We start from the raw sequence: 57,671 nt of genomic DNA on the forward strand, positions 1-57,671 counted from the left end.
CATTAGAAGTCCCACCTGGATTTCATTTAACACCACAAGAAGCAAGAACTGCCTATATGGAAGGTGGAGTAACCTATGATACTACAGTAGAAAGAATAAAAAGAGAATTTGATTCAAAAGTAGAAAAAGCGAAAGAAATAAATGAAAATTTTATAGAGTTGTATGAAAAGGTAAATAAAACTATTGAAGAAATGTTGGCAAATGATGCACATCTAAAAAGGGATTATGATTTATGGACGAAAGAGATGAAATAAAAACAGGAATAAAAGACTTATTAAAAGAATTTAATATGAATAATTTATCAAAATTGATTTAACTAAAAGCTGACTTTCACAGTCAGCTTTTAGTTAAAATTGATAAAAATTAGAATTAAAAAAAGCACAGACAAAACTTATTCTTTGTCTGTACTCTGACTTCGACATAAATTGTCGAAGTTTTCCTTTTTCTAATTATCTTTCAACGCTGAATTTGAAAGTTTCTTCATCTTTATCAAAAGTTAAAGAATAAGTTTTTCCTTTTTCAACTTCAAGTGAAAGTTTTGTAGGTCCCCAAGTTGTAGTTACATTTTTATGTAGAACTCCAGGTCTTGTATAACTGTAAGTAAGTTCTACATCAACAGTTCCCGGTAATGCATAAATTACAGACTTAGTTCCTTCATATGCAATTTTTGGATAAGCATTTGGACTTAAAATTCTTCCGGAAAGTGTTTTTGAAGTAATGGCGTTAAAACCTGTAGTCAAATAAATTTTAACTGCATCAGGATGCTCTGAAAGCCATTTTTCATATCCTTGTTTTCTTTTTTTCATCCAAATTACAATTCCAATAATGTAAATGATAAAAACAGCAGGAATGATATAAGCCAAGATTCCCATATTTTTTATCATTTGTGAAATACTATCCATAATATCCTCCTATATATCTATTCCGCTTTAAGCGTAATTGATTCTGATTTGTCTCCTACTATACGAAGATCTTCAATAAGTTTTTCGAATTGCTTGTGGCCTAATAATGATAAATCATAACTTTTTGTATTACCATTTGAATCAGTAACATATAAAGTTAGAATATCATTATTTTTTATTCTAGCTTTTAAGGCACATTCTTCTATTTTGTATTCATCAATTTTTTTACCTTTTACTAATGTAAGAGTGTCATCAGTAACTTTAACATATAATTTTCTGTCACTAAGTGTAAATAATAATGAAACAATGCCTACAATCGCCACAATGATTACATTATCATATATTTGAAGAAAAAAACGTAGAATAAAAGTTAAAAAGGCACAGGCAACAAATAATAATACTAATTCTTTTACAAATTGAAAAGATGTTGATTTATAAATTCTCTCATTCATGAAATCCTCCCTTTAAATTACATAATATATCTATTTTAAGTTTTTTCTAGTAAATATCATCTTACCCGCAGGAGTTTGCAATATACTTGTTACAGTTGTTTCTATTGTTTGGCCAATATAATCTTTTCCGTCTTCAACTACAATCATAGTTCCATCGGAAAGATAACCAAGACCTTGTTCAGGTTCCTTACCACGATTTATGACTTCAACAATAAGTTTTTCGCCTTGAATTACGACAGGTTTCACTGCAAGTGCAAGCTCATTTATATTAAGTATAGAAATTTTTTGAAGAGATGCAACTTTATTCAAATTATAGTCATTTGTAATAAGTTTTCCGTGATAATCTTCTGTTAGTTTTAACAATTTATGATCCACTTCTTTGATATTCTTATAATCCTTATCTACAATTTTTATCTCAACATTTTTTTCGTTTTGAAGTAAATCTAAAATATCAAGTCCTCGTCTACCTCTTTGTCTTCTGTTTGGGTCTTCAGAATCGGCGATGTATTGCAATTCTTTAACCATAAACATAGCAATAATAATTGGACCTTCTAAAAATCCAGTCTTAATTATATCGTAAATTCTTCCGTCAATTATTACAGAAGTATCTAAAATTTTAGGATAAGACTGTCCTTTTTTAATAGTTTTTTCTCTTGAAAAAATCTTAAGTTTCAAGATTTCGTCTTTTTTATCTACTGCAATTTTAATTCCAATAAATCCAAGTGCACAATATATAAAAATAGTAATGGTTGCACTTAATAAATTTCCTATAACAGGAAAATTTATATTGGAAATAGGTAAAGAGATTAAAAAAGCTATAACTAATCCAACTATAAGCCCTGCTATCGCGATAACAATATCTGAAGTTGGAGTCTTTTGTGCCTTTTTAATTACATTTTCAAAATTTTCTGTAAGTTTCTTAAAAATTACCGGAAATAATAAATAAAAAATGATACCAAAAATAATTGCACATACGGTATAAATCGAAACTACAATAGATTTACTTACCTCTAATTCTATTACTTGACCAATTCCATAGGCAGCTAAAATTCCTAAAAGTCCACCAAAAACAAAGGTCAAGTATCTTAAAACTTTAAACATACTTTCCTCCTAATGTTCCATAGAATAATCTATTATTTTGTTGATTTTGTTCTTTGAAAAACCACTAACCATAACAAATTCTGAAATTAAAATTCGTCTAGCAAGGTTTAACATAAATAATTCTTTTAAAGAAAGTTTACCTTTCCCATTTCTAACAACCAATCCCTTAAAAACATATGCTATATTGAAAATATCCGAAGACTTAAGCCTTTGTGTATTTTCCTTGTATCTTTGTACCCAATTATTAGGCATAGGGCAATCTACATCATTAAGGTAACTGTAAACTTTATCGAGGGTATCTTCATTTACAAGTTGTCTAAATTCAAACTTATCAATATCGTCCTCTTTAATAAATATATGCAAATTTTGTTCCATAGGAAGTTCAATCACATAAAATCGTTCACAATCATCGCCTAAGCACTTATTTTCTATGCTTTTAATCAATCCTGCTCCATGCATAGGATAAAAAATTTTGTCACCGACATCCATAGTAAACTCCTAAATTTTATCAACAACTACATAACTACCTCCAATATTATTATACACCAAAAGCCGAAAAAATTAAAGGATTTTTTACCGTTTTACCTATATTAAATTAAATTTAGTAAAAGGAGTAAATTTTCTTTAATTATTTTATTATTTTTTATTATCAGAATAAAGTTTTCAGTTAAATTTTGGGACTCTTTGAAGATTTTATTTTCATATTTTGATTTAAAAACTTTAGCTTTTATATTATTTTCAATTAGTCCGTCTTCCAATTCTAAAGCTATTTTGAGTTCATCTTTATTGCTTGTTATACTGTAATTATTTTGATGAAAATTTATTTCTGCTTTTTCCGTATTATAAAGTCTCGTTATCAGATAATTTTTTTGAATATAAATATTTTTTAAAATTCCTGTAAATTTTTTATTATTAATAGTCAAAATTTTATTTAAAACACTTTCCTTATATTCATAAATATAGCTTAGAATTTGCAGATCAATATAGTTATGGTAAATAAGTTTTGACAACATCTCCTTATCCTTAAGTTCTTGATACATCTTAAAAATTTTAGGCATTTCTTGTTGATTAACATGGTTATGAACATCAAAACCAAGTCTTTTTCCTAGATTTATGGCTTTTAGGCTAGGTTCATCAAGGAAAAAATTAAGTTTTTGGAATTGCCTGTAAATGTCAATATTTTGAAAATCTATTTTTGTTATATTATATTTTTCCATCTTTTTTCTTATAAATGGAAAATCAAATCTGTCGCCATTATATGAGATTACTTGTTTTGAATTTAAAAGCTCCTTTATCTTTAAAATCAAGTCTTTTTCTTCCCTTTCATTCTCTATGTAATATTGAGAATAGATTAATTCTTTTTCCTTTTTTTCACAAATACCAAACATATACATAAAGTCTTTAGTCCTACTAAGACCTGTTGTTTCTATATCAAATAAAATATAATCTTCAAAATTAGAGTCTGTTTTTTCAATATTTATAACTTTTTTCATAATAACTCCTCTCTTAAATTTTGTAAAGAAAAAAGTAGAGTCCAAAAAACTCTACTTTTTAACTACTACACGGGAAAACATGGTGCAGGAAAGAGGACTTGAACCCCCACGTCAATGACACTAGATCCTAAGTCTAGCGCGTCTGCCAGTTCCGCCATTCCTGCATATATGGGGTGGATGATGGGATTCGAACCCATGACCTTCAGAGCCACAATCTGACGCCCTAACCAGCTAGGCCACACCCACCAAACTTCACACTCATACGAATGCTTGTTTATTATATCAATTTATTAAATATTTGTCAATACTTTTTAAAAAAGTTTTTAAAGGTATTTAGATACAATTTTCATTTTTACATTTATGATTACTGTGCAGTTCTTTACTGGAATTTTTTATATAATCCAGTTCTTCTTTTGAAAGTTTTTTCTGACAATTTTTACAAAGTCCTTTAATTTCTAAATAATGTCCGGTTACAATAAATTCGGTTTTATTTTCTATGTCATCAATTAAGCTATGTATTGGACAATGATTTATCGGTATTATTTTTTTACATTTTTCACAAATTAGACTGTGAATATGTCCATTATTCAATTGAAAATATGTAGTTCCGTCTATTTCTGCAGTTCTCTTTGCAATGTTTTTTTCACAGAATTGATTTAATGCTCTATATATACTTGAGATACTATATTTTTCTCCTTTTGTTGAGATTGCATTGTAAATATCTTCTGCTGTTGTAGGAATTTCTCTTTTGTCCAATTCATTAAGGATTGCTAATCTGTTTTTTGTAATTTTTAAGTCATTTTCTTTTAAAATATTCAAAAAAACTTTTTTCATAAATACTCTCCTTTGCTTGATTTTTAACTAGAATAGGTATATAATACTGTATATGTAAATGAGTGCTATTTGCAAATATAATCACTCTTAATTAACTAAAAGGAGTGATTGTGAAAAAATCATAACTAAAATCATTTCCTTTGCCATTATTATATCACTTTTTTTGGCTTATGGCAAAGATAATATAAAAGTGATTATAGATAAATAGGATAAAATGAAAGTTACAAATTTAATTTTAAATTTATAAAGAATTTATCACAGCTTAATATATAGATGATTTATATAAAATAGACTAATTTTAGTTAAGAGAAGTAAATTAGAAACTTAGATAGAAAAATCAACTATCAAAGATTTGAAGATAGTTGAAATTACAAGATAGGAGAATGTTTTGGAAAATATTATTTCAATAAAAAATGTGTCTTTTTCTTACAGTGGGGGCGCAAATGTTTTAGAAAATCTTTCTTTTGATATTCAAGAGAAAGATTTTATAGCTATAATTGGAGCAAATGGTAGTGGAAAATCTACTTTGCTCAAATTAATTTTAAGAGAATTTAACCCATCAAGTGGAGAAATATTTATATCAAATACAAATATTAGAAATTTTAAAGAATGGAAGATTATAGGATATGTTCCACAGATAAATGCTAATAATATACCTAGTTTTCCCATAACCGCCTTGGAGATTGTAACCTTAAATCTTTATGATAAAATGGGATTTTTCAAATTTTCAAGAAAAAGTCATCTTGAACTTGCAAAAAGGGCATTATCACAAGTTAATATGCTTGAGTTTGCAAATACACCTCTGAATAAAATGAGTGGTGGACAACAACAAAGGATTATGATTGCAAAATCTTTAATAAATAGTCCTAAGATTTTACTTTTTGATGAGCCTACAACAGGAATTGACAAAGAAAGTAAAAATCAACTTTTTAAGATTTTAACTCATCTTAACAGAGTGCATGGAATTACAATTTTGCTTGTAACTCATGAACTTGAAATTATGAAAGATAATCTTACAAGGGTTGTGGAAATAAGAGATAAGAAAGTGGTGGTAAGATAATGTTTCAATTTGAATTTATGAGGAGAGCTTTTTTAGTTGGAATTATGTTATCCATTGTTATACCTTGCATTGGGGTTGTTATGGTAAATAAGAGAAATTCTATGATTGGGGAGGCATTATCTCACGTTTCTCTTGCCGGAGTTACAATTGGACTTATTTTTAGAGTAAATCCAATTATAACGGCGATAGTTTCCTGTGCGATTGCAAGTTTTTCCATTGAAATTATGAGGAGATATTTTCCAAAAAATTCGGATATATCAACAGCAATAATTATGAGTATGGGGATTGGACTTGCTGCTGTTCTTTCAGATTTCGTAAAAGGGGCAGCCAATTTCAACAGTTTTTTGTTTGGAAGTATTGTTGCCATAAGTGATTTTGAAGTTATTTTAGTTACAATGGTGTTTTTTATTGTAATTGCTGTTTTCGTTGTATTGTATAAAGCTCTGTTATATGTTTCATTTGATGAAGTTGGAGCAAGACTTGCAGGAATTAGAGTTCAAACCGTAAATATAATTTTTACATTTCTAATTTCTCTATCAATTTCAATCGCTTCAAGAACTGTTGGAGTTTTAATGGTTTCATCTCTTATGGTTATTCCTGTCGCCTGTGCTTTAAGAGTTTCAAAATCGTATTTTCAGACAGTGGTTTATTCTATTTTGTTTGGAATGTTATTTACGATTGCAGGCATTGTTATTTCGTACTACAAAGGATTAAAGCCGGGTGGAACAATGGTTTTAACAGGAATTGTTATGTTAATGACAATAGTAATTTTACAGAATTTAAGAAAGTTTTTAAAAATTTAAAGAAAATCATTTTGGTTTTCTTTTTTTGTGGTACTATTTTTATATTTTGATTTGTGGTAAAATATATTTAAGTTAAAATTAATTTATGGAGATATAATATGATTTTTGTTGAAAATAAAAATTTTGATCCGGCTTTAAATCATGCAATAGAACTTTATTTAATGGAAAATTATGATGAAGATATTTTTATGCTTTGGAGAAATAGGCCTTGTATTTTGATTGGAAGATATCAAAATATTGATTTGGAAGTCAATTTGGATTTTACAAATGCAAATAATATGGATGTAATCAGAAGATTATCCGGTGGTGGTGCAATATATTGTGATACAGAAAATATGCAATATAGTTTTATAACTAAAAAAACCGGAGATGACGTGGATTCATCTTTTAAAAAATTTGCAAAGCCAGTTGTTAATTTTCTGAAGTCTTTGGGGCTTAATGCAGAATTTACGGGAAGAAATGACATTCAGATAGACGGAGCAAAGGTCAGTGGAAATGCCCAATATCAAAATAAAGAAAAGATTTTACATCATGGTACTTTTTTATTTAAAGCAAATTTATATAATCTAAGCAATTCTTTAAAATCAAGAGATATAAAATTTAAAGGGAAAGCCGTTCAATCTGTAAGATCCAGAGTAGGATTTATAGGAGATATGATTGATATGGATGTTGAAACTTTTATGAATAAGGCTATTGCATATATAAAAGATGAATACAAAATTACCAATACTACAACTTTAAGTACGGAAGAGATGAAAAAAATTTATGAAATTAGAGATTCTCTTTTTGCAACAAAAAACTGGAATTATGGAAAGGGCTCTTTGAAAAAAAATAGAAAAGCTGAAAAATATTCTTGTGGGGTTGTAGAAATAGGTCTTGATATTGAAAACGGGAGGATTAGAGACATTTCCATTGAAGGAGATTTCTTTAGTGAATTGGGTATAGATAAATTGTGTGGTATATTAAAAGGAGTTCAATGTTCGAAAAAGTCAATTGAAGAGGCTCTTAAAGATATTGAAATTGACAGATATATCAAGTCAATGGATAAAGAAGTTTTTATTGATGATATAACTAAATTATTTTAAGAGGTGTAATATGCTGAGGAAAAAAGCAGAAATAATGAGAAAGCCTGAATGGTTAAAATTAAAAATTCAGGGAGATAAAAATACAACTGATGTTGAAAGTATGATCGAAGGGTTGAAATTACATACTGTTTGTCATGAAGCAAATTGTCCTAATAAAATGGAATGTTATTCAAGAAGGACTGCAACTTTCATGATTCTTGGAAGAAACTGTACAAGAAATTGTACTTTTTGTAACGTAACAAGACATACACCAGATCCTGTAGATTTGGATGAACCTGAAAATCTTGCTAAAGCAGTTCAAATTTTAGGATTAAAACATGCTGTAGTAACATCGGTAACAAGAGATGATTTACCAGATGAAGGGGCAAATCAATTTGCAGAAGTTGTAAGACAAGTTAGGAAGTACAATCCTGAAACTACAATAGAACTTTTAATTCCTGATATGTCAGGAAGAAAAGAATTAATGGATATAATTTATGAAACAAAACCGGATGTTTTAAACCATAATGTTGAAACAATTCCTGCATTCTATCCAAAAGTTAGACCTGCTGCAAACTTTCAAAGAAGTTTAGAGGTTTTAAAATATGCAAAAGAATGTGGACTTAAAACAAAATCAGGACTTATGGTAGGTTTTGGAGAAACTGAAGAACAAGTTGTTGAAGTTTTCAAGGCTCTTAGAGATGTAGGATGCGATATGGTAACTGTAGGACAATATTTACAGCCGACAAAATTCCACATTGCTGTTAAGGAATATGTACATCCTCAACAATTTGATAGATATAGAGATATAGCTTTTAAAATGGGATTTTTGAGAGTAAATTCAGGTCCATTGGTAAGAAGTTCATATCATGCAGAAGCGATTTAATTTTTAAAACTCATTTTTACAATTGTGAAAATGAGTTTTTTTATAAAATGTATAAAGTAATTTACTTATTTTATAGTTATTACAAGTTGTTGACAAAATTTTTTGAAAAGTATAGAATATTTTTAATATTAATAATCTATATTAAAATAATATAGAGAAAATGTTTTTTTGAAAGAAGCTCTAATAATATCATAAATCAATTATCAAGAGTTTTATTTGGATAGAAATTTTAATGTACATAAAATAATAAAATAGTAATAGAAGTTTAAAAAGTTATGTAGGTGGAGTTAGTTATGATAATAGGATTAAAAATTGAAAAAATAGAATATCTATTCAATAAAGAACTGATAAATTTACTTCTTAGTATAGGGATAAAACATTTTGAAATTCAGATAAAAAATTCTGATGTAGATAGCTATTATTTTTCAGAGAATTTTGTAACATTTATTTCGGAATTAGCAAAAAATAATAATATTAGTATTAGTTTTCATGGAACTTTAGGCATTAATTTTATTGAAAAAATTAAGAGATTAAAGATGACATCTTTTGATATATTAAGAGATTTCTTGAATTTATGTGATAAAACTTCTGCTAAATGGTTGACATTACATATTGGAGAGTGTGGATCTGGAAGAACAAAAATGACTGATAGGATTGAGTTGTTAATTGAAGATTTTAGAAAATTTTATGAAAATAATAAATTTTTGACACCTATTGGTATTGAAAATTTACCATATCAAAAAAATGGTAAGTTGTTATTGGGGGATGATTTTAGAGATATAAAAAAAATAGTGGAGGGAGTTAAAGATTTTAAATTTTTATTTGATTTAGGACACTATAATGTAGCATATTATAATGACAATTTGAATGAACTCTACAATTATATTATCGGGGTTCATATTCATGATAATAATGGAGATATAGATTCGCACAAAGAGTTAGGAACAGGAACTGTGAATTATGAATTTATTATTAGAAACATATTAAAATTAAATTCAGAAGTTCCTCTTGTAATTGAATATAGGGATTTTGATATTGATAAAATTAGAAGAACTGTTAAAAAGTTAAAAGAAATATAGAAAATTAGAAGAGAATTTTTTGTTATTATAATTATACAAGATATTCTCTTTTTTATATATTTTCTCTTATAACAGTTGTGTCATAATATTGTAAAAATAAGTTTTTTTATTCTGAAACAACAAGGTTCGCGGGCACCCACCCGATGCAAAGCATCGAGGAAGGGTGGGGTTGTTATTGTGAAACAACAAGGTTCGCGGGCACCCATCCGATGCAAAGCATCGAGGAAGGGTGGGGTTATTATTGTGAAACAACAAGGTTCCCGGGCACCCACCCGATGCAAAGCATCGAGGAAGGGTGGGGTTCTTATAAACACTATATTTATTAAGCAATTTGTGGTAAAATAAATATATATTGTGGTTACGGGGTGTTTTATGAAAGAATTTTATATGTATTCAAGTCTTGACAACAAGAAGTTGAGTTGTATTGATTTTTCTGAAAATTTAAAAAATCCGAAAATAGTTCTGCAAATTTGTCATGGAATGGCTGAACATATAAGAAGATATAAAGACTTTGCTCTATTTTTGGAAAAACAGGGAATTAGAGTTTTTGGAATGGATAATAGAGGACATGGAAAAACTTGTGAAGCTGAAGAAGAAAGAGGTCATATTGCCGACGAAGAAGGGGATATAAAACTTATTGAAGATGTTTACGACCTTAATAAATATATAAAAGAGCAATTTCCTAATAAAAAAGTTGTAATATTTGGACATAGCATGGGATCAGTTATAGTTAGAAATTTTTTAATTGAATATTCTGATTGTGTTGATGGTGCTATAATTTGTGGTACAACTGAACAATATGGAATGAAACACAGAGTTGCAATGTTATTAGCTAGAATTTTAACGAAAAGAAATGGGAATAAAAGAAGTAATTTTGTAAATAGACTTGGTTTTAAAGGATATAATTCTAGAATTAAAAATAAAAACACCGATTTTGATTGGCTTACAAGAGATGAAAAAATTGTTGATAACTATATTTTAGATAAGGATTGTGGTTTTCTTTGCACAAATACTTTTTTCTTAGATTTGATAACTTTGATAAGAGAAGCCTCTGATAAAAAGAATCTCGAAAATATAAATAAAGATTTACCTATATTCTTTATTTCTGGAAAAGCAGACCCTGTAGGAGCTTATGGAAAGGGAGTTTTAAAAGGATATAGAATGTATAAAAAAGCTGGCTTAAAAAATGTAAAAATAAAACTTTATGCACAGATGCGTCATGAAGTTTTAAATGAAATTGATAAAGATAAAGTTTATCTTGATATCTATAAATTTTTAGAGAGCATATACGAAGAAAATTAAAGCTAAATTTATGGGGGAGTTAGAGTAAAATTACTCCTCTTTAGTTTTAACTACTGTTTATGGGAGGTAAATCAATGAAAGTAGTTTGTATAGGAGATAGTCTAACTTATGGAAATGTAGGATATTCTTATTTTTACTTTTTATATAATTATATGGGATATGACTACATAAATAAGGGCAAAAATGGAGACAGCCTAAGAGGGATGTTTAGTAGGCTTAAAAAAATTGTTAATAATCCTAATACTGATTCCGACCTTTATATTATAGGCATTGGGACAAATGATATTCTCTTGCCATATTTAAGAGATAGCTCTCCATTTTGGTTTTTACTAATGAGTTCGCGTTGTAAAATAAAGAGATGTATTGAAGATGATGAAACATTTTATCAAGAATATAATGAACTTTTAAATTTTCTTCATGAAAGAAATAAAAAAGTTATTATTTTTGGAATGCCATTTATAAATTTGGAAAAATTTCCTGATGAAAAGTTAGTAAAGAGAAATAAAATGATAGAGGATTTGTCTAAAAAGTATAATTATCCTTTTATTGATATCTATAAATTACAAAAGGAAAAAATTCAACCTGATAATCGTGTATATACTTGGAAATACAGATTTTTATTGCGAAGCAACAAGGTTCCCGGGAAACCACCCGATGCGAAGCATCGTAGAAGGGTGGGGTTCTTATTGAGGATTTTTGACTATATAATTATGACTTTAGTTCCAATAAGCAAAAACTATTTTGCGAAAATTAGAGGGTTAACTACAACTGTTGACGGAGTTCATTTTAGTTATGAATCTGCAAGAATTTTGGCTATAGAAATTGCGAAAAATATATATTACATTTAATGTAAATATGATTTTTAAGGAGGAAAAACATTGACAAAAAGACCAGAGTTTCAAGAAATTAAAACATTTGAAGAATTTTGTAAATATTATTGGTATCGTGAAGAACTTTCTAAAATATGTAAATTACTAGGTTTAGAATATAGAGGTACAAAACAAGAACTCAATTGTACTATTGAGGAGTATTTTAAAGGAAATATCATTAAAAAGATAGTAATAAAAAAAGAAAAGAAGAAAGCGGAAAATATTACTTTAGATATGCCATTACTTGAGTGTGGTTTTTCCTTTAATACAAAGTTTAGAGAATACTTTTCTAGCTTAACAGGAATTTCACCATTTAAATTTAATGCTGATATGGCGACATCTTGGAGGAAAGTAAAAAAAGATAAAGATTTGAATTTTACAATTCAGGATATGTTAAATGTGTATTATGGAAAATATGATTATGCAAAGTATGATAATTCAGTTTGTGAATGGAATCAATTTTTAAAAGACTTTTGCTCTGATAAATCTAGTTTAGAGTATTCGAATAAGTTAAAGGTTGCTTCTATTCTTTGGAAAGAGGTTAGAGATTCGAAAAACGAAAAAAAATATTCGAGAGAATTGTTGGATAAGTATTCTCATAAAGTAAAGGAATATCTAAAATAAATACCTACTAATCGGCATAATAAAGGAATATTAATTTGGAAAGACTTATTATTCTTTTTTAAAATTAAAATGAGAATATTAGCTAATAAATAGATATTGACAAAAGAATTATTTACTGTTATTATATTGATGTAATATTGATAACTCAAAGAGAAAGAGCACATAGGGTTCCGAAGATTTTTCTTGCAGGTCCAAGCTGTGCAGGTGCTATGCACTACACCTAAGGGAGAAAAGCCCAGAAGGTAGGTTTCGCTTGAAGCCTACTTTTTGGGCATTTATTTTTTTAGTGGTTATTTTTTAAGAGTTATTTTTGTTTTTGTAAAAAAATTTTTAGGAGGAAGTATGAGCACATTTTTTGAAAACTTTTTCAAACTCAAGGAACACAAAACAACTGTTAGAACAGAGGTTTTAGCAGGTATTACTACATTTATGACTATGGCGTACATATTAGTTGTAAATCCTACAGTTTTATCTCAAGCTGGAATGGATAAGGGTGCTGTATTTACAACAACAGCTATTGCTTCATTCATAGGAACAGTTATAATGGCGCTTCTTGCAAATTATCCTTTTGCATTAGCACCTGGTATGGGTTTAAATGCTTACTTTACTTATACAATTGTAATTGGTAAAGGATATAGCTGGCAATTTGCATTAACAGCTGTTTTATTGGAAGGGATTATATTTTTAATTTTAACTTTTACAAAAGTTAGAGAAATGATTGTAAATGCCATGCCATATTCACTTAAACAAGCGGTTAGTGCGGGTATTGGTATTTTTATCGCATTTTTAGGACTGTATCAGGCAGGACTTGTTAAACAAGGGAAGGGAATACCTCTTGACTTAGGAACAATTACAAGTACTACTTCATTAATTACAATTTTTGGTATTTTATTTACAATTTTCTTACTTGTAAAAAAAGTTCCGGGTGCAATTTTATTTGGCATGTTAGCTACAACAGCGGTGTCAATAATTTGTGGAGTTTCTGAACTTCCAAATGCAATTATAGGTAAACCATCAAGTATAGCTCCTATTTTTATGAAATTTGATTTCAGCAAAGTTTTATCAACTGAAATGTTTGTAGCTCTTTTTGCCTTCCTATTCGTCGACTTGTTCGATACAGTAGGAACTCTTGTAGGAGTTGCATCAAAAGCTGATATGTTAGACAAAGATGGAAATTTACCTAGAGCAAGACAGGCTCTTTTTGCTGACTCAATAGGAACAACAGTAGGTGCAATGCTTGGGACATCAACAGTAACTACATTTGTTGAAAGTGCATCTGGTGTTGCTGAAGGAGGAAGAACAGGACTTACTTCAATAGTTACGGCTCTTCTTTTCTTATTGGCTTTAATTTTCCAACCTATTTTTGCAGTCATTCCGACTTATGCAACATCTTCTGCATTAATTGTAGTAGGATTATTTATGATTACAGGAATTAAGAAAATTGATTTTGAGGATTATACAGAAGCTCTGCCGGCATTTTTAACTATTATTATGATGCCTCTAACATACTCAATAGCAAATGGTATTGTTTTTGGTATAGTTTCATACGCAGTATTAAAATTGGTTTCAGGCAGAGGAAAAGAAGTTTCTCCAGTGGTATATATTTTAGCTTTGCTATTTATATTAAAATTTGTAGCAGAAGCATTTATGTAATAATTTTTAAATAATAACCCCACCCTTCCACGATGCTTCGCATCGGGTAGGTTCCCGGGAACCTTGTTGTTTCACAATCAAAAAGGATTGAAATAGTAAAATTTCAATCCTTTTTTAGTATGAGTTATATTAATTTGTATTCCTATTTTCCATAAGTTGTATGAAGAAGATGATGTGCTCTTTCTCCGCCAGGTTCTCCTAAGTATTCATTATATATTTTTTGAATTGAAGGATTTTGATAAGATAATCTGATTTTTTTGTTTCTATCTTCACTGTGGATACCATGCATTCTCTTTTCAATAATATCTGTATCTCCATGTATGAAAGGTTGACCACCACCAGCAATACAACCACCTGGGCAAGCCATTATTTCTATAATATCATAAGTTTTTTCTTTGGATTTAATGGCATTTAAAAGTTTTCTAGCATTTCCTAAACCACTTACAACGGCGGCTTTTATTTTTTTACCCTTTATTTCTATTTCAGCTTCTTTAAATCCTCTCAAGTCTTTTAATTCTATATATTCTAAATTTTCAAGGTTTTCGCCTGTAATCATATTATACGCAGTTCTAAGTGCAGCTTCCATTACACCACCTGTAGATCCGAAAATTACACCTGCTCCTGAGGATTCTCCCATAATGCTATCAAAGTCTGAATCTTCAAGCTTTGGAAAATCCATAGAACAATCTTTAATCATATGTGCAATTTCTCTTGTACTCAATACATAATCAACGTCGCTTAAGCCCTTATTGCTAAGTTCAGGTCTTGCTGATTCATATTTTTTAGCAACACAAGGCATTATTGATACAACTACTATATCTTTAGGATCTATATTCATTTTTTCTGCAAAATATGTTTTTGCAACTGAACCGAACATTTCATGTGGTGATTTACAAGTTGAAGGAATATGTAGCATTTCTGGGAAGTTATACTCGATGAAATTTACCCAACTTGGACAACAGCTTGTCAAAATTGGAAGATTTTCTCCCTTTTCAAATCTTGTAACAAATTCTTTTGCTTCTTCAATTGTAGTTAAGTCTGCCGCAAAATCTGTATCAAAAATGTAATCAAAACCTAGATTTCTAAGAGCAGTTACCATTTTTCCTGTAACTACTGTTCCGGGATTCATTCCAAATTCTTCTCCTAAAGCAACTCTAACTGCAGGTGCAGTTTGAACTATAACAGTCTTTGTCTTATCCATTAAGGCTTTGATGACAGGTTCTATTGAACTTACTTCATATAAAGCTCCGGTTGGACAAACAGTTAAACATTGACCACAGAAAGTACAGTTTGTTTTTATCATAGGGTCATTAAATTCTGTTCCTACAACTACGGGGAAACCTCTACCAATGTCAGTTAATGTTCCAACTGTTTGTACTTCGTTACACATGGTTTCACATCTTTTACAAAGAATACATTTGTTAGGATCTCTTATAAGAGAAAGCGAAGAATTATCTAAAGGGAAATTTATTCTTTCTCCTGTAAATCTAATTGTTCTAATATTTGCAAGCCAAGCTAAATCTTGTAATTCACAATTTCCGCTCTTAGAACAAACAAGACAATCAGTAGGGTGGGTTGAAAGTAATAATTCAATATTTACTTTTCTTGAACGAATAACTCTATAAGTATCAGTTCTCACATCCATTCCTTCTTTTACAAGTGTATCACAAGCCGGAACTAATGTATGTTTATCCATAAGTTCAACAAGACAAACTCTACAGTTGGCATCTCTATTTATAAATCCTAAGCCTTTCATATCCATATGGCAGAGGGTTGGAATTTTTATATTAATTTTTTTTGCTGCTTCCAGTATTGTAGTACCTTTTTCAACTTGAATTTCTTGCCCATTTATTTTTAAATTAACCATAATTACCTCCTATTTCAAGATGATTGCCTTAACAGGACATTTTTCAAGACAATTATTACACTTTATACATTTGCTTGAGTCGATAACATGTCGTACTTTTCTATCTCCTTCAATTGCATCAACAGGGCACTGTCTTTTACACAATCTACAACCAATACAGTTTTCTGTAATATAATATTGTAGAAGATCTTTACAAACATGAGCATAACAACTTTTTTCTTTTATATGATTTTCATATTCATCTCTAAAATAGTGCATTGAGTTTAGAACAGGAGTTGTTGCAGTTTTTCCAAGACCACATAAACTTGCATCTGTTATTACTTCTGAAAGTTCTTGAAGTAAGTCTAAATCATACATTTCACCATTTCCTGAGGTAATTCTTTCTAAAATTTCTAAAACTCTTCTATTTCCGACTCTGCAAGGAGTACATTTACCACAAGATTCATCAACTGTAAATTTCATAAAGAATTTTGCAATATCAACCATACAGTCATCTTCATCCATAACTACCATTCCACCGGAACCCATTATTGAGCCTATTCTTGAAAGTGAAATGAAATCAACTTTTGTATCAAATAATCTTTCAGGAATACAACCACCTGAAGGACCTCCTGTTTGGACGGCTTTTATTTTTTTATTATTAGGACAGCCTCCACCAATATCAAGTACAATTTCATTTATAGTTTTTCCCATTGGAACTTCAACAAGACCTGCATTTACTACTTTTCCAACCAATGCGAAAACTTTTGTTCCTGGAGAATCTTCCGTACCGATAGACTTAAACCAATCGGCACCATTATTTATTATTAAAGGAATATTTGCAAAAGTTTCAACATTATTTAAAACTGTAGGATATTCAAAAAGTCCTCTTTCGGTTGTTCTATAAACTTTTGACTTTGGCATACCTCTTTTTCCTTCGATAGATCTTATAAGAGCAGTACCTTCACCACAGACGAAAGCTCCAGCACCAAGTCGGATTTTTAAATCAAAGGAAAAATCTGAATCCATAATATTATCACCTAATAAATTATATTTTTTTGCTTCTTCAATTGCATGAGTAAGCATTTGAACAGCCTTAGGGTATTCAGCTCTTACATATACATAACCCTTACTTGCACCAATTGATCTTGCAGCGATTGCCATGCCTTCAATTACAACATGAGGGTCTCCTTCAAGGATAGATCTATCCATATATGCACCAGGATCTCCTTCATCTGCATTACAGATTACATATTTAATTTCCGTATCCTGTCTAAAAGCACCTTCCCATTTTTTTCCTGTAGGGAATCCTGCTCCACCTCTACCTCTAAGATTTGAATCTTTTACTATGTCAATAATTTCTTTTTTCTCTAAGTTGAAAATAGATTTTTCTAGAGCGTAATAACCACCCATCGCTATGTATTCTTCAATATCTAAAGGATTTATTATATCGTAGTTTTTCAATGTAATACGAGTTTGTTTTTCAAAAAAATCTCCTCTTAATCTTATTCCATTTTCATCTACAATGTATTTTTCGTCTTCGGACTTGATTTTTAACATTTCAGGATATTTTTTGTTTTTTATTTTATCTAAAATTTTTACATATCCCATACTAAACCTCCTTTGCCTCTGCTAAGATATCTCTTATTTCAGTTTTTGAGACATGAGTATAAACTTTATCGTTAACAGTAACTATAGGAGCATTTGCACAATCACCGACACATCTTGTTTCGATTAATGAAAACAATAAATCGTCAGTTGTTTCTCCAACTTTTATACCTAAAAGATTTGAAAATTCATCTAATAAATTTTCTGCTCCCTTTACATAACAAGCTGTACCCATGCAGACGGAAATAGCATATTTTCCTTTTGGAACTAAACTGAATCTTGAGTAAAAAGTAACAACTCCATAAATTTCAGAAGCGGGAATATCTATTCCTTTTGCGATTATGTAAATAACTTCTTTTGGAATATATCCATAAATATCTTGAGTCTTGTGTAAAATCTCAATCAAATCTGAGGATTCTTTACCTTTAATGAATTCTCTTATTTCACTAAAGCAGTTACAATTATTACACATATTTTACCTCCTAAATTGCATAAATTTCCACTGTGTAATCGAATATTATTTTTTAACAAAAATCAATTACAACTTTATTATAACATATTAATTGATAATATGTAAAGTGAATGTATAATTTAAAAAAATTTTTTATTGATAATACTATTTTTAAATTATTCTAGATAAAGTATAACGACTATAATTTTGATAATAGATTTTATATTTTTTTGATTTTAATTTTCATATCTGATATAATATCATTGTAGATATATATCATTTATTTTAACGTAATAATTTATAAGGAGGATATTTTGAAAAAATTTTTAAGTATTTTATGTTTATGTACTATTTTACTAACAGCTTGTTCGTCTAATAACAAAAAAACAGAACAGACAAAGGTTGAAGAAAAGCAAAAAGAAGATAACGGAACACATGATGTCGTAGATCATGCAGGAAATACAGTAAAAGTTCCAAATAAAATTAAGAGAATTGTAATAGATCAAGTACCGATAGTTTCAACATATGTATCTTTCTTTAAGGGAAAAGCACCTCATATAGTAGGATATGCAGGAGATTTTAAAAATACCATATCTAAAACAGTACTGAAAAAAATGGCACCGGAGCTTGAAAATGTTACAGAAACAGTTCAAGGACAAAGCGATTTGAATGTTGAAGAGATTATGAAATTAAAACCGGATGTTATTTTCTATAATGCAAATAATAAAAAACATGCAGAAGAACTAAAAAAGACGGGAATTCCAATCATAGGTTTTGCAACTGTTGGATATAATACACCAAATGATTCACTAATCAGATACAAAGAATGGTTAAAACTTTTAGAAGATGTTTTCAATGAAAAGGGAAAAATGGACGAATTTATCTCCTATGGAGACTCTCTTATTTCCGAAGTAAAAGAAAAAATCTCTAAAATTGACGAAAATAAAAGACCAAATGCAATGATTATGTTTAAGTACCTAGACGGAATTCTTCAAGTTGCAGGTAAGGGTACATTTGGAGATGCTTGGCTTAAAAACTTAGGGGTAAAAAATGTTGCAACAGAAGAAAAAGGATTTGCAAAGATTAACTTTGAACAACTTTATAAATGGAATCCTGATATTCTATTCTTAAGTGGACCTGGACATATAAAACTCAAAACTAAGGACATAATTGAAAATAAGGTAGATAAAGTTGACTTTTCTCCATTAAAATCGGTTAAAAATGGAAAAGTCTATAATACAAATCTTGGAATGTGGAACTGGTTTACACCAAATCCTGACGCGCCATTAGCTTTCGCTTGGCTTGCAACTAAGGCATATCCGGAAGAATTTAAAGACTATCCACTAAAAGAAAAGATAAAAGAATACTATAAGAAATTTTATAATTATGAATTAACTGATGACGAAGTAGAACTTATGTTATCTTTATAGAAATGAGCGTTTAGATACGCTCTTTTTGTTTGTAAAAAAAGTATTTAAAAAAAATTTATACTTAAATTGGAATATATGTAAAAAAATAAGTACAATAAAAAATTACACTTATATTTAATCAAAAAAGTAATTTATTACAATTTGTAGTGAAATTTTTTAAAAAATTATAAATAAATTAAAAAAAATTTATCTACTTGTTGTATTTTTGTTTTAAAGTGTAAATATAAGAATATAAAATTGATAAATATACTAGATATAGTATATTGCTATTTACTTGACAATATTTGGATTTAAATATAGAATATATGTGTAAATTGATTAAAAACTAATTTACAATTAAGATCTAGTAAAGGGGGTAGTATACTATATATGAACTATATAATAATTTTTATGTTGTTATTATTTCTTATAATAAGAGAACTTCAATTAAAAGAAAAATAATAAACAACAAAAAAGCGAGGTGCCACTAACACCTTGCTTTTTTAATTTAGCAAATTTCATATTACCTTTTTGTTCTAGTAAAATGTAAAACTATAACTATATAATAATTTTAGATATACAAAATATCCATTAATATGATAGCACAAAAAAAACTAAAAAGTCAATATGTTATTCATATTTTTAATAATATATTTTTGTATCAATATGATTATAAAAAATAGTTAACTAAGTTGATTAATTACCCGAAATATAGTATAATCTAACTTATGTTTAATAGAGAATAAATTATGAGGTGAAAGAATGATTAGTGTAATAGATTTAAGTTTGAGTTTTCAAGGGCAAAAACTTTTTGATGATGTAAATTTATCTTTTACTCCGGGGAATTGTTATGGAGTAATTGGAGCAAATGGAGCGGGAAAGTCAACTTTTCTTAAGATTTTAGAGGGAAGACTTGAACCGGATACCGGAAGTGTTTCTATAAAACCGAATACTCGTATGAGCTTTTTGGAACAAGATCACTTTAAGTTTGAAGATGAAAAAGTAATTGATGTTGTAATAATGGGGAATGCTCGTTTAATGGAAATTATTAGGCAAAAAGAAGCCATTTATGCGAAAGAAGATTTTTCAGATGAGGACGGAATTTTAGCTTCTGAACTTGAAGCAGAATTTGCTGATATGGACGGTTGGAGCGCAGAGGCAAATGCTTCAGCTCTTTTACAAGGTCTTGGTATCGGAACTGAGTTGCATGAGAAAAAGATGAGTGAGCTTTCAGGTAAGGAAAAAGTAAAAGTTTTACTTGCAAAGGCACTTTTTGGAAATCCTGAAATTTTAATCCTTGACGAACCTACAAACGACTTGGATATCAGGAGTATTTTATGGCTTGAAAATTTCCTTATGGACTATGAGGGAACTGTAATTGTAGTTAGCCACGATAGATATTTTTTAAATAATATTTGTACTCATATGGTTGATATTGATTTTAGAAAGATTAAGATTTTTGTTGGTAACTACGATTTCTGGTATGAATCAAGTCAACTTGCAGCACAGATGTTAAAAGACCAAAATAAGAAAAAAGAAGATAAAATTAAGGAATTACAAAACTTTATTGCAAGATTCTCTGCAAATAAGAGTAAGTCAAAACAAGCTACAAGCCGTAAGAAATTACTTGATAAAATTCAAATTGAAGATATTCAACCTTCAACAAGACGTTATCCTTTTGTTGGTTTTGAAATGGAAAGAGAAGTTGGAAATCAAATTTTAGAAGTTAATGAAATTTCAAAGACAGTTGAGGGAAGACTTGTTTTGGACAAGGTTTCATTTATGGTAAATAAAAATGATAAAATAGGTTTTATCGGAGATGAACTTGCGATTACAACACTTTTTAAAATTTTAGCAGGAGAGATAGAAGCTGATAGTGGAAGTTTTAAATGGGGAGTTACAACTTCAAGATCTTATTTTCCAAAAGACAATACAGAATTTTTCAAGGATACTCCATATAATTTGATTGATTGGTTAAGACAGTATTCAACAGAGCAATCCGAAATTTATATCAGAGGATTTTTGGGAAGAATGTTGTTCTCAGGAGATGAGGCTTTAAAACCTGCTCAAAAACTTTCTGGGGGAGAAAAAGTTAGAATGATGTTGTCCTATATGATGCTTAAAAATTCTAATGTTTTAATCCTTGATCAACCAACAAATCATTTGGATCTTGAAAGTATAATCAGTTTAAATAATGGACTTAAAGCATTTAAGGGAAATATCTTATTTGCAAGTCATGATACTGAATTCATGAATACAATCGCAAATAGAATTATTCATATTGAAGAAAATGTATTTGAAGATAGACTTATGACTTATCAAGAATATATTGATAGATTTGTAGAAGGTCAATAATTATTAAAAATTAAATAACTTTAGAGGAAAATCCGAGTATATGCTCGGATTTTTGCTTTAAAATTAATACAAAAATGTAATATTTTCTAAAAAAATTCTGAAATTTTATAGAAATATTTGTAATAATTTTTCTAAAATGCTATACTAAAGGTCATTTAAATTAGAGTTTTATTTTATATGAGTATTAGAAAAAACTACTCAAAATTTTGTTTCATTACTAATACCATAATCCAATTAAAACTATTATTTAAGGAGGAGATAGAATGTCAACAGAAAATAATAATTTAAAAGAAAATGAAAATAAAATAGAGAATGAGAAAGAAAAATCCGTTAAAAACAATGAAGGAAAAACTTATTCTAATAAAGAAAAAGAATTTTTGGAAATGAGTCTAATATTTTTGGCATCTACATTTTGGATGTTTTTTTGCCTTTTTTTATGGGGCGTTGTTACTACCAGTTTTATTCCCGAAAAATATCATGGATTGAATGATTATATTATACATGAGCGTGTTTCGGGAATAATTGCTTCCATTTTTGTATATGCAGTTCCAATAATCTGGATTGGTGTTCCTATTATAATTATATTTTATAGAAATAGAAAAAGGTCTAAAAAAAGTTGATATCATATAATTTTTATCGTTTATAATTAAATAATAATTACAAAATGTTTATTTAGGAGAAGAAAAAATGAGAACAGATGATAATAAATTAAAAGAAAATGAAAATAATATACAGAATAATGAAGAAGAAAAACAGGTTCAAAATAAGGAAGTTAAAATTGAATCCAACGGGAAATTGAGTAATTTAGAAAAGTTTACTATATTTTTAGCATCTACCCTTTGGACATTCTTTTGCCTTTTTTTATTGGTATTTAGTATTTTTGCTGGATTGCCTTATGATGATCAAGAATTTATTGAGAAAGCGCCAACTTTGTTAAAGGTTAAAACATTTCTTAGTATTATAACTCCAATAATGTGGATTGTAGTACCATTTGTAGTTATTACAGTTTATATCAAAAGAAAAAATTCTAAAAAAGATTAAAGTAAGAGATTAATTTTAAAATTATCGCAAAGTGCAAATCATTTTTATATAATACTAATACAATAAGGGGTGTAAAAATGGCAACAGAAAATAATAATTTAAAAGAAAATGAAAATAAAATAGAGAATGAAGAAGATAAAACTGTTCAAAATAAGGACGGAAAATCTGATTCCAAAAGGAAATTAAATGTTCTACAAAAGTTGACTATATTTTTATTATTTATCTTTTTGGTATGCACTTGTCTTTATTTCTTAGGAGTAGTATATATTTCTATTTTGGCTTTTTTTAGTGAAGAAATTTTTGTGGGAACTTCATTTTTGTTAAAGATTACAACAATATTTTTTTATTCAACTCCATTAACATGTATTCTTATTCCCCTTATAATTGTAATTTATATCAATTTAAAAAATCTTATAATAGATAGAAAAAATCCGAGTTTTTACACTCGGATTTTCTTTTAAATAAATTCTATAGAAGGCTATTTAGCCTTATCTTTTAAGTAAAATTGTCCTTCGGTATGGAAAAATTCATCTTTTGCTTTTTTAATCTTTCCACTCATAAATATTAGTCCTATCATATTAGGAATAACTACAAGACCTAATGTTAAGTCTAGGAAAACTCCTGCATGTTTGAAAGAAAGAACAGCTGCTACAATTATCATTATAGTTGCAACAAATCTCATAATTTTTCCAACTTTTGTTCCAAATAAATATTCTGCAAGTTTTTCAACATAGAATACTATTACGATTATTGTAGAAAGAACAAATAAGAACAAAGAAATTGAAACTACTATACTACCGATATTTCCAAAAATTGAATTAAATGCTCTTTCAACAGCTATAGATTGATATTTTGGATTTTTCCATATTCCTGTAGTTAAAACTATAAGTGCAGACATTGTACAAACAATTATTGTATCAACAAATACTTCAAAAACTCCCCACATTCCTTGCCTTGCAGGATGATCTGTTATAGCAGTTGAATGTGCATAAGGTGCAGAGCCCATCCCTGATTCGTTAGAGTAAACACCACGAGCAACTCCGTTTGTTATTGCTTTTTTTACAGCCCAACCTGCGGTGCCACCAGCAATTGCTTTAGGATTAAAAGCGCCAACAAAAATCATCTTAAAAGCTTCAGGAACTTTATCTATATTAATAGCAAGAACTATAAATCCGAAGATTAAATAAATTAACGCCATAAATGGAACCAACATTTCAGTTACTTGACCAATTCTTTTAATTCCACCATAAACTACTAATATTACTAAAATGAATACAAGTCCTATAGCAATATATCTGTGAACTCCTAATTGTTCCAAAGGACCTGTTGCAGCAAGAGTTTGAACAGTAATTGAAGGTAAAATTTCAATCATAAAGAAAAATGCTACAAGAGAACCTAAAATTTTTCCTGCTTTTCCACCGATACCATGTTGTAAATAGTAACAAGCTCCACCAACATATTCGCCTTCTTCATTTTTTTGTCTATAAAGAATACCGAGTACAATTTCACCAAATTTTGTTGCTTGGCCTACTATAGCAGTAATCCACATCCAAAGTATAGAACCTGGACCCGCTATAAAAATAATTGAAGGTACAACTACTATATTTGCAGCTCCGATTGATGATGCGAGTGCTGCTGTTGCGGCTTGGAAAGGTGAAACAGTTCCTTCTCCGGATTTGTTTTTGCTAAACATTTTTCCGAAAGTTTGTTTCATGATATAAGGAAAATAACGAATTTGAAAAAATCCCAACCTTATAGTTAAAAAAATCCCGCCACCCACTAACAAAATCAATAGTGGAGGTCCCCAAAGCCATTCGGCAAATTTGGACAATACTGAAATTAATGAATCCATAAAAAATTCCTCCTTATTCAATTTTCGAAAAACACTATACTGAAATAATGTTTTCCTTAATTATATTATACAACTTTAATTCTAAAGAATAGGGACATAAAACCAGTCTAGTTTTGTAAAATTTGGTAAATTAAAAAGGTGAATTTTAATAAAAATCTAAAAATTCATTAATAAAAATCATTTTGTTATATTGATTAGTTGAATTGATTTTACACTAAAATTATAGAATAATTTCCTTTAGTAAGAATAGTTAGTAGATTACACATCTTTAAGACATAAGTCAAAGAGCAGATGTTGAATACAATTAAGACGTATAGTATAATAATGTATAGATTAAAGAATTAAGGGGACTTTTATTATGTCTGATTATTTTAGGTATTTTTGGATAGGATTTAAAGATATGTGGAAATATAGTATTACAAGAAATGCTTTGATATTTCTTTCTGTTGTTTTTTTTATTATAATATTTCGTAGATTTTCAACAGCTTCAAGAAGTGGTGGAAGTGTTTTTAGACCTTATTATATTTCAGGTGGAAATTTTTACATACACAATGCTCTCTATGTTTTTGATAGAGTTATACCTTTAAATGAGATAAAATCAATTGATGTGAAAAGATTTAGAGGGTAAAATATAGTGGAAAAAGATATATGCTAACTCTTGAATTAAAAAACGGGAAGAGTAGAGGTATTATATTCGGCAGAGATAAAGCCAATGATGAGTTAGTAAAAAACTTAAAACAAAATACTAAAATGTATAATATCAAAATTCATACTGTTTATTTTGATAAGTAAAGATAGGAGAGAATATGAAAAAGATAAAATTTCATAGTATCTATTATAGATTTATATTATTTATATTCGCTTTTGCAATTCTCGTTATAAATATGATAATGGCTGATAAAAATGGAGTAATACAATTCTATAATTTTAATATAAAATTATTGAAATTAAATTATATTTTCATTGGAATTTTTATTGCTATTTCATTAATTTTTTCTTTTGTTGGTTGGAAATTTTATGTCTGTAAAGAAGGAATATACTTAAGAAAAATAGATTTATTCATTCCTTGGGAAGATGTTGATGCTGTAAGCCATGTTTGGATTAATGAATGGAGTAGAAAACCTCATGGTAGACAATATTTGTATAATAGAAAATCATTAGTAATTTACAGAAAAGACTATAAACCAATTTGCATTTATAATATTTCTTTATTAGCTTTATACATGATAAAAATTTTAAAACCTAGCATTAAGACCAACATTATTATTGCTACATTGGCTACTATTTTTAACATAGCAGTTAATTTTGGGATATTTTATTATATTTTTTATAGAAAATTGAAATTTATAGATATAAAAGTATTTTTAATATATATTAGTATTTATGCTATTAAGAGCTTGATAGTACCATTAATAATGGTTATGTACGAAAACAAAATACATGGGAAATACTTATTTCATGATAATGCATATAGTAAAAATGCCTCAAAAGGAATTCATATATAAGTATTACGGCATAGTATTTAAAGAAAAAGTAGCCTACTTTTGTAAGCTACTTTTTATTGTGAAACAACAAGGTTCCCGGGCACCCACCCGATGTGAAGCAACGTGGAAGGGTGGGGTTCTTGTTTGCAATTTTCTTAAAATTTAATTGCAGAATATGAATATAGAGGATATTCTATTTCTTTTGATTCGTTAAAATATGCTCCTGCAACGTAAACCCAGTTAGGATTTTTTAAAAGTGTCCTTCCTTGGTAAATCATATCACAGGCATCGCTTTGAAGTAAGTATTCACATAAACCATAGTCTTCCAAAAGACCAACAGCAGATACAGAAAGATTTGCTTTTCTAATTTCTCTACTTAATTCTGCTTGATATCCCGGATATACTAAAGGACTTTTTGGAACAACACCACCACTTGAAATACTATTGAAAACAACTCCGTCTTCTTTTGCAAGTTTTAGAATCTTTATAATGTCTTCTAAAGAATTACCTTTTTCATCATATTCATTAGCAGAAACTCTAATATGAACATCTATGTCAATATTTTTAATTGCTTTTAAAATATCTCCTAAAAATTTATATCTTTTTTCTAAACTACCACCATATTCATCATTTCTTTGATTGGATAGCGGAGATAAAAATTGATTGATTAAATATCCATGTGCAGAGTGAATTTCTACAAAGTCAAATCCTGCTTGTTTTGCAAGTTTTACAGAATTTACAAAATCATCTTGTAAAGATATAATTTCATCTTTACTTAATTCTCTTGGAGCTTTTTCATCTGCAAAAGGAATAGCACTTGGTGCAACAATATCATTATATGATGAGTCAGCTTTTCTTCCTGCATGGCTTAACTGAATTCCAATTTTACAATCGTAATTATGAACTCTATCAACAAGCTCTTTAAAAGCTTTCATTTGAGTTTCATTATATAATCCTAAATCTACTTTTCTTATTCCACCTGTAGGATTAACCATCGTTGCTTCAACAATTATTCCTGCAACACCACCTAAAGCTCTTGCCACATAGTGATCAAAATGCTCATTAGTTAAAACTCCATCTACAGTTTTTGTATGAAACATACACATTGGAGCCATAACAACTCTATTTTTAAATTTATTTCTACCTATTTCCATAGGACTTAAAAGTTTACTCATTTTAAAATACCTCCTAAATATTTATGACTAATTTATACCCTGATTTTTTAGATAATGATTCTTTATTAAATTATTTCATATTAATCATAAATATAGCTTAAAAATACACAAAAAAAGCCGTTATTTTCATAACAGCTTTTTAGAAATCTATACTATTTTGTATATTTTAAGATTAAATCTTTAGCAGCCAATGTTTCATCAGGACGTTTAATTTCTGTGTCATGAGGTGCTGCATGAACTATTTCAGGATTTGTTTCTGCTTCTTTAGCAATTCTAATCAAAGATTCTGCAAATCCATCAAGAGTTTCTTTTGATTCACTTTCAGTAGGTTCAACCATCAATGCTTCATGAACAATTAATGGGAAGTACACAGTTGGTGGGTGATATCCCATATCCATCAATCTCTTAGCTACATCAAGAGTTACTAATCCATTAGGATTTTTCAATCCACCAAGTACAAATTCATGTTTGAATTTTACATTTTCAGGAAGATTATAGTAATCTCTTAGTTGATTTGCTAAGTAATTAGAGTTCAATACTGCATAATCACTTACTTTCTTCAATCCATCAGATCCCATTGATAAAACATAAGCATATGTTCTTACTAATACACCAAAGTGTCCATAGAAATCTTTCATCTTACCTAATGTCTTTGGAACATCATAAGATAAGCTATATCTTTCTCCATTTTTAACTACAATAGGAACAGGTAAAAAGTCTTTTAGGAAATCTTTACATCCAACATATCCTGCACCAGGACCTCCACCACCATGAGGAGTAGAGAATGTCTTATGAAGATTGTAGTGAATTGCATCAAATCCCATATCTCCAGGTCTAACATGTCCTAAAATTGCATTTGCATTTGCTCCATCATAATATACTAAACCGCCAGCTTCATGAACGATTTTTGTAATTTCTTGAATTTCTTTTTCAAATAGTCCCAATGTATTAGGGTTAGTAAGCATTAGTCCAGCAGTATCGTCGCCAACAGCTGCCTTTAAAGCTTCAATATCAACTAATCCACTTTCACAAGATTTAATTTCAATTATTTTATATCCCGCCATTGTAGCTGTTGCAGGGTTAGTTCCATGAGCTGAGTCAGGAATTATAATCTTATCTCTTTGAAAATCTTTATTGTCTTCATGATATGCTTTAAATAACATAATGCCTGTTATTTCACCATGAGCTCCAGCTGCAGGTTGTAATGTGCAAGCATCCATACCTGAAGTTTCATTTAAGGCTTCTCCAAGTTCATACATCAATTGCAAAGCACCTTGAGCTCCACATTCAGGAATATTTGGATGAAGTGTTGCAAAACCTGGAAGAGCACACATAACTTCATTGATTTTTGGATTGTATTTCATTGTACAAGATCCTAAAGGATAAAATCCAGTATCAACACCAAAGTTTTTATTTGAAAGATTTACAAAATGTCTAACAACTTCAGGTTCAGAAACTTCTGGTAAATCAATTTCGCCATCATTTAAAAGTTCAGCAGGAATTAGCTCTTTAATACATACATCTTCAACATCCAATTCCGGTAATCTATAACCAATCTTACCAGGTTTTGATAGTTCAAATATTAATTTATCGTATTTCATATTATGCTTCCTCCAATACCTTACATAGTTTGTCAATTTCTTCCTTAGTACGTTTTTCAGTAACTGCAAACATAATAACATTTTCTAATTCGGGATAATACTTTCCAAGATCGAAACCACCGATTATTCCATTTTCAAATAATTTCTTATTTAATTCACAAACCGGTTTTTTAGCTTTTAATGCAAATTCTTTGTAGAATGGAGCATCAAAAACTTTTTCGAACTTACCTGTTTCTAGAAGTTTCTTGTAAAGATAATGAGATTTCTTTATACATTGTTTTGAAAGTTCTTTAAGTCCTTCTTTACCCAAAAGTTCCATATAAATTGCTGCAGTTAAAGCGTTGATACCTTGGTTGGAACAGATATTTGAAGTAGCTTTATCTCTCTTAATATGTTGTTCTCTGGCTGATAGAGTAAGAACCCAACATCTCTTTCCATCTCTATCAACAGTTTGTCCAACTATTCTTCCAGGAATCTTTCTTAAGAATTCTTTATTAACAGCCATAAATCCTAAGTATGGTCCACCAAATGAAATAGGGATACCTAATGATTGAGCTTCACCTACAACTACGTCAACATTACAGTCAGATGGTTTCTTTAAAGTTCCCAAAGAAGATGGGTCAACAGAAACTACTGAGTAACATTTTTTAAAACCATGTGCAAGTTCTGAAATTTTAGTTACATCTTCAATATTACCGAAGAAGTTTGGATTTTGAACTAGAACAGCACCAACTTCATCATTTAATTTTGCTTTTAAATCATCAACGCAAGTTACACCATTACAAGTTTTAACAACTTCCATTTCAATATGTTGAGCATGAAGGTAAGTTTGTAAAACTTCTCTTGACCAAGGTGCAATAGTTTCAGAAACTAAAACTTTTTTCTTTTTAGCATGATGAGCAGTCATAATTGCTGCCTCAGCTAAAGCTGTTCCTTGATCATAAAGTGATGCGTTTGAATATTCCATACCTGTCAAATTTGAAATCATAGTTTGGAATTCGAAAATGTATTGTAAAGTACCTTGACTGATTTCTGGTTGATATGGAGTATATGAAGTTAAAAATTCACTTCTGCTAATAATTGTTGGAATAACAGCAGGAATATAATGATCATAAGCACCGGCACCTAAAAATGTTGTATATTCACTTGAAGATGCATTTTTATTTGCTAACTTAGTTAGATAGTTATATACTTCCAACTCACTCTTTGCTTTTGGAATATTCAATTCTCTCTTTAATTTCAATTCTTCAGGAATATCTGAGAATAAATCTTCAACAGAATTAACCCCAAGGCTATCTAACATATCTTTAACATCTTGTTCTGTTAGAGAAATATAAGGATACATATAGAATTTACCTCCTAATAATTTAATTATTTTTTAAGAAACTTCTTGCTGATTAATACAGCAGGAACTTTTTTATTTCTGATTTCAACTTGAACTTCATTTCCTATTTCAGCTTGATCAGCATCAACAATTACATTCGCAATAGTTTTGCCTAATGTAGGGGACATATAACCAGTTGTTACAAATCCAATTTCTTTATCGCCTTTAAATACTTTCGCTCCATGTCTTGCAATACCTTTACCAGTTAATTCAAGACCGATTAATTTTCTAGGAACTCCAGCTTCTTTCATTTTTGTTAAAGGAGCCTTACCTATGAAGTCAGCCTCTTGTTTTAATTTTACAAAATAACCAAGACCTGCCTCAAGAGGAGTGATAACGTCGTCCATTTCATTTCCGTAAAGTGGAAGAGCTGCTTCAAATCTTAAAGTATCTCTACAACCTAAACCACAAGGCATAACTCCATCTTCTTTACCGATTTTTAGGATTTCATCCCATAATTTATTCATATTTTCACCAGAACCATATACTTCAAATCCATCTTCGCCTGTATATCCTGTACGTGAAACCAAGAATTTTCCGCAATCTCCAAGTTCAACATTTTCTTTAAAAGTGAAGAATTTTATTTCGTTTGCCAAATTAACATTTTTAGCTAATTTTTGTAAAACTTTTTCAGCCTTTGGACCTTGTAATGCAATTTGTGCAGTTTCTGATGAGATATTTTTAATTTCTACATCATAGTTTCCTTTTTGTGCTAAAAACCAAGCAAAGTCCTTATCTGTATTTGCAGCATTAACTACAATATACATATCATCTTGACCTTTTCTGTAAACTAGTAAATCATCTACAACTCCACCCTTTTCATTACATAATAAAGAGTAAATAACTTGTCCATCACCAATAGTTGTTAAATCATTAGTGATTAAATGATTTACATAGTCAAAAGCATCTTTACCTTTAACAGTAACTTCTCCCATATGGGAAACATCAAATAATCCGGCGTTATTTCTAACCGCATGATGTTCTGGAGCTAATCCTTCGTATTTTACAGGTAGTAACCAACCTGCATAATCAACAACTTCTCCTCCATATGAAACGTGTTTTTCGTACAATGGTGTTTTTTGTGCAGCCATATCAAATTCCTCCTTAAATTTTAATAGAAATCAATTACCTCTCATAAGATAACTCCTTTCCTTTAATGTAATTATAGTATAAAAAAATAAAAAATACAATAGTCTTTTCATAAAAACATAACAAGTTTTTTATCAAAGTAAATTTTTTGTTTAAAAAATTAACAAAAAAGAGTTACAAAAAAAGAAAAACGTTTTTATTTTAACTTATAGATTTGTAATATATAAAAAATATAACATTAAAAGTTAGAAAATTATATAAAAATAGAGAAGTTTTTTATAATTTCCTTCAAATACTTTATCTATAATCATATAATTGATAAGAAGTAGTATAACTATTAGTAAAAAAATAAAAAAAACTAATTTTTTTAAAAGATTTTTAAAAAATTAAAATAAAATCAAATTTTTTTATAAATTTTTTTTAATTTTACAGAAAATATGTTACAAAAGTTAAAATAATCAAAAAATAATGACTTAATGTCAAATTTTTCTATTTGAAATAATTAATATATAACTAACTAAAAATTGGCTTGAGAAAAATATAAAAAGATTGTACTTTATAAAAGCAGATTGAAATTACGACTACACCCTTAAAAATTTAATATTATTAGCTGAAAAATAAATTAACACTAAAATATATTTGATTGATACTTTCATAAATGAGGATAGAATGTTAGATATTTATAATGAAAGATGTCTAAATTTGATATTTTACATCAAAAGATTGATACAGAAAGTGATATATTATATTAAAGTCTAATAGAAAAACTACTAAAAAGTTTTCATTTATTATTGAACTCTGAAACTTCATATGATATAATAGCCACAATATTTGTTATAAAGTTAAAAGTGGTTTTCGAAATGAAATATTATCTAGATTCTTAAAAACAAAAAATAGAGATAAAAAAAATTACATAATTAATTATGTAGTATATGTTTTATAAAAAATTAAAAATTATCAAAAATATGGAGGGAAATATGAAAAGAACGAGAAAAATATTAGGATTTTTATTAGCATTATGTTTGGTACTTCCAATTGCACCACAGTATTTGTATGCAAAGGATTATAATATCAAATTAGAAGAAAAAGCTAATGAAAAAGTCCAAAAAAATAATGGGATTAATCAAGAAAATAATAACAGTGCTCAAAATAACAATAATGAAAATTCTAATTATAGCACAGAGGGCACAAATCCAATTATAATAATTCCGGGAATTATGGGAAGCAGATTGTTTACAAGTGAAGACTGTAATGATAATACAAAGGCTTGGGAGCCTAATGCGGGGTGGTTCCTTTATGATATTATAATGTTGAGAAAAAGATTAAAAGCAGAAAATCATTTATTTGTCCGTTCATGTGAAAATCAACAAAAATATAGTGAAGGAGCTAAAGGTGGTTATGAACGTGAATATGGAGCTGATGGTACATATAAAACATTGGTAGATAGTATTTGTAAAAAATTTCCAAACAGAGAAGTCTATGTTTTTAGCTATGACTGGAGAAAAAGTAACTCAATAAGTGCTGAAAAACTGAACAAAGAAATTCAAAAAATTTTACAAGAAACAGGAAAAACGAAAGTTGATATAGTTGCACACTCTATGGGGGGACTTGTTGCTTCATCATATTATTCAAAATATGGCAGTGGAAAAGTGGATAAAATAATTACCTGTGGTACACCTTATGAAGGGGCTCCTAGTCTTATTAATGCAGTTATGAACTGGGATGTTTTAGGCAAACCTCAAGATAATATGGGAAAAAGAGATTTTTACGATTTAGTGCTTGGAACTTTAGGAGGAATGACAAGAAAAATAAAATCTTCATTTGATGGAGTTGTTGAGCTTATGCCTACTAAAAATTATGTAAGTAAATTCCCTATGAAACAAGACTCTTGGCTACCTTTCAATATTGGAGATTATGATTTAAGCTATAAAGAATATGTAAAGAGACACTGCAATAGAATATTTGGAAAAGAAAGATATTCATCTGCCGTAAATTTTCAAAATAGTATTTTAGAAAATGGACACAATAAATTACTTAACTATGATAAATCGTATTTTCTTATAGGAACAAATCAAAAGACTATTACCTCAATAAAATTTCAATATTCTAGATTAGAAGAAAATTATGATGGGGTGGATAGAAGATACTATGAAACTGATTTGAATTACAGTACATTGGGAGATGGAACGGTACCATATTATTCAGCAAGTATCTCAGAGCAATTAGATAAACCTCAATATTATTCAAGAACGAAAGTTGCAAATGCAAATCATGGAGATGTTATAGAAAAGAAAGAATGTATAGATTGGATATTAGATGTATTATCAAGTAATTCAGATAAAAAGTCATTGGAAAAGTGGAGTCTTCAAAATGACAAATCCACTGTTGATTTGTCAGAGGAAAGTCTTGCTGAACAATACTATGCCGTAATAAGAGTATCCGGTCCGGTAGATATAACAACAACGAAGGGTAATGAAGTACTATCTTCAGATAAAAATAATTTAAAACTAAAAGCAAAATATGGAAGATTAGATCTTTTAGGTAGAAAAAGAGATACAAAGATGCTATGTTTAGATGAAAATTCAGATATAAATATAAAATTAATCGGAAAAGACACAGGAACTATGAGGTACACAATAAGATATTTTGATAGGAATGATAAATTATTGGATGAAAGAACTTTTGAAATATCTGTTACAAAAGATATGGTAATTAGAACAGGAATAAACAAAGATAAAGATACAGTTTTACAAATAGATAAAAACAAAGATGGAAAAGTTGATGAAAAGATTTCTGCATCAAAAAATGAAAATATTAAAAAATAGAAAAAAATGAAGTGGGAGAATTTACTTCTCTCACTTCTTAAAAAGGAGTTAAAAATGAATATATTATCTATATATAGTTTTTTTTCAATTCTATTTTTGCCGAAGGATTTTTCATTATTTGATGATATACTTCCACTATGGTTTTTTTGGGAATTACCAATATTTTGGCCTTTTGTTATACCTATAGTAACTGTATTTTATTCAATAGCATCATACCTTATTATGTTATATTTAAAAATAGATAATCCATTAAAAAAACTTAGAAAAACAATAATAAAAGTAACTTTTTTTGGGTTTTTATGTGATATAATTGTTGTTGTAATGTTATTGTTAGTTGCATGGGGTGGAATAATATTTATTAGTCCGACATCAAATTTTTATCACTGGTATAAAAATATTTTTTTAGATAGTTTAGGAAAAAACGTATTTGGAAATATATTTGCTTTTTTAGTATTGAGTTTTACGATTCTATTATCAAGGGTGTTAAATTATAAATTGAATAAAAAATTTACATTTTCAAAACTTGATATAGAAGAAGAAAACAAGAAAAAATTAGCACTAGCCACAGCAATATTTACAGCACCATATATATTTTTCTTTTCATTTAAAAATACTTTTATCTAGAGCGGAAAAACAAGAAAAAGTCGGTATTAGCTTTAGTAATATTTATAGCACCATATATTTTTCTTTTAAATAAATGGTTAAATAATATGTTTTTTTTGATGAGTGTAATTGAAAAAAATCTAGTCCTTCAAGTTGATAAAAATAAAGATGGAAAAGTTGATGAAAAGATTTCTGCATCAAAAAATGAAAATATTAAAAAATAGAAAAAATCAAGTGGGAGAAGTAAATTCTCTCACTTCTCAAAAAGGAGGTAAAAATGAATATATTATCTATATATAGTTTTTTTTCAATTTTATTTTTGCCAGGTGATTATGGAGAATTTGATTTTATCATACCATTATGGGCTTTTTGGGCATTTCCTCCTTGTTGGATTGCTATTATACCAATTACTGCTATATTATGTTCAATAGTAATGTATTTATCTTTACGATATTTGAAAATAAATAATCGTTCTAAAATACTTAGAAAAACAATAATAAAGGCAACTTTTTTTAGCTTTTTATGTGATTATATTGTCGTTGTACTTATATATACACTTGAATCAGGACAAGATTTTATTAATCCAAAATCAGATTTTTATCATTGGTATAAAAATATATTTCTAAGAGCATTGGAAAGAAATCCGTTTTCGAATGTATTTGCATTATTACTGTTGTGTTCTATAATCATATTATTAAGGATTATAAATTATAAGTTGAATAAAAGATTTACATTTTCAAAGCTTGAAATAGAAGAAGAAAACAAGAAAAAATTAGCACTAGCCACAGCAATATTTACAGCACCATATATATTTCTTATTCCTCTAGGATAATTCATATATGACTAACCAGAAAAGATATAGTAATTAAGAGTTACACAATAAGATATTTTGATAGAAATGATAAATTATTGGATGAAAGAACTTTTGAAATATCTGTTACAAAGGATATGGTAATTAGAACATAAATAAAGATAGTGGGAGAAGTAAATTCTCTCACTTCATAAAAAAGGAGTTAAAAATGAATATATTATCCATATATAGTTTTTTTTCAATTTTATTTTTTAAAGGTGGCATAATAGATCTTGATCTTGTCATACCATTATGGGCTTTTTGGTTATTTCCTGTTTGTTGGATTGCTATTATACCAATTACTGCTGTATTATGTTCAATAGTAATGTATATATCTATGTTACGTTTGAAAATAAATAATCGTTTGAAAATACTTGGAAAAACAATAATAAAAGTAATTTTTTTTAGAGTATTATGCGATTTAATTGTTGTTGGATTTTTACTCTTACTTGAAACAAGACAAGATTTTATTAATCCAAAATCAGATTTTTATCATTGGTATAAAAATATATTTCTAAGAGCATTGGAAAGAAATCCATTTTCGAATATATTTGCATTATTACTGTTGTGTTCCATTATCCTATTATTAATGATTTTAAATTATAAGTTGAATAAAAGATTTACATTTTCAAAACTTGATATAGAAGAAGAAAATAAGAAAAAATTAGCACTAGCCACAGCAATATTTACAGCACCATATATATTTCTTTTTCCTATAGAACTATTCATATATGACTAATCATAAAAGATATAGAGAATATGAGTTATACAATAAGATATTTTGATAGAAATGATAAATTATTGGATGAAAGAACTTTTGAAATATCTGTTACAAAGGATATGGTAATTAGAACCGGAATAAACAAAGATAAAGATACAGTTTTGCAAATAGATAAAAATAAAGATGGAAAAGTTGATGAAAAAATTTCTGCATCAAAAAATAGAAAAAATGAAGTGGGAGAAGTAAATTCTCTCACTTCTTAAAAAGGAGGTAAAAATGAATATATTATCTATATATAGTTTTTTTTCAATTCTATTTTTTAAAGGCGGTCTAATAGATCTTGATCTTGATATACCAATATATGTTTTTTGGGTATTCCCTGTTTCTTGGATTGCTATTATACCAATAACTGCTATCTTATGCTCAATAGTAATTTATATATCTATGTATCGTTTGAAAATAAATGATTGCTTTTCAATCTTCGTAAAAACAATAATAAAACTAACTTGTTTTAACTTTTTATGTGATTTAATTGTTATTGTATTTATATATTTAGGAGGTTTTGGAATAGAGAGTATTACTAGTACCAATCCAGAATTTTATCATTGGTATAAAAATATATTTCTAAATGCTTTACAAAGAAATCCTTTTTCGAATGTATTTTCATTGCTATTCTTGAGTTCTATAATCCTATTGGTAAGGATTATAAATTATCAATTAAATAAAAGATTTACATTTTCAAAACTTGATATAGAAGAAGAAAATAAGAAAAAATTAGCATTATCCATAGCAATATTTACAGCACCATATATATTTTTCTTAACTACAAGCTAATTCATATATGACTAATTAGAAAGTGTATAAAACTATGAATGAAGGTATTTTTACATTTGATGTTTTTAGGGTATAAAATTTTTATAAAATAATTACATAATAAATAATTAGATGAGCAAATAGAGGAGGACATTATGAAAAAAATTGGACTTTTGGTAAATCCTATTGCTGGAATGGGTGGTAGAGTGGGACTTAAAGGAACTGATGGAGCAGATATTTTAGAAAAAGCAATTTCACTTGGTGCTGTTCAAGAGGCTCCTGAAAAGGCAAAGAAAGCTTTAGCTAAAGTTGTTGAATTAAAAGATAAGTTTAAAATTTATACTGCAAGTGGTCTAATGGGAGAAGATGAATGTAAAGAGCTTGGACTAAATTATGAAGTTGTCTATAATTCAGCTGAAAAATCTTCAGTTACAGATTCAAGAGAGCTTTTGAAATACTTTTTAGAAAATGGTATTGATTTGATTTTCTTTGTAGGTGGAGATGGAACCGCAAGAGATGTTTATTCCATTATCGAAGATAAAATAGCTGTAATCGGAGTTCCTGCAGGAGTAAAAATTCATTCACCTGTTTATGGCAATACTCCTGAACAAGCTGGAAGTCTGCTTTTTGAAGTTATAAATGGTGTTGAACTACCTGTAATTGAAAAAGATGTTGTGGATATTGACGAAGATGCATTTAGAGATGATAGAGTAGAAGTTAGACTTTACGGTTATTTAAAAGTACCTTTTGATCAAAGATATTTACAAAACAAAAAATCACAAACTCCTCAATCAGATAGCGATGCTCAAGTTTCAATTGCATGTGATATAATTGATGATATGAAAGATGATATCTTTTATATAATTGGATCAGGAACAACTCCTATGTACATTATGAAAGAATTGGACTTACCGTACACTGTATTGGGTGTCGATATAATAAAAAATAAAAAACTTGTGAAAAAAGATTGTAGCGAAAAAGACATACTTGAAATAATAGGAGATGAAAGAGCTATTTTGATTGTAACCCCAATGGGTGGTCAAGGCTATGTTTTCGGTCGTGGAAATCAACAATTAAGTGCAAATGTTTTAAGAAAGATAGACAAAAGAGACATTATAATAATTGCGACAAATGGGAAATTGGAGAGTATAACATCAAGACATCTAGTAGCTTACACAATGGATGAAGAAGTGGATAAAAAATTAAAAGGCTACTATAGAGTTAAAATCGGATATGAAAGAGAAAAAATGATGTTAGTGGATAATGAATAAAAAATTAGGCGATAGGAATATCGTCTTTTTTATTAAAAATATTTTTATAATTTTCTATTGACATAAATGAAATAAATTGATATGATATGAATGAATATAAAAATAAATTCATTCATATCATATTTTAAAGAAAGGAGATAAACCTATGTCAGAGGATAAAAAAATTCTTTTGAAAAAATCAGCATATAATGTTTTTTCAAAAAAAGGCTATAAAGCTACGGGCATTTCTGAAATAGCAAAAAAAGCTGGAATGGCTGTGGGTTCTTTTTATAATTATTATGATAGCAAGGAAGAAATATTTTTAGATGTCTATGTTGATGAAAATAATCGTGTACGACAAGTTATGATTGATGAAATTGACTGGAAAGGAGATATGGGAGAGCTTGTAGTTCAAATTTTTGCTTTGAGCCGAAAATTCGTTTCTTCAAATAAAATTCTTAGAGAATGGTATAATCCAATTATTTCTACTGAATTGCATAATTACTATTATTCCAAAGATGGACAAGATAGGAATCCATTCCATAAATTTTTAGTGGATACTTTTACTAATCGTATGTTGGCTGAAAATTATTCAGAGGAAAAAATTCAAGAAGTTCTTAAAGTTTATAAACTTTTTTACTATATGGATACACATATCACTGAAAATGAATTTCCAGAAATAAGTAAAACAATAGAACTTTTGGCAACTTATTTTGTAAAAGGACTTGAAAAATAATGAGTAGAGTTCTTTTTTTAAGAAACTAAATGAATGAATTTTCGCTTTTGTTCATTCATTTATAAAATAAATTCTATTATTATAAAATGAAAGGAAAAATTATGAAAGGACGTTCAAAAATGTTAAAAATTTTAATATCAATCTTAGTAATTGGTACTATTGCTTGCTTTATTACTTGGGGAATAATATCATATCTTGGTAGTACAGAAATATTACAAGTAAAATCAATTGAAAATACTGGTGGAAATGTATATCTAATTCGTTTAACAAAACCTCAAAAGAAGGGTTGGACAGCAGGCTCTTATGCAAAGATTACTTTGCCAGAAGTTGAAAAGAAAGATAAAAGAATACGTTGGTTAACTATTACAAGTTTAGATAATGAAGATGAACTTGTATTACTAACAAAAAATAGCGGAAGTGCTTTTAAGAAAAATTTAACAAGTTTATCACAAGGTTCAGAAGTAAAAATAAGTTGGATAGGCTCTAAATTAAAAATTAAAGATGAAAATTCACCACTTGTACTTTTTGGATCAGATGTAGGTATTGCTACTATAAGGCCTATTGTAAAAGAGTGGGCAGGGAAGAGGGAAATTATTTTAAATCATTTTGATAAAAATGTTTTGGCTTTTGATAACGAACTGTCAGATTTATCTTCAAAAAATGAAAAGTTAAATTATAGTAGAAGTAATAGCCTTGAACAAAGTAAGGAAAAACTAGAAGAGGCTGTAAACAAATATGGAAATAAAGCAATTTATATTTTAACTGGACAGCCAGATGATGTTGAATCAATGAGTAAATATCTAAAAGAAAAAGGAATTGATAATAAGCAAATTAAAATAGATAAGTTTAGAGGTTTAAAATAAATTTTTTTAATCTAATTTTTTAGAAAATTTTTAAAATAATGGAGGTTTAATTCTCCATTATTTTTTATTCATTTTTATTTAGTACTACCTTTTTGAACTAAAGTGTGTTATAATAATATTGTCTAAGGTTCCTGTCTGATTATGCCTACAGAATTTATAAGGGATTACGGAGTTCTTACTTTGATGGCAGCTCTGTTATGGAGAAACCGTGAGATTTAAGACAGTTTGCCCACCTTCAAATATGAAGGTTTATATAATGACAGGGACCAAAAGACTTTATTAATAAATAATAATTAGGAGGTTTTTTATGAGCTTAGTAAAGTATATTGAACAAAGACGTTTAGAAAAAGAAAGAGAAGTTAGAAGAAAAATAAGAAAAGAAAAATTAACAAGTGCTGCAAAAATTGCTGCAGGAGTTGCTGTTGGTGCAGGAGTTGGAATCTTGTTTGCTCCTAAGTCAGGAAAAGAAACAAGAGAAGATATTGTCAAAGCAACTAAAGAGGGCGTTGGATATGTAAGTGAAAATGTGAATTGTGCAGTTAAGGCTGTAGCTGAAAAAGCTAGAGAAGTTAAAGAAGCTGTTGGAGAAAAATATGATAATTTCGCTAATAGAAATATGACTGAAATATCTCCTGAAGTTGACGAAATAGATGTTACAGAGATAGCTGAAACAACAGAAGAATAGTGAGGGAAAAATGGTAACTATTGATTTAGATTTAACTTTAAGAGTTATTCTTTATTTAGTAGCGATAGTTTGCTTGTTAGCATGTATTTGTTTCTTTATTAAATTGATAAAGGTTTTTGGAAAAATAAATACGATTTTGGAAAAGAGCGAAGAAGGATTAGTTTCAAGTGCCGAAAAATTGCCAAGTTTAGTTGAAAATGCTGATAAGGCTATTGCTAATGCTAATGAAATTCTTGAAAAGACAGATGAAATTTTAGCCGATACAAAGGATAATATAACTGAGAGTGTCGAAAACATCAATTTAACTCTTGAAAATGTAAGAGATATTACTGATGATGTTACAACATCTACTAGATTTGTTGCAGAACAAGTTGTTGATACTACACTAGACATTAGAGAAAATGTCGATATGATGGTCGACAAAGTAGATATGATTATGAATATTATAGAAACTATTAAATCTTATTTTAAGAAAAAATAATTTTTATACTATCGACTTTTGATAGATTTCTGTTTTTTTATAAAGATAGGAGGACATTATGGGAGTTATAGGAAAATCAGAATTGTTGGAATCATTGTATAAAATTGGAGAGGGAAAGGCTAGTTATAAGTTATATAAAATGCTGGTTTTAGCATTTTTAGCAGGATTGTTTATTGCATTGAGCGGACTTTCTTATGTAGTTGTTAATACGGGAATGGCGAGTTTAAACGCAACTTATGGAAAATTTATTTCAGGGATTTGTTTCTCTTTTGGGCTTTTTGCTGTAGTTGTTGCTGGTGCTGATTTATTTACAGGAAATGTTTTGATGTTAGCTCCTGCATTAGGAAAGAGAATTACATTTCCAAAGATGTTTAGAAATTGGGTATTTGTTTACCTATTTAACTTTGTCGGTTCAATTTTTGTATCACTAGTTGTTTATTTCGCAAGTGTTATGACACCGGAAATGCTTGCGTTTTTACATAAAATTACTGTTGCAAAAACTACAGAAAGTTTTACAGTTCTTTTATTCAAGGGAATAGGATGTAATATTTTTGTTTGCTTGGGTGTTTGGATGTCCTATGCATGTAAAGATGGAGTTTCAAAATTCTGTGCCTGTGCAATATCTGTTATATTATTTTTGATTTGTGGATTTGAGCATAGCATTGCGAATATGTTCTATCTTTCATATTCTTTTATAATATCAGATATAAGTGCCGGTGCAGTTATATATGATTTAATTCCTGTTACAATAGGAAATATAATTGGAGGAAGTATAGTAGCTATTAGTTATTATCTTGCTTATAAAGAATAGGAGTTGTAATTATGTTGGAATTTCCAAAAAAAATTAATGTAAAATTAACTTTGTATAATGAAGATTATTCGTTTGGAAATGGGTTATACAGACTACTTTTGTTGATTGATGAATATAAGTCAGTTAATAGGGCATGTAAAGAAATGCGAATGGCATATTCTAAAGCTTACAAAATGATAGTTCGCTCTGAAAAAGATTTAAACTGTAAACTTCTTGTTGGAAAAATCGGGGGAAAAGGTGGCGGTGGATCAACACTCACACCAGAAGCGAGAGAATTACTAGACTTATATGAAAAATTAAATCTAAAGACAAAAGAATTTGTAGCAAAAGAAATTGCAAATTTTGAAAAGAAAATTGATGAAACGGAGAGTTAAAAATCTCCGTTTTTTTGAATAAAATAATTTTACATATATCCATAAGAAAACATTATAACTTATTAGTAATTAAATTTAATTAAAGCTGGGTATGTTATATTATACAAAAATATATAAGGAGGTCTTTTAAGATGGATCATGTAAAAGGATTAGAAAATGTAGTTGAAAATTCAAAGAATTTAGCAGGAGCTCTACCTAATGAAATAAAAGCTTTTAGAAATTTTTCTGGAGAAGTTTTCAAAGATGGGGCATTAACTGTAAAAGAAAAAGAATTTATAACACTTGGAATTGCAATTGCTGTTCGTTGTGAAGGCTGTATTGAAGCCCATGTAAGAAATCTTATTAATTTAAAAGTTACGAGAGAAGAAATTGCAGAAATTATTTCAGTTGCAGTTGTTATGGGCGGTGGACCTTCAACGGTCTATGGAGCAAAGGCTTTAGAAGCATTTGACCAATTATCTAAATAAGAACCTCACCCTCCCACGATACTTTTGCATCGGGTGGGTGCCCGGGAACCTTGTTGCTTTGCAATAAAAATAAATTATAAAAAGTGGTAATATCACCACTTTTTTTGTTGAAAAAATATTTTTTTTATGTTAAAATTATACGGTAATTTTTATAGAAATTAAATTTAAAAGATTAGTGTTTTGCTTGGCACCCACTTTAAAAATCAAGTGCTGGGGCACTGTGCCCTTTTTTTGTTGAACAAAGCACTCCAAAAAGGAGGAAATATGGACGTAAAAAAAATTACAAGACAGGGAATGGTTGCAGCAATTTATGTTGTTTTAACAATTATTTCAGAATCTTTTGGATTGGGATATGGAAGTTTACAATTTAGACTTTCAGAAACTTTAGCAATTTTGCCATTTTTTAATCCGGAATACACAATAGGGGTAACATTAGGTTGTTTTTTAGCAAATATTGCAAGTACAGTAGGAATTGTCGATATGGTTGTCGGAACTTTGGCAACTTTTGTAGTTGCATTGATTATGACTAAAATCAAAAACTTCTATTTAGCTTGTTTAGTTCCTGTAATTGTAGGAATGGTTCCAATAGCATTGGAAATATATCTTATGTTGCCAAACCCGGTAGGATTTTGGGGTATATTAGGGGAACTAATGCTTTCAGAGGCTTTAGTTATCTACGCAGTAGGAGTTCCTGTTTTTTATATTTTATGTAAAAATAAAGCTTTGACAAAAGCTTTAGAATTTAAAAGAAAAATTAGATAAGTAGAAATTGGTGTGCTTGTTCATGCCAATTTTTTTATCCTAAAAATTAAGTTAACTGTAAAAATAAATAAATATACTAAAAGACCTTTTCAAATTTAGCAAAATGTGGTAAACTTTGATTGTATATTTATTATTAAGGAGAAATATTATGTGGTTTTTTGATATAATTAAAGTCATTATTTTAGGTATTGTTGAAGGAATTACAGAATGGTTACCTGTCAGCAGTACGGGTCATATGATTTTAGTTGACGAATTTTTGAAATTAAATCAGTCTGCTGAATTTAAGGAGATGTTTTTAGTTGTTATTCAACTTGGGGCGATTCTTGCAGTAGTAATTATGTATTTTAATAAGTTGAATCCTTTTTCTAAAAAGAAAACTAAGGAACAACAAAAAGATACAATTAATATGTGGTTAAAGGTTATTGTCGGAGTTATTCCTGCAGGAGTGTTGGGAGTACTTTTTGATAAAACTTTGGAAAAATATTTTTATAATTTCCCTACAGTTGCGTTTACTTTAGTTTTATATGGTATTTTATTTATAGTTGTTGAGAACAATCCAAATTTAAAGAAACAAAATGTAAAAAGATTTGAAGATTTAAGTTATTCACTAGCTTTTTATGTAGGATGTTTTCAAGTTTTAAGTTTAATTCCGGGAACTTCAAGATCAGGAGCTACGATTATTGGTGCATTGATTCTTGGACTTTCAAGAAGTTTGGCTGCAGAATTTTCATTTTTTATGTCAATTCCAGTTATGTTTGGAGCAAGTTTATTAAAACTTAGAAAATTTGGCTTTGCATTTAACTTTTTCCAATTTTTCATCTTATTACTTGGAATGTTAGTGGCATTTGTGGTTTCTGTTATGGCAATCAAAATGTTGATGAAATATATTAAAAAGCATGACTTCAAAGTCTTTGGATATTATAGAATAGTACTTGGTGTAATTTTAATTCTATATTATATTATCCACTAATATAATTTAAAAATTGATATAAAAAGTTAAGTAGAAGATTTCTATTTGACTTTTTTTGTTATATTTGGTAAACTGAGTTAACATAATAAAGGAGGATATCTATGAAAAAAAGATTTCTAATTACAGCATTAGCGATTTGTTTTTGTGGAGCTCTTGTTTCTTGTAAGCCAAAGGAACAATCTGAAGAAAAATCGAAAGATAATAGTCAAGTAAATGTAAAAGAGAAAAAAGTTAAAGAAAACACTAAAGAAGATAATTCAGAAAAAAAGCCTGAAGAAAAACCAAAAGAAAAACCTGAAGAAAAAAAAGAAGAAAAGGGTTTGAATTTTATTGCAAAAGATTTGGGAAATAACGATGTGAAAAAAGTTGTATCTAAAGGAGATAAAATGTCCTTTGATATCTATACTGTTGGAATGAATTTTACGATAAAATTAGATGGAAAAGAGTATTCTGCAGAAGATGCTATTTCAAAAGGAATTTTTGATGAGGATAAACTTATTGAAAAACTCGAAAAAGATAAAGAAGACAAAAAATGCACGACTGAAATTTATAAAGATGGTGGTACTATAATATATAGATATAAAGATTATTCTATTGTAAAATACAATACTGTTGATGGAGATGAAGATATGTATTTTACAAGAGAAAAAGATTTAGAGTCTTTGGAAAAAATATTAAGTAAAAACTAGGTTAAAAAGGTCAACAACTGAGAGATTGTTGACTTTTTTATAACTTTTAAAAAGTAAAAAATTGTCTAAAAAGCAAAAAAATTTCAAGTCATAATAATTTGCAAAGTAATGCTCCCAACACGCCATTTCTACCGAAACGAAGCGTTGCTGAGTGTAGTAGTGAAATCTCCTAAAGCCCCTAGGATATCAAGAAGCTTTGTATAGAAAAATACTCTTTAAAGTATAAAATTTCCGCAAAAAAATCGCAGAATCTAATCTGCGATTTTTATTGTGAAACAACAAGGTTCCCGGGCACCCACCCGATGCGAAGAATCGTGGAAGGGTGGGGTTCTTATTAAAACTTATTTTATTACTTAATCAGCTATTATTAAACCATAATGTCCATCTTTTCTTTTATAAAGAACATTTGTTTTATAATCTTTTGCATTTTTGAAAATGAAAAAGTCATGGTTTAAAAGTTCTATTTGTAAAATGGCTTCTTCTTCAGACATTGTAGCTACGTCAAAGTTTTTAACTCTTACAATTTTTGATTCTTCTTCTTCCAAAGGTTCAGCTATTTTTTCAAATCTTATAGTTTCTAATGCTTGATATTTCTTCTGTAATTTAGTTTTGTTTTTCCTTATTTGTCTTTCAAGATTATCCAAAACTATATCTATTGAAGTGTACATATCATTTGTACTTTCTTCTGCTCTAAGTATTGTACTGTTTGGTAAATAAATTGTAGCTTCAAAAATTTTATCATTTTTAACTGCACTGTAAGTAACTTTACCTTCGATATCTTTAGAGAAAAATTTATCCAATTTTTCAAATTTTTTAGCAGTAATTTCTCTCAAAGCATCAGTAACTTCAATGTTTTTACCTATAAATTTTAACTTCATACAAATACCTCCCTAACATTTTTTATAATTACATAAAATGTAAATATAACGTTACTTATATTATACCATATTTTTTCATTAAATACCTAAATTGAAACTAAAATTTTTGTTTTATATTTTTTTAATATACTTAATTAATATCTATTATAAAATGATATTTTATTGAAAGTAAAAAAATCCATAAATACGATGTAAACAAAGTAAAAATGGATTTTATAGATATATTTTATAAAGATATTTTTAAAAGAAATTTAACGCATAAAAAATACTTTATATATAGCAAATAGTAATACTAAAGCTAATAGGATATACCCGATACAAACAAAATATTTAGTCGGTCTTGCAGATTTATCCATTTTATATAATTTAGTTTCCACATACGCAAGTCTTGCTATCGCTATTACAAATAATATACGTAAGATTAAATTAGCATCCATTTTAAATCCCCCCTTTAAATATTTTTTAGTGAGTACATATTATATAATTGCACTATTTTTGTTCTCAAGTTCTTTGTTATTTAATTAAACAATCTTTAAATTGATAAATTATAATCATATTTTTTTTGTAATTTATAGAATTATTATATCACAGAATATAAATTTATAAAAGTCTTATATTAAAAATATTTTTATGATATAATATTATTTTAAGGATGTGTTTAAAGGAGATATTATGAAAAGAGATACTGTACTTATAACTGGCTCATCAAGGGGAATTGGCTCTGCGATTGCAAAGACTTTGGCAAAAGAAAATTATAATATAGTCATAAACTACAAAGAAAATGAAGTAGAAGCTAAAAAAGTTTTTGAAGAAATAAAAACATATAATCCAAATGTCTTGATGATAAGAGCAGATATAAGAAAAACTAACGAAGTTGAAAATATGTTTAATGAAATAGAAAAAGTATTTGAAAGTGTTGATATTTTGATAAATAATGCTGGAATTGCAAGTGTGAGATTTTTTCAGGATATTACAGAAGAAGAGTGGGAAGATATCTTTAATGTAAATGTACATGGTTCATATCGTTGCATAAAAAGAGCTATTCCTTCAATGATTAATAATAAATATGGAAAGATAATCGGAATAAGTTCAATATGGGGAGTTACTGGTGGATCACTTGAAGCACATTACTCAGCGACTAAGGGTGCAATTATTTCTATGAATAAGGCTCTTGCAAAGGAGCTTGGGTATTCTGGTATAACTGTAAATACAGTTGCACCAGGTGGAGTTGATACTGATATGTTGAAAAATTTACCAAAGGAGAGTATTGACGAATACTGCTCTGAATTTCCTTTACAAAGACTTGCTAAGCCAGAAGAAATTGCAAATGTTGTAAAATTTTTAATTTCAAAAGAGGCTTCTTATATAACAGGACATGTTTTAAATGTAAATGGAGGAGCTTTTATTTGAAAAATATTGAAAAAAACATAAAAAAGCTATTTACAAAAGATAAAAAAAGTTGTATAATTTATCCGTGGCTATAAATTATCGCGGCAAATAATTTATGGGGAGTATGAAAATATGGCAAAAATGATGGGACCTAGATTTAAACAATCAAGAAGACTAGGCTTAAACGTATGCGGACACCCAAAAGCTAACAAAAGAATGGGTAAAGGTCTTGCAAGAAACGACAAAAAATTAACAGAATATGGTTTACAATTACTTGAAAAGCAAAGATTAAGAGCTTACTATGGAGTAATGGAAAAACAATTCAGAACTTATGTAGAAAAAGCACTTAGACAAAAAGAACGTATAACAGGGGATGCTCTTGTTATGATGTTAGAAACAAGATTAGATAATCTTGTTTACAGAATGGGATTTGCTTCTTCAATTAGACAAGCAAGACAAATGGTAGTTCATGGACATATGCTTGTTAATGGAAAGAAAGTTGATATACCTTCATACGCGGTACAAGTTGGAGATGAAATCACTTTAAGAGAAAAATCACAAAAAGTTGAAATGTTCAAAGAAAACTTTGAATCTACATTCTTAGGAGTTGTTCCTTACATCGAAAAGAAAGAAGGATTAAAAGCAACTTTAACAAGAATGCCTGAAAGAGACGAAGTTCCTATTGAAATTCAAGACTCATTAGTAGTAGAATTCTACTCAAGATTAATTTAACAAAACAAAGCACGAATTATCGTGCTTTTTGTTTGCAAAAATATAAGAACCTAACCATTCCACAATGCTTCGTATTTGGTGCCAGAGAACCTTGTTGTTTCACAATAAAAAGTGATGTATTAGACTTTACATCACTTTTTTCTTTAAAATTTATTAAAATTTATTTCTCTTTCATAAACAATGCTATTACAAACGCTATAAAACTTGGAATTATCCAGTTAAAACCTACACTACTTAATGGTAAGATAGTTATAAATTCAAAAAGTCCAGATTGTTCATAAAGCACTTGAATAAAACTTATTGTAACTGCTGTAAATGTTGGAAGTTTAAAGATTAAATCATTTTTAATTCTGTCTTTAAAAAACGCAAGTATTATTAAAATAATTGTTGGCGGATAAACAACTGCGAGTATTGGAGCACCTATTTTTACAATTCCTTTAACTCCAATTATGGCAGTTACAGTTCCAAATAAACATATACAAAGTATAAATGTAGAATATTTTATTTTTCCTTTTGTAATATTTACTAAATATTCTCCAGATGCAGATGTAAGTCCTATTGAAGTTGTTAAACAAGCAAGGAATGATGCCAAACCTAAGGCGATTTTTCCTGCATTTCCTAAAAGGTTTTGTGTTACATTTACAATTATTTGTGATTGTTCAACATCAATTCCATATTTTGTAGAAACAGTTGCTCCTAAATATGTAAGTCCACCATAAATTAATCCTAAAGTAGTGCAAGCGATAAGACCTGATTTAAACAACATTTTTATTTGTTGTTTTGGTTCACTGTAGCCTTTATTTTTTAGTGTTAGCATTAAAACTGATCCTACTGCCAAAGATACAAAACAATCCATTGTTTGATAACCGTCAATCAACCCTTTTCCTAAAACACTGTTTATTTTAGCAGTTTCTGCAGGGGCACCAAGTGGAGAAATAATTCCTTTAACAATTATTACAACAAGTGCAAGAATTAAAAAAGGAGTTAAAAATTTTCCAATAATATCAACAACCTTTGATGGTCTAACAGTTAAAAAATAAGTTAGCGTAAAGAATATTACAGCTACGGCTGTTATAGTATATATGTTATGAAATCCCAATATCGGTTTGATTCCCATTTCATAAGCTGTTGCACCCGTTCTTGGAATTACAAGAAGAGGTCCTACACACATAATAACCATAAAACTTAAAACTAATGCTGGTGTTTTTCCAATTGGGCTAAAAAATTTCATTATATCACATTCATAGCATGTAACTGCCATTAAAGCCACAAGAGCAAGACCTACAGCTGTAACTGTAAAACCCAAAAATGTTATAAACCATGAACTACCGGAAAGAACTCCCAAATATGGGGGAAAAATCAGATTTCCTGCTCCAAAAAACATTGCAAAAAGTGCAAAACCAAACGTTAACATATCAATTATGCTATTTTTTTTGTTCATTACATTCTCTCTCCTTAAAAATAAAAAAACTAAAATATCAAAACTTACAAAATTTTGTATTTTGCATAACAATATTTTACAAGAAATTCAGAAAAAACTCAATACTAAAAGTGGTGTTTGTAAAAATTTTTTTAAATATATTTTATTAATTTTTATAATCTTAAAGTAAGTTATTGCAATTTACAACATAATAATTTAATTTGATATCACTTGAAATCAGAAATGCTATATGGTATAATTTAGTTGGGGTGGAATATTTTAGTATTTGATTGATTGTAGGAGGATTTTTATGAAAACAAAAAGAATTATAATATTTAGCTTTTTCTTCATATTGGTATTATGGTCTTTTAGTACAAATAAATCCATAGCTAAAGATGTTCAAGACGAAATTCAGGATAAAGAGAAGGCATTGTCAAAAGAAGTAGATTTTGCTTCTGATGCCATTGCAAAATTTTATAACAATAGAGATTTGGGGGAAAAAAATAATTTAGAGTCCTATTTTTCAAAGGATGTCCTAAAACTTATGAATTATAAAATTAAGTATAATAATTTAAAGAGTAAAGAATTGGACAATTATTATTATAGATACGAAGTTACAGTAAAACCTGTTGAAGTTGAAAAGTGGAAACAAGATGGAAATATTTTTAACTTTAAATTGCAGGTTATTACTAAATTTACTTATTCTAAATCGGATGAAATTAGTGGTAATTCTTTAGTTTTAGAATTTACTGTTTTTAAAGATAAAGAAGGTAATTTAAAGATTACAAGATGTTACCAAAGTATTCATTCTGAAGTTAATGAAGCAAAATTCTATGATATGCTTTCTAAAAACGAAGATGTAGATAAATGGTTAAATGAAAATTTTGAAGAAGCGAAGAAAGATTTGGAAAAATCAAAGGATTATTTTGGATTAGACTTTTACAGAATTATTGCAGTTTTTGATTAATAAAATTTTAAGTTAAATTTAAGATATTTGTATTAAAATCGGGTTATAAATGATTAATTATCATTTTATCTCGATTTTTTTACATAAATAATGTTATTAATATTATATAATAATTTAATGAAAAAACTTTGTAAATATGTTAGAATAGGTAATGTAAAAGAAAATACTCTTGAACAGTTCTTTTATTATAAAATAGCAATTAAATTAAGGAGTAGTCATGGAAAAGAAAATTAAGAGATGTAGTTGGGCGAATTATAATCAACTTGAACAGAAATACCACGATGAGAAATGGGGAATCCCTGAATTTAACGATAAAGAACTATTTAAGATGCTTTGTTTAGAGGGAATGCAAGCGGGGCTTAGCTGGGTTACCATACTAAATAAAATGCGAGCGTTATGTGAATCCTATGATGATTTTGACCCTGAAATAGTTGTAAACTATAATGAAAAAAAGGAAGAAGAGCTTCTTCAAAACGAAGGAATCATACGCAATCGTTTGAAAGTGAAATCTGTTGCAATTAATGCAAAAGCTTACTTTAAGGTATGTGAGGAGTTCGGTTCATTTAGCAACTATTTATGGGGCTTTGTAGATCATAAGCCTATTATCAATTATTGGAAATTAATTGAAGAAGTTCCTGCAAAAACGGAGCTTTCTGAAAAAATAAGCAAAGATTTGAAAAAAAGAGGCTTTAAGTTTGTTGGCTCTACTATTGTATATGCTTTTATGCAAGCTGTAGGAATGGTTAATGATCACCTTTTAGATTGTGATTTTAGAAGAGTGGATAAAGAATAGATTTTTATAATAAACTAATGAAAAAACTTTTTAAATATGGTAGAATAGATATTGTAGAAGAAAACATTTTTGGAGGTATGATATGAAAAGAAATGAAGTTGATAAAATTTTAACTTGGAATTTGAGTGATCTTTTTAAAACAGAAGAAGATTACAAAAAAGCTCTTAAGGAAATAGTAGATAAAACAGATGAGCTAGTAAAGATTTATGAAGGAAAACTTGACTGTTATTGTACTATAAATAGCTGTTTGGAAGATTTAAAACCTATTTATGTATTGATTGATTTAACTGCAAGTTATGCAAGTTTGGATTATGAAACAGATTTAGGTGGAAAAGAAGCATTCGAAAGAATGGTAGATTTTGAAAATACAATAGCTCCGGTTTATGCAAAACTTAGTTTTGTTGAAACTGAAATTCTAGCAAATGATAAGAAAATTATAGAAAAAGCAATGGAAGAAAATTCTGAAAACAGAAGATTTTTAGAAAAACTTTTAGATAGAAAAGATCATACTTTATCAAAAGAAGTAGAAAGTACACTTTCAGCTTTGTCAGGAAGTTTTGAAACTCCTTACAGAGTTTACCAACAATCAAAAATGCAAGACTTATCTTTTGAAGATGTTGAAGTAAATGGTGTAAAAACACCAATGACTTACAATGTTTTTGAAGGAAGCTATGAAGTTAATGCTAATACTGAATTTAGAAGAGATGCTTTTAAAAAATTCTACAAAACTTTAGAAAAATATGAAAATACTTTTGCAAGTGCATATTATAGCAATGTTCAACAAGATAAGGCAATGTCTAAAGTTAGAAAATACGACAGTGTTTTTGATTATCTTCTATCTTCACAAGAAGTTACAATGGATATGTACAATAGACAATGTGATGTTATTATGGAAAAACTTGCACCTCATATTAGAAAATATGCAAGACTTTTAAAGAGAGTAAATAAATTAGATAAAATGACTTTTTCTGATATGAAAATGCCTCTAGACTCAGAATTTCAAAAAGTTTACAGCATTGATGAATGTAAAAATATGGTTATTGAAGGACTATCTGTTTTAGGAAATGATTATAAGGCTTATTTGGAAAGAGCTTTTGATAATAGATATATAGACTATGTTGACAATGAAGGAAAGGCTTCAGGGGCTTTCTGTGCAAGTCCTTATAAAGTTCATCCTTATGTCCTTTTAACTTGGTCAGGAAATATGTCCGATATTCTTACAATCGCTCATGAACTTGGACATGGTGGGCATTTTTCACTTTGCCATCAAAATCAAAATATTTTAAATGTTGATTGTTCAACTTATTTTGTAGAAGCACCATCAACAACAAATGAATTGATTATGGCTCATTATTTACTTGAAAATGCAAAGACTGATAGGGAAAGAAGATGGATTATTTCTGAAATAATCTCAAAAACATATTATCATAATTTCGTAACACATTTCTTAGAAGCATATTATCAAAGAGAGGTTTATAAAATTATAGATAAAGGTGGCGCTGTTGATGCTGAAACTTTAAATACAATCTTTAAAGAAACTATGGAAAAATTCTTTGGAGAAGATGTAGAACTTGTAGATGGAGTTGAAAGAACTTGGATGAGGCAACCTCATTACTACATGGGACTTTATTCATATACTTACAGTGCAGGTTTAACAATTGGAACACAAATGTGTCTAAATATTTTAAAGGATAATTCAAAGGCAAAACAATGGATTGAAGTTTTAAAAGCTGGTGGAAGCAAAAATCCAGTAGATCTTGCAAAAATGGCAGATGTTGATATTACAACAGATAAGCCACTTCTTAATACAATAGAGTATATTGGAAGTCTAATTGACGAAATGGAAAGATTAACTGATAAGATAGAAAAAGAATAATTTACAAAAGGTACTGATTAAATCAGTATCTTTTTTTGTACAAAAATAGGAGCTTAAAGCTCCCTAAATGCTTATATAAAAATATTCATATAAAGAAATGTTGTTAGTATTGATGCAAACACAGTAAGTACCATATTTCTAGTTATATATGAAACTACTGAAGCAACCCCAATTGTAACTACATACATTAATTTGTTAGCTGACTCTGCAACTAAGACTTCTCTTAAAATCAGTACAGACATTGAAGTATAAGGTACTATTTTAAAGAAAGTCATCAATTTTTTATTAAAAGTTTTTCCTTTGAGAAAGAATAATGGAAGAACTTTTGGAATAATTGTTACAGCAGCGGCAATTAATGTGCCGACGATATAATAGTAATATTTGCCCATAATTTCTTCTTATTCTCTCCTTATTCTTTTATTTCTTCTTTATCTTCTAAAGTTTCATCACCTATTAAAAATATTCCTACTATTGAAGAAAGTATTATTGAAAAAACAATATCCCAACCTAGTGGAAATACCTTAGTATAATAGATAATAGCATATATTATTGCTGTTACTATAACAATTCTTATAGTTATAAAATGTTTTTTTACATTTGGAACAAGTAGAGCTATGAAAAGTCCAAGAAGACCAACACTAAAAGCAGTTCTTATATCTTTTGGTAAAAAATCTCCCAAAAAATAACCTACTATTGTAAAAATTCCCCAAATAAAATAGGGTGGAATTTGTACTCCAAGTGTAAATGATGTATTTACTTTTTCTTTGTTAAATGAAAGTATAGAAAAACTTTCATCTGTTAATAACCATCCTACTATAGGGAATGCCTTATGATTTACCTTATCTACAGTTGCTCCAAGAGTAGCGGACATAAGGAATAGTCTTGTATTTAATAAGAATACGGAAACTGCAATTCCAAAAAGTGGAACACCTGATATTAAAAAACCTACCAACATAAATTGGGCAGCACCCGAATATAAAACAAAAGAACTTAAAAAAGCATGTAATAAACCCAGCGATTTAGCATTGCATAGAATTCCCAAAGTAATTGCTGATGGGATATAACCTATCCATATAGGTATTGAATGTCGAACACCTGATAAAAAGTTATTATTTGTCGATTTCATATTTCCCCCATAAATATTAGAACCTAATATTCTATCTCTCTCCTATCTTCTAATGCTTTTAAAAATGTTAATTCATCATAATTGTCTATGCTTCTACCTATTGGAATTCCATTAGCAATTTTTGAAATTTTTAGGTCTTTGAATTTTTTTAGTAAATCGACAATATAAAGCTCAGTTAATTCGCCGTCAATTGTTTGACTGATAGCAAATATAACTTCCTTTACATTATCTTTTTCAATTCTCTCCAAAAGAGAATCCACATTTAGGTCATCTAAAGTTATTCCCTCTCTTGGAGTAACAAGGCCATTTAAAATATGATAAGTTCCCTTATAAACTTTAGTTTTTTCTAAACTTATAACACCTTGCATATCTTCTACAACAGTAATAATTGACTTATCTCTTTTTTCATCTGCACAAATATTACAAATTTCATTTTCTGTTAAATTTCCACAAATTTTACAATGATGAGTATTTTTTTTCATATTTATAAGACTTTTAGCAAATTCAATAGTATAATCATCATCCATTTCTAAAATTTTCAAAGCCATTTTAGTCGCTGATTTTCTCCCAATAGATGGAAGTTTTGACAAATAATGAATAACTTCATCTATAGATTTAGTATAATTATTCATTTTTATAATCCTGGAATATTAATTCCAGCTGTTATTTTATTGATTTCTGAATCGTGTTTTTCTTGAGCTTTTCTATTAGCTTCATTTATAGCAGTTATAATTAAATCTTGTAACATTTCAATGTCGTCTGGATCAACAACTTCAGGATCAAGTTTAATACTTAAAACTTCCTTTTTTCCATTTACAGTTACTTCAACTGCTCCACCACCTGAAGTAGCAGAAACTTCTTCTTCATCTAACATTTTTTGCGTATTTTCAAGATCTTTTTGCATTTTTTGCATTTGTTTCATCATATTACCCATATTCACTCCGCCACCGAATTTAGGGAAACCGCCTTTAGCCATAAACTACCTCCTAAAAAATAAAATTATTTAATATTAATTTCACAACATTTTACTAAAAAGTTTTTGTTAATCTAATAACATAAAACTTTAAAAATTATACTTTATAATAGCATTTTTTTGAGTAGAAATCAATAATTTACAATAACAAGATAAAGTAATTACAAAAATTTTTTACATAAAAAAGACAATATATGAATAAATATTTTTTCTATATTGTCTTTATAAATTTTTATGTTTTTTATTGCGAAGCAACAAGGTTCTCGGGCACCCACCCGATGCGAAGCAACGAGGAAGGGTGGGGTTGTTATTGCGAAGCAACAAGGTTCTCGGGTACCCACCCGATGCGAAGCATCGTGGAAGGGTGAGGTTCTTATCTACTTGGATCTGTAATAAATGCAGTAAAAGTAATTAAATTTGCTTTGCTATTTTCGTCATAGTCTGTAATAATTACATAGAAAGAACTATCCATTTTTATATCTATCTTATCACCTTTGCTAGGGGCACTTGTAGATTTCATTCCTATTTTTGTTACAGATTTTGCCTTTGCGCCTTTTTCATCAATTTTAAGTGTAGAGTTCTGCTTAGCATCGCTTACTTTAAGACTCATATCAGGCAATAACTTCTCTAATTTAAAAGAATTTAACATTTTACCAAGACCGATTTTTTCAAATAAATCCTTGAAATCAACATCAGACTTCGTATCTATTTTTGGTAAAAAGAAATTAACCGTGTATCTTTCGTTACTTTCATCAATTTCTTTCATAAATCCAAGTAATTCATTTGAAGAATAGTATTTATTCTTTTTAGGCTTTATGAAATAAATAGTTGACTCATTTGATGAAATAGAAAATACTTCCTTTTCATCATCTGATATTGCAGATTTATTATCATAAACATTATACATTGTATTTACTTGTATCTTTGAACCATCAAGCTTTGTAAAATCTCGTTTTTCAGTCTTCTTCTCGATAAATGGTTTTTCCCATTTTACTTCATAATTGACTGTATCAATAAAAGCTGCTACTAAGTCAGAACCTAATTCATCTTTGTCCAAAATTTCTTTTAAATTAGATTTTTGAAAATCTTGATAGGTTTTTGTGCCTTCTTTTGATGATTTAACAGTTTTGATATTGCCGTAATTAAGATTTTTAGTTTTGCCTTCTACATTTTGCAAATTTATCAAAATTAGACTTGCTAAACTTGTATTTTTAAAATTCAAATTTTGAAGATGTGCATCATCATACATTTTTAAAAAGTCTAAATCTTTTCTATCTTCTGTACAAAGAGAGATTAAATCCAGACATCTTTGTATTGATAGAGGAGACAAAACAAAATTTTCATCAGTTTTATTATTTTTTACCAAGGTAGAAAAAATATCTAAATTCACTTTATTCGTCATATTTGATTTTGAAGAGTCATAAGTGAGATTTTCTCTGTTTTCAGGAAACAGCTTTTCTGACTTTGAGCAAGATAATAAAGAAACTGAAATGAACAGTAAAAGAATAGTTTTAACAAGTTTTTTCATAGCATACCTCCGTTCTTAATACTACAATAACTTAAAAATAAACATTCTAACCAATAAAATTTGCATAAATCGTCAACGAGTTTTGAACAGGCATATTAACTCTTGTAAAGAAATCATTCAAAACATCATTTTCTTTTAAAACAAAACAATTATTCTTATCTAATTTATAACTTCCAAACTTAAATAAATATTCTTTACAATCGATATGTAAGAAATTTTCTTTTGGAAAATAATAAATTTCTTTTACACTCTCATCAAAAAGTTTAGAAATAGTTTTCTTGAAAATAGTTTCTTTTAAAACATCTTTAAAAGAAGTTAACTCAATTTTTTCGTGAATTTCATTTTTTTCTTCTGTAGGTTGTTCAACATTTTTAGTGTTTACTTCATTTGTTATGTCTTCGGTATTATTATCTTCTGTATTTTCTTCGCTTTCAGTACTTTCTATATCTTCTATAGTTTCTGTGTTTTCAACTATTTCAATATTTTTTTCTATTTCATTTGAAATATCTTCTTTTTCTACTAAATCAACTTGTAAATTTCCACTTTTAATAATTGTTTCAAGGGTTTCAAGTCTCTTTTCAATTTCAGATTTTTCTTTCTTAAATGAACAGATTTTTATAATTAAAAGTTCAGCTAGAGCATTTTGCATATCACTTTTTTTCATCTTATCTT

General features: G+C 28.4%; 63 protein-coding genes and 2 tRNA genes (1 of these 65 running past the window's edge). 40 read left to right on the forward strand and 25 right to left on the reverse strand.

The window, feature by feature from the left end; genetic code table 11:
* Window positions 1-254, forward strand: a 254-nt coding sequence (locus VJI93_RS02905; RefSeq protein ID WP_323999283.1) for a hypothetical protein, incomplete at its 5' end; no start/stop codon positions are given.
* Between the two features lie 195 nt (window positions 255-449).
* Here VJI93_RS02905 and VJI93_RS02910 read toward each other — a convergent pair.
* The 8 genes from VJI93_RS02910 to VJI93_RS02945 form a co-directional block, all read right to left on the reverse strand.
* Complete coding sequence (locus VJI93_RS02910; RefSeq protein ID WP_323999282.1) at window positions 450-902, reverse strand: hypothetical protein; 453 nt, start codon at window positions 900-902, stop codon at window positions 450-452.
* Window positions 903-919: 17 nt separating this feature from the next.
* Window positions 920-1,354, reverse strand: coding sequence for a hypothetical protein (locus tag VJI93_RS02915; RefSeq protein ID WP_323999281.1), 435 nt, complete (start codon window positions 1,352-1,354; stop codon window positions 920-922).
* A 30-nt stretch (window positions 1,355-1,384) separates the two neighbouring features.
* On the reverse strand, window positions 1,385-2,455 hold the full coding sequence (locus VJI93_RS02920; protein ID WP_323999279.1) for a PIN/TRAM domain-containing protein: 1,071 nt from the start codon (window positions 2,453-2,455) through the stop codon (window positions 1,385-1,387).
* Between the two features lie 9 nt (window positions 2,456-2,464).
* Window positions 2,465-2,944 (reverse strand): CarD family transcriptional regulator, encoded by a 480-nt coding sequence (locus tag VJI93_RS02925; protein WP_323999278.1) that lies wholly within the window; start codon window positions 2,942-2,944, stop codon window positions 2,465-2,467.
* 101 nt (window positions 2,945-3,045) lie between these two features.
* Entirely contained in the window at window positions 3,046-3,948 is a 903-nt protein-coding gene (locus VJI93_RS02930; protein ID WP_323999276.1) for a ribonuclease H-like domain-containing protein, read from the reverse strand.
* Window positions 3,949-4,028: 80 nt separating this feature from the next.
* Window positions 4,029-4,112, reverse strand: a tRNA-Leu gene (locus tag VJI93_RS02935).
* 5 nt (window positions 4,113-4,117) lie between these two features.
* Window positions 4,118-4,194 (reverse strand) — tRNA-His (locus VJI93_RS02940).
* Between the two features lie 87 nt (window positions 4,195-4,281).
* Complete coding sequence (locus VJI93_RS02945) at window positions 4,282-4,782, reverse strand: Fur family transcriptional regulator (protein WP_323999275.1); 501 nt, start codon at window positions 4,780-4,782, stop codon at window positions 4,282-4,284.
* 388 nt (window positions 4,783-5,170) lie between these two features.
* On the opposite strand from VJI93_RS02945, the gene VJI93_RS02950 reads away from it, so the two are divergent.
* The 9 genes from VJI93_RS02950 (at window position 5,171) to VJI93_RS02990 (ending at window position 14,122) form a co-directional block, all read left to right on the forward strand.
* Window positions 5,171-5,842, forward strand: a complete 672-nt coding sequence (locus VJI93_RS02950; RefSeq protein WP_323999274.1) for a metal ABC transporter ATP-binding protein — start codon at window positions 5,171-5,173, stop codon at window positions 5,840-5,842.
* The gene (locus VJI93_RS02955) at window positions 5,842-6,645 is read left to right on the forward strand and encodes a metal ABC transporter permease (protein WP_323999273.1); all 804 of its coding nucleotides are present in this window, start codon (window positions 5,842-5,844) and stop codon (window positions 6,643-6,645) included. Before VJI93_RS02950 ends, VJI93_RS02955 begins: the two co-directional genes overlap by 1 nt.
* A 98-nt stretch (window positions 6,646-6,743) precedes the next feature.
* Entirely contained in the window at window positions 6,744-7,730 is a 987-nt protein-coding gene (locus VJI93_RS02960) for a lipoate--protein ligase (RefSeq protein WP_323999272.1), read from the forward strand.
* Between the two features lie 10 nt (window positions 7,731-7,740).
* A complete protein-coding gene (lipA, locus tag VJI93_RS02965) occupies window positions 7,741-8,595 on the forward strand; it encodes a lipoyl synthase (RefSeq protein WP_323999271.1) in 855 nt (284 codons plus the stop codon).
* 293 nt (window positions 8,596-8,888) lie between these two features.
* Window positions 8,889-9,674, forward strand: coding sequence for a sugar phosphate isomerase/epimerase family protein (locus VJI93_RS02970; protein WP_323999270.1), 786 nt, complete (start codon window positions 8,889-8,891; stop codon window positions 9,672-9,674).
* 372 nt (window positions 9,675-10,046) lie between these two features.
* A complete protein-coding gene (locus VJI93_RS02975; protein ID WP_323999268.1) occupies window positions 10,047-10,976 on the forward strand; it encodes an alpha/beta hydrolase in 930 nt (309 codons plus the stop codon).
* A 74-nt stretch (window positions 10,977-11,050) separates the two neighbouring features.
* Entirely contained in the window at window positions 11,051-11,824 is a 774-nt protein-coding gene (locus VJI93_RS02980) for an SGNH/GDSL hydrolase family protein (protein ID WP_323999266.1), read from the forward strand.
* Window positions 11,825-11,854: 30 nt separating this feature from the next.
* Window positions 11,855-12,469: an SAP domain-containing protein gene (locus VJI93_RS02985; protein WP_323999265.1), complete on the forward strand. Its 615-nt coding sequence runs from the start codon at window positions 11,855-11,857 to the stop codon at window positions 12,467-12,469.
* Window positions 12,470-12,811: 342 nt separating this feature from the next.
* Complete coding sequence (locus tag VJI93_RS02990; RefSeq protein ID WP_323999263.1) at window positions 12,812-14,122, forward strand: NCS2 family permease; 1,311 nt, start codon at window positions 12,812-12,814, stop codon at window positions 14,120-14,122.
* Between the two features lie 142 nt (window positions 14,123-14,264).
* Here the strand turns inward: VJI93_RS02990 and VJI93_RS02995 are convergent, their stop codons facing one another.
* From VJI93_RS02995 to VJI93_RS03005, 3 genes are read right to left on the reverse strand one after another with little or no spacing between them, the layout of a single operon-like run.
* Window positions 14,265-15,989, reverse strand: a complete 1,725-nt coding sequence (locus tag VJI93_RS02995) for an NADH-dependent [FeFe] hydrogenase, group A6 (protein WP_323999261.1) — start codon at window positions 15,987-15,989, stop codon at window positions 14,265-14,267.
* Window positions 15,990-15,998: 9 nt separating this feature from the next.
* Window positions 15,999-17,579, reverse strand: a complete 1,581-nt coding sequence (locus VJI93_RS03000) for an NADH-ubiquinone oxidoreductase-F iron-sulfur binding region domain-containing protein (RefSeq protein ID WP_323999260.1) — start codon at window positions 17,577-17,579, stop codon at window positions 15,999-16,001.
* A 1-nt stretch (window position 17,580) separates the two neighbouring features.
* Window positions 17,581-18,048, reverse strand: a complete 468-nt coding sequence (locus VJI93_RS03005; protein ID WP_323999258.1) for an NADH-quinone oxidoreductase subunit NuoE family protein — start codon at window positions 18,046-18,048, stop codon at window positions 17,581-17,583.
* Window positions 18,049-18,341: 293 nt separating this feature from the next.
* Here VJI93_RS03005 and VJI93_RS03010 point away from each other — a divergent pair, with 293 nt between their 5' ends.
* The 5 genes from VJI93_RS03010 to VJI93_RS03030 all read left to right on the forward strand — a co-directional run bounded on the left by VJI93_RS03010 (window position 18,342) and on the right by VJI93_RS03030 (window position 23,293).
* On the forward strand, window positions 18,342-19,457 hold the full coding sequence (locus VJI93_RS03010; protein ID WP_323999257.1) for an ABC transporter substrate-binding protein: 1,116 nt from the start codon (window positions 18,342-18,344) through the stop codon (window positions 19,455-19,457).
* A 741-nt stretch (window positions 19,458-20,198) separates the two neighbouring features.
* On the forward strand, window positions 20,199-21,791 hold the full coding sequence (locus VJI93_RS03015; protein ID WP_323999256.1) for an ABC-F family ATP-binding cassette domain-containing protein: 1,593 nt from the start codon (window positions 20,199-20,201) through the stop codon (window positions 21,789-21,791).
* Window positions 21,792-22,054: 263 nt separating this feature from the next.
* On the forward strand, window positions 22,055-22,411 hold the full coding sequence (locus tag VJI93_RS03020) for a hypothetical protein (protein WP_323999255.1): 357 nt from the start codon (window positions 22,055-22,057) through the stop codon (window positions 22,409-22,411).
* Window positions 22,412-22,478: 67 nt separating this feature from the next.
* Window positions 22,479-22,832, forward strand: coding sequence for a hypothetical protein (locus VJI93_RS03025; protein ID WP_323999254.1), 354 nt, complete (start codon window positions 22,479-22,481; stop codon window positions 22,830-22,832).
* Between the two features lie 77 nt (window positions 22,833-22,909).
* Window positions 22,910-23,293, forward strand: coding sequence for a hypothetical protein (locus VJI93_RS03030; protein ID WP_323999253.1), 384 nt, complete (start codon window positions 22,910-22,912; stop codon window positions 23,291-23,293).
* A gap of 17 nt (window positions 23,294-23,310) precedes the next feature.
* Here the strand turns inward: VJI93_RS03030 and VJI93_RS03035 are convergent, their stop codons facing one another.
* Window positions 23,311-24,684: an alanine/glycine:cation symporter family protein gene (locus tag VJI93_RS03035; protein ID WP_323999252.1), complete on the reverse strand. Its 1,374-nt coding sequence runs from the start codon at window positions 24,682-24,684 to the stop codon at window positions 23,311-23,313.
* A gap of 358 nt (window positions 24,685-25,042) precedes the next feature.
* Here VJI93_RS03035 and VJI93_RS03040 point away from each other — a divergent pair, with 358 nt between their 5' ends.
* Window positions 25,043-25,312 (forward strand): hypothetical protein, encoded by a 270-nt coding sequence (locus VJI93_RS03040; protein ID WP_323999251.1) that lies wholly within the window; start codon window positions 25,043-25,045, stop codon window positions 25,310-25,312.
* A gap of 178 nt (window positions 25,313-25,490) precedes the next feature.
* The gene (locus tag VJI93_RS03045; RefSeq protein ID WP_323999249.1) at window positions 25,491-26,189 is read left to right on the forward strand and encodes a hypothetical protein; all 699 of its coding nucleotides are present in this window, start codon (window positions 25,491-25,493) and stop codon (window positions 26,187-26,189) included.
* Window positions 26,190-26,323: 134 nt separating this feature from the next.
* Here the strand turns inward: VJI93_RS03045 and VJI93_RS03050 are convergent, their stop codons facing one another.
* The 4 genes from VJI93_RS03050 to gcvT all read right to left on the reverse strand — a co-directional run bounded on the left by VJI93_RS03050 (window position 26,324) and on the right by gcvT (window position 31,419).
* Window positions 26,324-27,343, reverse strand: coding sequence for an oxidoreductase (locus tag VJI93_RS03050; protein ID WP_323999248.1), 1,020 nt, complete (start codon window positions 27,341-27,343; stop codon window positions 26,324-26,326).
* A gap of 152 nt (window positions 27,344-27,495) precedes the next feature.
* Complete coding sequence (gene gcvPB / locus VJI93_RS03055; RefSeq protein WP_323999247.1) at window positions 27,496-28,944, reverse strand: aminomethyl-transferring glycine dehydrogenase subunit GcvPB; 1,449 nt, start codon at window positions 28,942-28,944, stop codon at window positions 27,496-27,498.
* 1 nt (window position 28,945) lies between these two features.
* On the reverse strand, window positions 28,946-30,289 hold the full coding sequence (gcvPA, locus tag VJI93_RS03060) for an aminomethyl-transferring glycine dehydrogenase subunit GcvPA (protein WP_323999246.1): 1,344 nt from the start codon (window positions 30,287-30,289) through the stop codon (window positions 28,946-28,948).
* Window positions 30,290-30,315: 26 nt separating this feature from the next.
* Window positions 30,316-31,419 (reverse strand): glycine cleavage system aminomethyltransferase GcvT, encoded by a 1,104-nt coding sequence (gene gcvT, locus VJI93_RS03065; RefSeq protein ID WP_323999245.1) that lies wholly within the window; start codon window positions 31,417-31,419, stop codon window positions 30,316-30,318.
* Between the two features lie 975 nt (window positions 31,420-32,394).
* On the opposite strand from gcvT, the gene VJI93_RS03070 reads away from it, so the two are divergent.
* From VJI93_RS03070 to VJI93_RS03150, 17 genes are all read left to right on the forward strand, one after another.
* Entirely contained in the window at window positions 32,395-34,242 is a 1,848-nt protein-coding gene (locus VJI93_RS03070) for a lipase family alpha/beta hydrolase (protein WP_323999244.1), read from the forward strand.
* A 54-nt stretch (window positions 34,243-34,296) separates the two neighbouring features.
* On the forward strand, window positions 34,297-34,866 hold the full coding sequence (locus VJI93_RS03075; RefSeq protein WP_323999243.1) for a hypothetical protein: 570 nt from the start codon (window positions 34,297-34,299) through the stop codon (window positions 34,864-34,866).
* Window positions 34,867-35,122: 256 nt separating this feature from the next.
* A complete protein-coding gene (locus VJI93_RS03080) occupies window positions 35,123-35,677 on the forward strand; it encodes a hypothetical protein (RefSeq protein WP_323999242.1) in 555 nt (184 codons plus the stop codon).
* Between the two features lie 187 nt (window positions 35,678-35,864).
* Complete coding sequence (locus VJI93_RS03085; protein WP_323999241.1) at window positions 35,865-36,434, forward strand: hypothetical protein; 570 nt, start codon at window positions 35,865-35,867, stop codon at window positions 36,432-36,434.
* A gap of 20 nt (window positions 36,435-36,454) precedes the next feature.
* Window positions 36,455-36,679: a hypothetical protein gene (locus tag VJI93_RS03090; protein ID WP_323999240.1), complete on the forward strand. Its 225-nt coding sequence runs from the start codon at window positions 36,455-36,457 to the stop codon at window positions 36,677-36,679.
* A gap of 13 nt (window positions 36,680-36,692) precedes the next feature.
* A complete protein-coding gene (locus tag VJI93_RS03095) occupies window positions 36,693-37,250 on the forward strand; it encodes a hypothetical protein (protein WP_323999239.1) in 558 nt (185 codons plus the stop codon).
* Window positions 37,251-37,384: 134 nt separating this feature from the next.
* Window positions 37,385-38,500 carry an ATP-NAD kinase family protein gene (locus VJI93_RS03100; protein ID WP_323999238.1) on the forward strand — a complete coding sequence of 372 codons (1,116 nt, stop codon included), beginning with the start codon at window positions 37,385-37,387 and terminating at the stop codon, window positions 38,498-38,500.
* 145 nt (window positions 38,501-38,645) lie between these two features.
* Window positions 38,646-39,215 carry a TetR/AcrR family transcriptional regulator gene (locus tag VJI93_RS03105; RefSeq protein WP_323999237.1) on the forward strand — a complete coding sequence of 190 codons (570 nt, stop codon included), beginning with the start codon at window positions 38,646-38,648 and terminating at the stop codon, window positions 39,213-39,215.
* 86 nt (window positions 39,216-39,301) lie between these two features.
* Window positions 39,302-40,078, forward strand: coding sequence for a hypothetical protein (locus tag VJI93_RS03110; RefSeq protein WP_324009205.1), 777 nt, complete (start codon window positions 39,302-39,304; stop codon window positions 40,076-40,078).
* A 307-nt stretch (window positions 40,079-40,385) separates the two neighbouring features.
* Window positions 40,386-40,763, forward strand: coding sequence for a YtxH domain-containing protein (locus tag VJI93_RS03115; protein WP_323999235.1), 378 nt, complete (start codon window positions 40,386-40,388; stop codon window positions 40,761-40,763).
* A 10-nt stretch (window positions 40,764-40,773) separates the two neighbouring features.
* Window positions 40,774-41,244 carry a hypothetical protein gene (locus VJI93_RS03120; protein WP_323999234.1) on the forward strand — a complete coding sequence of 157 codons (471 nt, stop codon included), beginning with the start codon at window positions 40,774-40,776 and terminating at the stop codon, window positions 41,242-41,244.
* A 58-nt stretch (window positions 41,245-41,302) separates the two neighbouring features.
* Window positions 41,303-42,055: a formate/nitrite transporter family protein gene (locus tag VJI93_RS03125; RefSeq protein WP_323999232.1), complete on the forward strand. Its 753-nt coding sequence runs from the start codon at window positions 41,303-41,305 to the stop codon at window positions 42,053-42,055.
* An 11-nt stretch (window positions 42,056-42,066) separates the two neighbouring features.
* Window positions 42,067-42,429, forward strand: a complete 363-nt coding sequence (locus VJI93_RS03130) for a winged helix-turn-helix domain-containing protein (protein WP_323999231.1) — start codon at window positions 42,067-42,069, stop codon at window positions 42,427-42,429.
* Window positions 42,430-42,560: 131 nt separating this feature from the next.
* A complete protein-coding gene (locus tag VJI93_RS03135) occupies window positions 42,561-42,896 on the forward strand; it encodes a carboxymuconolactone decarboxylase family protein (protein WP_323999230.1) in 336 nt (111 codons plus the stop codon).
* Between the two features lie 264 nt (window positions 42,897-43,160).
* Window positions 43,161-43,658, forward strand: coding sequence for a QueT transporter family protein (locus VJI93_RS03140; RefSeq protein ID WP_323999229.1), 498 nt, complete (start codon window positions 43,161-43,163; stop codon window positions 43,656-43,658).
* Between the two features lie 148 nt (window positions 43,659-43,806).
* Window positions 43,807-44,628, forward strand: coding sequence for an undecaprenyl-diphosphate phosphatase (locus VJI93_RS03145; protein ID WP_323999228.1), 822 nt, complete (start codon window positions 43,807-43,809; stop codon window positions 44,626-44,628).
* A 101-nt stretch (window positions 44,629-44,729) separates the two neighbouring features.
* Entirely contained in the window at window positions 44,730-45,317 is a 588-nt protein-coding gene (locus VJI93_RS03150; protein ID WP_323999227.1) for a hypothetical protein, read from the forward strand.
* Window positions 45,318-45,670: 353 nt separating this feature from the next.
* On the opposite strand, the gene hpf is transcribed toward VJI93_RS03150, so the two are convergent.
* Both hpf and VJI93_RS03160 read right to left on the reverse strand, forming a co-directional pair.
* The gene (gene hpf / locus VJI93_RS03155) at window positions 45,671-46,195 is read right to left on the reverse strand and encodes a ribosome hibernation-promoting factor, HPF/YfiA family (RefSeq protein WP_323999226.1); all 525 of its coding nucleotides are present in this window, start codon (window positions 46,193-46,195) and stop codon (window positions 45,671-45,673) included.
* A gap of 251 nt (window positions 46,196-46,446) precedes the next feature.
* Window positions 46,447-46,632 (reverse strand): hypothetical protein, encoded by a 186-nt coding sequence (locus VJI93_RS03160; protein ID WP_323999225.1) that lies wholly within the window; start codon window positions 46,630-46,632, stop codon window positions 46,447-46,449.
* Window positions 46,633-46,867: 235 nt separating this feature from the next.
* Here VJI93_RS03160 and ymfI point away from each other — a divergent pair, with 235 nt between their 5' ends.
* Both ymfI and rpsD read left to right on the forward strand, forming a co-directional pair.
* Window positions 46,868-47,605 carry an elongation factor P 5-aminopentanone reductase gene (gene ymfI / locus VJI93_RS03165; RefSeq protein WP_323999224.1) on the forward strand — a complete coding sequence of 246 codons (738 nt, stop codon included), beginning with the start codon at window positions 46,868-46,870 and terminating at the stop codon, window positions 47,603-47,605.
* A 111-nt stretch (window positions 47,606-47,716) separates the two neighbouring features.
* On the forward strand, window positions 47,717-48,316 hold the full coding sequence (gene rpsD, locus VJI93_RS03170) for a 30S ribosomal protein S4 (protein WP_029950238.1): 600 nt from the start codon (window positions 47,717-47,719) through the stop codon (window positions 48,314-48,316).
* Window positions 48,317-48,476: 160 nt separating this feature from the next.
* Here rpsD and brnQ read toward each other — a convergent pair whose 3' ends face one another.
* Window positions 48,477-49,757, reverse strand: a complete 1,281-nt coding sequence (gene brnQ, locus VJI93_RS03175) for a branched-chain amino acid transport system II carrier protein (RefSeq protein WP_323999223.1) — start codon at window positions 49,755-49,757, stop codon at window positions 48,477-48,479.
* A gap of 289 nt (window positions 49,758-50,046) precedes the next feature.
* On the opposite strand from brnQ, the gene VJI93_RS03180 reads away from it, so the two are divergent.
* From VJI93_RS03180 to pepF, 4 genes are all read left to right on the forward strand, one after another.
* Complete coding sequence (locus tag VJI93_RS03180) at window positions 50,047-50,703, forward strand: hypothetical protein (RefSeq protein ID WP_323999222.1); 657 nt, start codon at window positions 50,047-50,049, stop codon at window positions 50,701-50,703.
* A 90-nt stretch (window positions 50,704-50,793) separates the two neighbouring features.
* Window positions 50,794-50,937 carry a hypothetical protein gene (locus VJI93_RS03185; protein WP_324009206.1) on the forward strand — a complete coding sequence of 48 codons (144 nt, stop codon included), beginning with the start codon at window positions 50,794-50,796 and terminating at the stop codon, window positions 50,935-50,937.
* The gene (locus tag VJI93_RS03190; RefSeq protein WP_323999221.1) at window positions 50,921-51,496 is read left to right on the forward strand and encodes a DNA-3-methyladenine glycosylase I; all 576 of its coding nucleotides are present in this window, start codon (window positions 50,921-50,923) and stop codon (window positions 51,494-51,496) included. Before VJI93_RS03185 ends, VJI93_RS03190 begins: the two co-directional genes overlap by 17 nt.
* Before the next feature lie 82 nt (window positions 51,497-51,578).
* Window positions 51,579-53,372: an oligoendopeptidase F gene (pepF, locus tag VJI93_RS03195; RefSeq protein ID WP_323999220.1), complete on the forward strand. Its 1,794-nt coding sequence runs from the start codon at window positions 51,579-51,581 to the stop codon at window positions 53,370-53,372.
* Between the two features lie 71 nt (window positions 53,373-53,443).
* On the opposite strand, the gene VJI93_RS03200 is transcribed toward pepF, so the two are convergent.
* The 6 genes from VJI93_RS03200 to dnaX all read right to left on the reverse strand — a co-directional run.
* Window positions 53,444-53,761: an AzlD domain-containing protein gene (locus tag VJI93_RS03200; protein WP_323999219.1), complete on the reverse strand. Its 318-nt coding sequence runs from the start codon at window positions 53,759-53,761 to the stop codon at window positions 53,444-53,446.
* Window positions 53,762-53,781: 20 nt separating this feature from the next.
* Window positions 53,782-54,498, reverse strand: a complete 717-nt coding sequence (locus tag VJI93_RS03205) for an AzlC family ABC transporter permease (RefSeq protein WP_323999218.1) — start codon at window positions 54,496-54,498, stop codon at window positions 53,782-53,784.
* Window positions 54,499-54,521: 23 nt separating this feature from the next.
* Window positions 54,522-55,130 carry a recombination mediator RecR gene (gene recR / locus VJI93_RS03210; RefSeq protein ID WP_323999217.1) on the reverse strand — a complete coding sequence of 203 codons (609 nt, stop codon included), beginning with the start codon at window positions 55,128-55,130 and terminating at the stop codon, window positions 54,522-54,524.
* Window positions 55,131-55,132: 2 nt separating this feature from the next.
* Window positions 55,133-55,474, reverse strand: a complete 342-nt coding sequence (locus VJI93_RS03215) for a YbaB/EbfC family nucleoid-associated protein (protein ID WP_323999216.1) — start codon at window positions 55,472-55,474, stop codon at window positions 55,133-55,135.
* 370 nt (window positions 55,475-55,844) lie between these two features.
* Entirely contained in the window at window positions 55,845-56,999 is a 1,155-nt protein-coding gene (locus tag VJI93_RS03220) for a serpin family protein (protein ID WP_323999215.1), read from the reverse strand.
* A gap of 46 nt (window positions 57,000-57,045) precedes the next feature.
* Window positions 57,046-57,671, reverse strand: the 3' portion of a protein-coding gene (dnaX, locus tag VJI93_RS03225) for a DNA polymerase III subunit gamma/tau (RefSeq protein WP_323999214.1). 1,003 nt of this gene lie beyond the right edge of the window; 626 of the gene's 1,629 nt are visible here — the last part of the coding sequence; the start codon falls outside the window, past its right edge; its stop codon occupies window positions 57,046-57,048.

Source organism: Parvimonas sp. M20 (assembly GCF_035282425.1).
In the GTDB taxonomy this organism is placed as follows: Bacteria; Bacillota; Clostridia; order Tissierellales; family Peptoniphilaceae; genus Parvimonas.

Bases quoted from the DNA above. Each gene is read 5' to 3' on its own strand.
- lipA (WP_323999271.1), top strand. From the start codon at position 7,741: ATGCTGAGGAAAAAAGCAGAAATAATGAGAAAGCCTGAATGGTTAAAA.
- gcvPB (WP_323999247.1), bottom strand. From the start codon at position 28,944: ATGAAATACGATAAATTAATATTTGAACTATCAAAACCTGGTAAGATT.
- brnQ (WP_323999223.1), bottom strand. From the start codon at position 49,757: ATGAACAAAAAAAATAGCATAATTGATATGTTAACGTTTGGTTTTGCA.
- VJI93_RS03100 (WP_323999238.1), top strand. From the start codon at position 37,385: ATGAAAAAAATTGGACTTTTGGTAAATCCTATTGCTGGAATGGGTGGT.
- VJI93_RS03040 (WP_323999251.1), top strand. From the start codon at position 25,043: ATGTCTGATTATTTTAGGTATTTTTGGATAGGATTTAAAGATATGTGG.
- VJI93_RS03205 (WP_323999218.1), bottom strand. From the start codon at position 54,498: ATGAAATCGACAAATAATAACTTTTTATCAGGTGTTCGACATTCAATA.
- VJI93_RS02955 (WP_323999273.1), top strand. From the start codon at position 5,842: ATGTTTCAATTTGAATTTATGAGGAGAGCTTTTTTAGTTGGAATTATG.
- VJI93_RS03070 (WP_323999244.1), top strand. From the start codon at position 32,395: ATGAAAAGAACGAGAAAAATATTAGGATTTTTATTAGCATTATGTTTG.
- VJI93_RS02945 (WP_323999275.1), bottom strand. From the start codon at position 4,782: ATGAAAAAAGTTTTTTTGAATATTTTAAAAGAAAATGACTTAAAAATT.
- VJI93_RS03105 (WP_323999237.1), top strand. From the start codon at position 38,646: ATGTCAGAGGATAAAAAAATTCTTTTGAAAAAATCAGCATATAATGTT.
- VJI93_RS03135 (WP_323999230.1), top strand. From the start codon at position 42,561: ATGGATCATGTAAAAGGATTAGAAAATGTAGTTGAAAATTCAAAGAAT.
- VJI93_RS03145 (WP_323999228.1), top strand. From the start codon at position 43,807: ATGTGGTTTTTTGATATAATTAAAGTCATTATTTTAGGTATTGTTGAA.
- VJI93_RS02920 (WP_323999279.1), bottom strand. From the start codon at position 2,455: ATGTTTAAAGTTTTAAGATACTTGACCTTTGTTTTTGGTGGACTTTTA.
- VJI93_RS02930 (WP_323999276.1), bottom strand. From the start codon at position 3,948: ATGAAAAAAGTTATAAATATTGAAAAAACAGACTCTAATTTTGAAGAT.
- gcvPA (WP_323999246.1), bottom strand. From the start codon at position 30,289: ATGTATCCTTATATTTCTCTAACAGAACAAGATGTTAAAGATATGTTA.
- ymfI (WP_323999224.1), top strand. From the start codon at position 46,868: ATGAAAAGAGATACTGTACTTATAACTGGCTCATCAAGGGGAATTGGC.
- VJI93_RS02980 (WP_323999266.1), top strand. From the start codon at position 11,051: ATGAAAGTAGTTTGTATAGGAGATAGTCTAACTTATGGAAATGTAGGA.
- pepF (WP_323999220.1), top strand. From the start codon at position 51,579: ATGAAAAGAAATGAAGTTGATAAAATTTTAACTTGGAATTTGAGTGAT.
- VJI93_RS03050 (WP_323999248.1), bottom strand. From the start codon at position 27,343: ATGAGTAAACTTTTAAGTCCTATGGAAATAGGTAGAAATAAATTTAAA.
- VJI93_RS03110 (WP_324009205.1), top strand. From the start codon at position 39,302: ATGAAAGGAAAAATTATGAAAGGACGTTCAAAAATGTTAAAAATTTTA.
- VJI93_RS02915 (WP_323999281.1), bottom strand. From the start codon at position 1,354: ATGAATGAGAGAATTTATAAATCAACATCTTTTCAATTTGTAAAAGAA.
- VJI93_RS03160 (WP_323999225.1), bottom strand. From the start codon at position 46,632: ATGGATGCTAATTTAATCTTACGTATATTATTTGTAATAGCGATAGCA.
- VJI93_RS03030 (WP_323999253.1), top strand. From the start codon at position 22,910: ATGGCAACAGAAAATAATAATTTAAAAGAAAATGAAAATAAAATAGAG.
- VJI93_RS03090 (WP_323999240.1), top strand. From the start codon at position 36,455: ATGAGTTATACAATAAGATATTTTGATAGAAATGATAAATTATTGGAT.
- VJI93_RS03115 (WP_323999235.1), top strand. From the start codon at position 40,386: ATGAGCTTAGTAAAGTATATTGAACAAAGACGTTTAGAAAAAGAAAGA.
- VJI93_RS02990 (WP_323999263.1), top strand. From the start codon at position 12,812: ATGAGCACATTTTTTGAAAACTTTTTCAAACTCAAGGAACACAAAACA.
- VJI93_RS03000 (WP_323999260.1), bottom strand. From the start codon at position 17,579: ATGGGATATGTAAAAATTTTAGATAAAATAAAAAACAAAAAATATCCT.
- rpsD (WP_029950238.1), top strand. From the start codon at position 47,717: ATGGCAAAAATGATGGGACCTAGATTTAAACAATCAAGAAGACTAGGC.
- VJI93_RS02995 (WP_323999261.1), bottom strand. From the start codon at position 15,989: ATGGTTAATTTAAAAATAAATGGGCAAGAAATTCAAGTTGAAAAAGGT.
- VJI93_RS03130 (WP_323999231.1), top strand. From the start codon at position 42,067: ATGTTGGAATTTCCAAAAAAAATTAATGTAAAATTAACTTTGTATAAT.
- VJI93_RS02970 (WP_323999270.1), top strand. From the start codon at position 8,889: ATGATAATAGGATTAAAAATTGAAAAAATAGAATATCTATTCAATAAA.
- recR (WP_323999217.1), bottom strand. From the start codon at position 55,130: ATGAATAATTATACTAAATCTATAGATGAAGTTATTCATTATTTGTCA.
- VJI93_RS03125 (WP_323999232.1), top strand. From the start codon at position 41,303: ATGGGAGTTATAGGAAAATCAGAATTGTTGGAATCATTGTATAAAATT.
- VJI93_RS03095 (WP_323999239.1), top strand. From the start codon at position 36,693: ATGAATATATTATCTATATATAGTTTTTTTTCAATTCTATTTTTTAAA.
- VJI93_RS03180 (WP_323999222.1), top strand. From the start codon at position 50,047: ATGAAAACAAAAAGAATTATAATATTTAGCTTTTTCTTCATATTGGTA.
- VJI93_RS03220 (WP_323999215.1), bottom strand. From the start codon at position 56,999: ATGAAAAAACTTGTTAAAACTATTCTTTTACTGTTCATTTCAGTTTCT.
- VJI93_RS03215 (WP_323999216.1), bottom strand. From the start codon at position 55,474: ATGGCTAAAGGCGGTTTCCCTAAATTCGGTGGCGGAGTGAATATGGGT.
- VJI93_RS03005 (WP_323999258.1), bottom strand. From the start codon at position 18,048: ATGTGTAATAATTGTAACTGCTTTAGTGAAATAAGAGAATTCATTAAA.
- VJI93_RS03150 (WP_323999227.1), top strand. From the start codon at position 44,730: ATGAAAAAAAGATTTCTAATTACAGCATTAGCGATTTGTTTTTGTGGA.
- VJI93_RS03035 (WP_323999252.1), bottom strand. From the start codon at position 24,684: ATGGATTCATTAATTTCAGTATTGTCCAAATTTGCCGAATGGCTTTGG.
- VJI93_RS03025 (WP_323999254.1), top strand. From the start codon at position 22,479: ATGAGAACAGATGATAATAAATTAAAAGAAAATGAAAATAATATACAG.
- VJI93_RS02975 (WP_323999268.1), top strand. From the start codon at position 10,047: ATGAAAGAATTTTATATGTATTCAAGTCTTGACAACAAGAAGTTGAGT.
- VJI93_RS03200 (WP_323999219.1), bottom strand. From the start codon at position 53,761: ATGGGCAAATATTACTATTATATCGTCGGCACATTAATTGCCGCTGCT.
- VJI93_RS03020 (WP_323999255.1), top strand. From the start codon at position 22,055: ATGTCAACAGAAAATAATAATTTAAAAGAAAATGAAAATAAAATAGAG.
- VJI93_RS03085 (WP_323999241.1), top strand. From the start codon at position 35,865: ATGAATATATTATCCATATATAGTTTTTTTTCAATTTTATTTTTTAAA.
- VJI93_RS03140 (WP_323999229.1), top strand. From the start codon at position 43,161: ATGGACGTAAAAAAAATTACAAGACAGGGAATGGTTGCAGCAATTTAT.
- VJI93_RS02925 (WP_323999278.1), bottom strand. From the start codon at position 2,944: ATGGATGTCGGTGACAAAATTTTTTATCCTATGCATGGAGCAGGATTG.
- VJI93_RS02960 (WP_323999272.1), top strand. From the start codon at position 6,744: ATGATTTTTGTTGAAAATAAAAATTTTGATCCGGCTTTAAATCATGCA.
- VJI93_RS03120 (WP_323999234.1), top strand. From the start codon at position 40,774: ATGGTAACTATTGATTTAGATTTAACTTTAAGAGTTATTCTTTATTTA.
- VJI93_RS03015 (WP_323999256.1), top strand. From the start codon at position 20,199: ATGATTAGTGTAATAGATTTAAGTTTGAGTTTTCAAGGGCAAAAACTT.
- VJI93_RS02910 (WP_323999282.1), bottom strand. From the start codon at position 902: ATGGATAGTATTTCACAAATGATAAAAAATATGGGAATCTTGGCTTAT.
- VJI93_RS03190 (WP_323999221.1), top strand. From the start codon at position 50,921: ATGGAAAAGAAAATTAAGAGATGTAGTTGGGCGAATTATAATCAACTT.
- VJI93_RS03045 (WP_323999249.1), top strand. From the start codon at position 25,491: ATGAAAAAGATAAAATTTCATAGTATCTATTATAGATTTATATTATTT.
- VJI93_RS03075 (WP_323999243.1), top strand. From the start codon at position 34,297: ATGAATATATTATCTATATATAGTTTTTTTTCAATTCTATTTTTGCCG.
- VJI93_RS03080 (WP_323999242.1), top strand. From the start codon at position 35,123: ATGAATATATTATCTATATATAGTTTTTTTTCAATTTTATTTTTGCCA.
- hpf (WP_323999226.1), bottom strand. From the start codon at position 46,195: ATGAAGTTAAAATTTATAGGTAAAAACATTGAAGTTACTGATGCTTTG.
- VJI93_RS03185 (WP_324009206.1), top strand. From the start codon at position 50,794: ATGTTATTAATATTATATAATAATTTAATGAAAAAACTTTGTAAATAT.
- gcvT (WP_323999245.1), bottom strand. From the start codon at position 31,419: ATGGCTGCACAAAAAACACCATTGTACGAAAAACACGTTTCATATGGA.